Genomic DNA, 57,671 nt, shown 5'->3' with positions numbered 1-57,671 from the left:
GCCCGCAGGAAAATAGTGGGGTCGTGCAGCAAAAACGGGCCGAAGAGGAGCAGCCCGGCCGCCAGCGTGAGGCCCGCCGTGAGCCAGCCCCGGCGTGGGTTTTCCCATAGCAGCAGCAAGCCGTAGAGCGGCACCCAGAGCGCCAGCGAAAAGCGCGACAACAAGCACAGCGTCAAGCCCAGCACCTGCAGCCAGACTTTCCCGCTGAGCGTACTGGCCACCAGCACGCAGTAGTAGCCCACAATGAGCCCCTCGACCGTGAAGCGGAAGACGTCTTTGCTGCTGAGCACAAAAAAGTGCAGGACCAGCAGCGGCAACACGGCTTTCAGCCCCCACTCGCCTTTGGGCAACGCCAGTCGGGCCAGCTGCCCCTGATATACCAGCAGGCCGGTAAGCAGCGCCAGAAACGCCCACCACCGGTAGTCGAGGCCCGCCAGCTCGGCGCCCACAAACGGCAGCCACTGCAGGGGCGCGTAGTTGGGCAGAAACGTGTAGCCCAGCATCGTAATAGGCTGGTACACCACCTCGTCGGCCGCCAGAAACCGCGTTACATACACCTGAAGAGCCGGAACAATGTCGGAGCGGGGGCCGATGGTGGCGGCCGGGTACTGGCTGATCAGCTTGCTAATAACCGGGCCCGTCAGCAGCCAGCTGGCGGCTACCAGGCCCGCGCCGAGGGCAAACCGGGCAACGACGGGCCGGTTGGGCACCGTTGGCCACTCGAAGCGGCAGCCCAGCACGGCGCGGGCCGCCAGCGCAGTCAGAGCCAGGCTGATGGCGTACAGCACCACCGGACTCCAGTAAGGGCCCAGGCTGTTGCGCAGGTAGGTAAAGAACAGCACTTCCAGCACGAACAGCCCGCCGATGCCGGCCACGACGAGGGAGGAATTGGCGCGGGGCAAATCAGACTTTAACCCGGCCACAGCGGGGGGAGCAGTGCCGGCAGGGCTACGGGAGAAATCAGGCATCAGGACTGGGCAGAGAAGGAGCCGGCAATTTCGCCCGTTTTTCCTTATCGGCCGCCGGCTATGCTACCCGGCCGGGGCAGGCGGCTACAACTGCTCCAGAGCCTTCTCCAGCTCGGCCAGCGTGGTTTCCTGAAAATCCAGCGGCTCGGCCTCCCGCTGACCGGTGGTGGTTTCGTGCAGGGCCAGGTACGGCGTTCCGTTGCGGTACTGCACGCCCACCAGCACCACCCGCTGGTTGGCGGGCACGCCGGCGAAGTGGTAGCCATCGGCCTGGGGCTGCCCGGCCACGATGGTCGTGCTTTCCCGGAATACCAGATGGACGCTGGTGCCCGGCTCCACCTGGGCGCTGGCCAGAAAGCCAACGGGGGCTCCGGCCGGCTGCCACCGCCGCTCACAGTTCAGCCAGCCCAGCTTGTTCGACTGAAACGCGTAATGACTGGCCGAGGGCGCCAGGGCTTTGGTGGCCTCCGGACTGTCGTCGTCGGTGACGGGCAGCGCCTCTGCTACCGTGGGCGCGGGCCGGACCGTGTCCGCAGTCATCTGCCCCGGCTGAAAAGAAAACCGGATGGGCAGCATCATCTTCACCTTCACAAACTGGCCGCCCTGCTGGGCCGGGGCCCAGTGGCCCGAAGTCTGCTGCAGCACCCGCAGTACTTCTTCGTCGCACCCGTCGCCGAGTCCGCGCAGGATGCTGGGCGCCAGCACCTGGCCGCGCTCATCCACTACGAAGGAAGCGTATACCAGGCCTTCGGTTTTGTGCGCCAGGGCCGCTGCCGGGTACCGGATCAGGCGGTTGATGTCGGCCGGGCCGTTGCCGTAGCTGGGCATCTGGGTGGCCTGGGTAGCAATCAGGTCGGCTCGCGGCTGGATGGTGATGGGTCCCAGCGCCACCCACTGCGTCGGCTGCCGGAGGCGGTGGCCGCTGCCGTACGCCAGGCGCATACCCTTCTGGCGGCGCACAAACGGCATCTCCAGCTGAAACGCCTGGCCGGCGGCCACCTGCAGCGGCTGCCCGCGCGTGGAAGCCCGCACCAGCACCATACCGCCCGAGTCGAGCAGGTCGCCGCCGGCGGCCACGGTCGACAGGTTTGAGAGCAGCATATCGGCCACGCTGTAGCACTCCTTGAGCTCTATCCACACGGGGCCGGCCGCCGGCCGCTGGCGGGCATCGACCAGCACGCGCGCCGGAATGTGCACGATAGTGCCTTCCCGGCCGTGTACCTCGGCGGGCTGGGTGGGGTCAATCTGGAAATATTCACTGGCCTTGAGCGTCAGGTCGTGCAGCCGGGCCTCGGTAGGTGGGGGCGCCGTGGTGTCGGTGGCAAACGGCCGCAACGTGCCCCGGCGGTACACCAGCGGTGCTTTTGGATCGGTGCGCCGGGCCAGCTGGTGCCAGGAGCGGCGCACGGCCTGGCCGGTCGGCGGCGTTTCGGGCAGGGAGTCGCGCATGGCCGGGGCCGGCGTCACCGGACCGGCCGGGTCAGCCTGCGCCGGCTTTTCCCGCTGGCAGCTCCCCAACCCACCCAACAACAGTGCTCCCAGCAGGAAGCAGAAATTCATCTGGAGCATACGCATGGAGCTACTCTACGCGAAAAACCCGAAAACAAACGCCGGGGCCGCCATTTTACCTATCCTGGCGCCGGCCTCAGGCCTTACTGTCCTGAATTCCAGGCGCTGCTGCAAGGTAACCAGGTCTGCCAACATAGCGCCGGAATAAAATAGCGCGGGCCGGCAGTCGTTATTGGCGGGCTGTCCGGTGGGCTGATGAAACTTCGCTCCTTCCTCCCGACCTTTACTCCCTATGCGTTACCGACTGCTTCTGTTTGCCCCGCTCATCCTGTTGGCCGCCTGCTCCAAGGAAAACGGTGGGCCCCGGCTCGATCTGGTGGGTAGTGCCCGCTATACGAGCACCAACCGCACCCTGACCCGCGCCGGCGACACGGTTACCTTCAAGCTGTTCAGCGACGTGCGGGACGCGGAAAAGCTCCTGAAGCACATCCGCATATTCGTTACTTACTCGCCGGTCAAAAACCCGCTCAGTTACCCCGCCTCCGGCTACGACCCGACGACGGCCAAGAGTGACACCGTCTTTACCTACCTCGACTCCACCGTCTCGGCCAAAGAGTTTGTGCTGCAAACCACGCTCAATGCCCGTACGACTTCGGGCCGGGAGCAGTGGGCCTTTGAGGCCGAGGACGTGGACGGCAACAAAGTCAGCCGGGGCTTCCGGCTGCAGTACCGCAACCCCGACTCCCTGCGCAGCTACCACAGCTACACGGCCCAGCTGCAGGCGCCCGGCGGCTCCACGGCGCGCCGCAGCTTCCTGGCCCTGCTGCCCGGCCTCACGCTGCCCCGCTACACCATCACCACCAATGCGGAGGCCAAACGGCTCGTTGATGTAGTCTACGTCGTCCGCAACAGCAGCATTTTCCTGGCTGCCCCCAACGACCCCTTCGTCAACCACATCGGCCGCTGGTCGACGCGGCCCACCGAGTTCCGTGACCCTAACCTGAACAAGGCCAGCTTCGACAACGCTATTACCGGCGACGCGCTGACTACCCTTTTCAACGGCGCCGCTGCCCTGCTCCCGACCACCCGCACCCCGGCCTTGGCTAAAGAACAGGTGTACGCCTTCCGGACGGCCAACCAGAAATCCGGGCTCATCTACGTCCAGGACATCATTGCCACTCCCGTGCCGACGCTGATTCTGCTGGTGAAGGTGACGAAGTAAGGGGCACAAAAAAGGCCGCCCCTGCTTGGGGAGGCCTTTTCAGAGTACAGTACCGGCGCTAGAAAGTAGTGCCCAGCGTGACGGAAGTAGTATAGCGGTTGCCATTGACGCTGATAACCGGCGCGGCAGCACCCGGCACGGTATACGACTGGCTGTAGCGCTTTTCCAGGGCATATACCCCGGCGGCATCGATGAAGAAGCGGCCCTGCCGGATGCCTACTCCCCCCGTGAAGAACTGCTGGGTGCGGTCAAACTCGTTGGCCTTGTGGGCATCACCATACCGGGCGTAGCCGGCCCGCAACCGGAAGATATCCAGACGGGCCTCGCCGCCCACGCGCACATTGACTGCCGAGCGGTACAGGTTTCGCACTGCCTGGTTTTGGTCGTCAAACGTGTCGAGGTTGTTGGTTTCCGTATCCCCGCTCAGGCGGGCCTGGCTGTAGTTTACGTACTCAATGTCGCTGCTCAGAAACCCGTGCTTGCCCAGTGTGACCGTAGCCCCGCCCGAAGCACGGAAAGGAGTGGTAAGCGAATAGGTGTAGTCGCTCGGCAGTGATTCTACGGAAGCCGAAGTTCCGAAATTGGTGCGGGGGGCGCGGCTGAACTGCGTATCAAACGAAGTGGAGTACGTATCGGTCAGACGCATGAACGTGGGCGTCTGGATGCTGGCGCCGAGGCGCACCGCATCCATGAGCCGGTAGATAGCGCCAATGCGCAGGTTAAGGCCGGTGCCCTGGGTTTGCAGCTGGTCGCGGCGCTGCAGGCTGGTAAAGGCCGTGGCGTTGGTCGGGTCGCTGGCTTCTCTTTCGTCAAAGGTGCGGGTTTCGTTGTAGCGCACCGTGGCAATGCCCAGACTCGCGCCAACGTACAGCTTGTCGCGGTAGCTGGCCCCGTAGGCCACATCGATCTGATTTTGGGAGCCCGTAGTCAGCACCGTTTCATTTTGCAGAATCGGACCCTGCCGGCGTACCGCGCCTAGCGAGTCATTCCCGCTGATATCTTCATAATATCCCGTTAGCCCGGCCCCGTACGCCAGCCCATCCAGCGAGTAATAATCACTGTTCAGGTACTGCTGATCAACGTCGGCATAGGTATCATCCAGGCTGTTGTTCAGTAGCGTCGGACTTCCCAGTCGCGCCAGCAGGGAGCGGTTGTTGGCTACCGTGTTGGTGTAGCGGTACTGGGCGTTAAAGTCATTCAGCCGCGTAAAGCCTACTCCGAAGCTGCCGGCGCGCCAGTCGTTGCTCAGGTCATTGTCCGGCAGACGGTTGGTGAATACCGCCCCGAAGCTCCCAATGTGGAAACTGTTGCGGTTGTCGGTTATCTTGGTGTCGGAACCGATAGCCTGAGCATCGGTCTGCCCCAGGCCCAGACCCGGAGTAAAGCTGAACTCGGACTTCTGAAACAGGCCCAGCCCGGCGGGGTTGCTGCTTAGGTTGCCCAGGTCGGCGCCCAGCGCCACATTGGCGCCCCCGATACCGAGCGTGCGGGCCGGCCCCCCAAACTGCAGCCGCGAATACCGCAGCGCGTCCGTTTCATTTTGGGCAAAGGCGTGGCTGGCCCAACCCATCAGGGTCAGGCCAAGCCAGTATTTGGCGTTTTTCATTAAGAAAGGGAAGAAAGCCGGACCGGCCGGCTGTTCACACTCAGTTACTTATTTGAGGATACGGGCTGCTTACTGCATCCGGCCCCGACCCCGGGCACCACCGCCACCTGAGTTGCCACCTCCCGAGTTGTTACCACCGGAGTTGCTGGGCTGCGAGTAAGTGCGCGACGGCTCAGCGGAAGAGCGCTGCTGCCGCACGGGCTGCTCACTGGTCTGGCCAGACTGACCGGCATCACTGCTGACAATGCGCTGCCGGGCTGGCCGCCGCTGCTGTTGAGGCTGCTGGTCGCTGCTACCCGACTGCTCGGGCTGCATTTCGCGGTAGCGGCTCCGCCGGGGCTGCGTGTAATCCTGCGGCGTGGCCGGCGATACATCGGTAGCCGAACCGGAAGAGCTGCCGTTATCAACCACCCGCCAGCGGCCCCGCGAGCCATTGGTATCCAGCCGCGGCTGCTCGGCGGCACCCGAAGCCTGACCGAGCTTCGCTTCCCGGTCTTTGAGCTGCTGCTCATTCAGCACTCCGTTGTTCTGGTTGCCGATTTGCTGCCGGATGGGCATTTCCTGCGAAACGCCGCCGCGGTTGTTTTCTACTATCCGACCCCGGCCCGGAACAACTGCACGGCCATTGTTGGTGCTGCCGTTGCTGCCATTGGTAAGACCTCCGGTAGGATTGGCAACGCCGCCTTCGGCCATACGACCGCGGCTACGACCAGTGGTGCTCTGACCAGCTGTAGAGGAAACGGCTTCCCGGGCGCCGTCGCGGCGAGGGCCGTTGTAGGTTTTGGTTCTATTGTAGTTGTTGCCGTAGCCGCCATAACCCCCGTTGCGGTACCCGTCGTAGTAACCGCCATAGCCCCCATACCCGCCAAAGCCGCGATACCCGTAGCCCCCGTAGCCGTAGCGCCACGGATCGTAGTAAGGCCGGCCAAAGCCGATATTGATGCTGACATAGGTGCCGCCGTAGGTGTAGGGGCTGTAAAAGGGGTCGTAGTAGGCGCCATAGTAGCCCGGACCCCAGCTGCTGTACGGAGAATAGCCCCCGCCGTACCAGAAGGGGTCAGCATACACGACATCATAGTAGCCGTAGCCAAAGCCGCGGTACACGGGCTGGTTGAAGCGCCGGATCCGGGACGCGTAGCCGTAGTCGTCATCGTAATACTCGGTGCTGGCCGGAGAGCCCGAGGAGCTACCCGAGCGGCCGCTCCGGTACTCCGGGTTGACGGCCTCATCAGTACCAGTGCCCGCATCCGTACCCTGCTGGGACGGCGCGTCTGACTGCGTATATGGGGCCACCGAAGCCGTGGCGTTCTGGGTAGTACGATCTTTGGAGGAATAGTACACGCCGTCATCCTCCGTGGAGGTAAGCTGCGACGTGCCGGCGCAGCTGCCCAGCGCGAGCAGGGCCAGGGCCGGTAAGAATGCGGTTAAAGTCTTTTTCATGGCTGCTGGCGCGTAAAGGAAGGGCCGGAAGAGGGAGAACGAGTGAACCGTTAGCCAGAAGAGGCTAACCGGGGCCGAATGGTTGTCTGACCAACCCCAGGTACTCCGGTTTATTTTTAACGTAATTTGGCGGCGAAACGGTGCCCAAAGCCAAGACAAATCTTGTACCAGCTTTCGGAGCTTTTCCCCTACCAAAGATACCCCGATTATGAGTAAAAGTTTGCCCAAGCGCAGTGAAGATTATTCTCTGTGGTACAATGAGTTGGTGAAGCGGGCGGGCCTGGCCGAAAACTCGGCTGTCCGCGGCTGCATGGTCATCAAACCCTACGGCTACGCCATCTGGGAAAAGATGCAGCGCCAGCTCGACGACATGTTCAAGCGCACCGGTCACCAGAACGCGTATTTTCCGCTGCTCGTGCCCAAAAGTATGTTTGAGGCCGAGGAAAAGAACGCCGAGGGCTTCGCTAAGGAATGCGCTGTAGTAACCCACTACCGCCTGCAGACCGACCCCGACAACCCCGGCAAGCTCCGCGTAGACCCCAACGCCAAGCTGGAAGAGGAGCTCATCATCCGCCCCACTTCGGAAGCCATCATCTGGAGTACCTATAAAGGCTGGATTCAGAGCTACCGCGACCTGCCGCTGCTCATCAACCAGTGGGCCAACGTGATGCGCTGGGAAATGCGCACCCGCCTGTTTCTGCGCACTGCCGAGTTTCTGTGGCAGGAAGGGCACACCGCCCACGCGACGGCCGAGGAAGCCGTGGCCGAAACCCGGCAGATGCTGGACGTGTACGCCCAGTTTGCCGAGGAGTGGATGGCCTTACCCGTAGTAAAAGGCGTGAAGACGGAAAACGAGCGGTTTGCCGGCGCCCTCGATACGTATTGCATCGAAGGCCTGATGCAGGACGGCAAAGCCCTGCAAGCGGGCACCTCGCACTTCCTGGGGCAGAATTTCGCCAAAGCCTTCGACGTGCAGTTTACCAACAAGGAAGGCCAGCTCGAGCACGTGTGGGGAACCAGCTGGGGCGTGAGCACCCGCCTGATGGGAGCCCTCGTGATGGCACATTCTGACGACGAAGGACTGGTGCTACCGCCCAAGCTGGCCCCGATTCAGGTGGTCATTGTGCCCATTTACAAGGCCGGACAGCTGGAAGAGCTGGCGGAGCGCATTCGCCCCATGCAGATGGGCTTGCTGGACCGCGGCATCAGCGTGAAGTTCGACGACCGGGACACCGAGCGGCCAGGCTTCAAGTTTGCCGAATGGGAACTCAAAGGCGTGCCCGTGCGCATTGCCGTCGGCATGCGCGACCTGGAAAGCGGCACGGTGGAAGTGGCCCGCCGCGACACCAAGGAAAAGATGAACCTGCCCCTGGCAGATATCGTGGACCACGTAGCCGCGCTGCTCGACGACATTCAGGCCAACATCTACAACAAGGCCCTGCGCTTCCGCGAGTCGCACACCACCCGCGTCGATACCTACGAGGAGTTCAAGCAGGCGCTGGAAGGCGAAGGTGGCTTCGTGGTAGCCCACTGGGACGGCACCGCCGAAACCGAGGAGCGCATCAAGGAAGAAACCAAAGCCACCATCCGCTGCCTGGCCCTGGCCGAGCCCGATGAGGAAGGCGTGGACATGCTCACCGGCCAGCCCAGCGCCCGGCGCGTGTACTTCGCCCGCGCTTACTAAGCTCACAGCCGAAAGACCGCGCTTATTATTTCAGAAAAAGCCCCGCCAGAGCTCTGGCGGGGCTTTTTCTGCGTCTCCGGACCAACTACGGATTTACACGCTGAGCTCCAGACGCAGTTGCTGCCGTACCCGGGCGGCCTGCTGCACGTGCCGTTCCTGGTGGGCTACCACGAACTCCAGCGCGTCGCCGATAGTAAGTTTGAGAAGACGAAAAAACTCGACCGGAATGGCTTTTTGGTTCAGATCAGCTTTTTTTGCCGACGTAAGCAGAGCCAGGAGCTGACGTTGATGCTGTAAAAATTCTTCCACGACTGCTTTGCCTAACTGACTCCGGTTGGGGTTCATGCGGGCCAAAGTCCGCTGCTTTTTACGGTTTTCGGGCCGCACCGTAGCAATGGACTTTTTACCCAGCCAGCTGTGGCTGACTGCCCGAGAAGGCCTTGAGGCCGGCTGGGCCAGTGCTTGGGCCAGCCGCTCGTTGTAATAGCGGCTGTAGCGGTTCAAATGCTCCAGACATTCCAGCATGCTCCAGCTTTCGGGACTGGGCTTGAAGTTCAGCAGCGCGGCTTCCAGGGGCGCGAAATCGGTGCTGACGGTCGTGTGTAGGTGCTGCACCCGGCCGTGCAGGGTTTCCAGGAAAGTGGTGACGTTCATAGTAGCAGGGCTTTGAGTCAGGCAAAGCTCCTCATCCTAGCTCTGGCAAACCTTGATTGAACGCAAGATTTAGCGCAGCCGACTTAGTGTTTCGGGCGTCATGCGCAGGTAGGAAGCAATGTACTTTTTGGGAATGAGCTGGAACAGGTGGGGGCTGCGGGCCAACAGCCGGGCCAGCCGGCGCTCCGGCTCGGGCAGCAGCAGGTCTATTTCCCGCTCGATGCGCCCCATCACGGCCCGCTCCAGCTCCAGTCGCCAGAACCGGGCGAAATTGGGGTACGCCTCCATGATGGCCGAGAAGTCGGTGCGGCTGATACCGATCAACTCACTTCGGCGCAGGGCCTGAATGCAGTATTCCGACGGTTGCCCGGCTACGAACGCGGGAAATGAGCACACCAGCGTGTTGGCGTAGGCAAAGCCCACGCAGATTTCCTCGGCCCGGCTCGGGTAGTAGATGCGGAGAGTGCCTTCGCCCACGAAGTACAGGTGGTGCTCGGCCTGCCCCGCCTGAATCAGAAAGTCGCCGCGTTTCAGGCTGGTGTGCTTGCGCCACAGCGGCAGGAAAGCGGCAATATCAGCCACCGTCAGAAACGGTACCTGCCGCAGCAGCGCCGCCAGCATGGCCTGAGCAGAGGGGTCGGGAGCTGAAGGCGCAGAAGTCATGGGCAGCCGCGGTTTTACCTTGGGGGCAACGGGCGAACAGGTACTGGCAGAGGTATTGCGAAAATACGCTTTAGGTGGCGAATAGCCGCCTTGGCGCGGCCTCTTTCTGCGTATCTTTAGAGCGTCCTCACCCTTTTCGCCTACATCTCTCATGGACTGGATTAGCATTGCCCTGCTGCTGTTTTTCGGCCTGCTGTTTCTCATTGCCGAGGTACTCTTCATTCCTGGCACCACGGTGGTGGGCCTGGCCGGCTTTGCGCTGCTGGCCGCCGGCATCTGGTTTGGGTACCGCGACCTGGGCTCGTCGGCCGGCCATGTCACGCTGATTACGGCCCTGGTGCTGGCGGGCGTGATTATCTACATTGGCTTACGGCCCAAGAACATGGCGCGGCTGGCCCTCACCGACGTCAACGACGGGCACGTGCGCGACGCCCGCCTGCCCGACGTGCAGCCCGGCGCTACTGGCCGCGCCCTGTCGGCGCTACGGCCTTCGGGCACTGTGCTCTTTGCCGAGCACCGCCGCGAAGTGGTAACCCGCGGGGAGTTTGTGCCGACCGGCGCGGAGGTGCGGGTGCTGCGCATCGAGCAGAACCGCATTGTAGTGGAGGCCGTGAGCTAGCCGGGCAGCTTTCCACCCATTATTATTTCCCTGATTTAAGCACCAACTCACCTTCGCTCCATGAATAACTTCCCCATCGTCCCGGTAGCCATTGCCGGCGTGGCCCTGCTGGTATTTCTGTACTTCTTCCCCATCAGCCTCTGGATAACGGCTATTTTCTCGGGGGTGCGGGTCAGCTTGTTTCAGCTGGTGCTCATGCGCGTACGCAAGGTGTCGCCGACGCTCATTGTCAATTCCCTCATCACGGCCACCAAAGCCGGCCTGCAGGTGACCAGCAACGAGCTGGAAACTCACTTTCTGGCCGGGGGCAACGTGCCCAGCGTTATCAAAGCCCTGATTTCGGCCGACAAGGCCAACATTCCGCTCACCTTCAAGCAGGCTACCGCCATCGACCTGGCCGGCCGCAACGTGTTTGAGGCCGTCACCACATCGGTAAATCCGAAGGTGATTAACACGCCCAACGTGGCGGCCGTGTCGCAGGACGGGATTCAGCTCATCGTCATTGCCCGCGTGACGGTGCGGGCCAACATCACCCAGCTGGTGGGCGGCGCCGGCGAGGAAACCATCCTGGCCCGCGTGGGCGAGGGCATCGTGACCAGCATCGGCTCGTCGGTGTCGCACAAGGAGGTGCTGGAGCACCCCGACCGGATTTCCAAGCTCGTGCTCAGCAAGGGCCTGGATGCCGGCACGGCCTTCGAAATTCTGAGCATCGACATTGCCGACATCGAAATCGGGACCAACATCGGCGCCAAGCTCCAGATTGACCAGGCCAACGCCGACCTGAAAGTAGCCGAGGCCAAAGCCGAGGAGCGCCGGGCCATGGCCGTGGCCGTGGAGCAGGAGAACCGCGCCAAAACCCAGGAAGCCAAAGCCCGCGTGGTGGAAGCCGAAGCCGAAATTCCGAAGGCCATTGCCGACGCTTTCCGCTCGGGCAACCTGGGCGTGATGGACTACTACAAAATGCGCAACGTGCAGGCCGATACCGACATGCGCGACTCCATTGCCAACCCCGGCGGCCAGGGCGGCAGCGCCAAGCCCAGCCGGGAGGAAGGCCGCCTGAGCTAGTCCGCGGCTCGGCAGGATCGGGCATTGCGCGCAAGGCGGAGCAATAAAGAAAGCCCTATTAACCAAGAAAGCCCCGGCCATACGGCGGGGCTTTCTTGGTTGAAAGAGGCGTTGGTCGTCCGGCGGCGGACGGCTTGCGCCACGTAATGACCGGCTACTTCTTTGTAATCCGGAATTCTACCCGGCGGTTGAGCCGGCGGGTGTCCTCTTTGTCGTTGCTGGCAATGGGCTTGGCGCCACCGAAGCCTTCGGTGGTGATACGGTTGCTGGTAATGCCTTTTGAAACGAGGTATTTCTTGACCTCATTCACGCGGTCCAGACTCAGCTTCACGTTCAGGGTTGGGTCGCCCTGGTTGTCGGTGTGGCCTTCGAGCTTGATTTCCACGCTCGGGTAGTCCTTGAGTACGCGCACCAGCCGCAACAGCTCGGGGTAGGAGTTTTCGCGCAGATAGTATTTGCTCTGGGCGAAGAAGATGTTGTTCAGCTTGATAGTAGAGCCCACCGCAAACGGCACCAGAAACAAGTCCTGAGTGATTTCGCTGTACTTCTGCTTGTCGGTGGCATCCAGGTTGTCGCTTTCCGCCAGGTAGTTCGGCGACTCGGCCCGGTAGCCGTAGTGGGCGCCCGAGGGCAGCACAATGGTGTAGGAGCCATCGACGGGGCTGGTTTCGGCCACCCCGATTTCCTCCCCCGTCAGCAGGTTTTCGTAGCGGATGGTAGCGGCCACGGGCTTCTGGGTGGCCGCGTCCAGCACCCGCCCCCGCACCAGCGTCACTACTTCGGGCTTGAACTGGGGCGTCAGGTTGATGCGGAAAATGTCGCGGGAGTTGTTGATGCCCTTGCGCGACGACACCAGATAGGCGTCTTCGCCGGAAGCCGCCAGCGTAAAGTAGCCGTCGAAATCGGGCGAGTTGATGCTGGAGCCCAGGTTGCGCGGCGCCGTCCAGTTGGTCCAGGTATCATCCAGCCGCTTGGAGTAGAAGATATCGGCGTTGCCGTAGCCGCCGTGGCCTTCCGAGGCGAAGTACAGCGTTTTGCCGTCGGCAGCCAGAAACGGCGCAAACTCGGGCTTCTTGCTGTTCACCGCTCCCCCCAGGTTTTTGGGGCGCGACCAGGTATTGCCGGGCTGCAGGAAGCTGGCGTAGATGTCCTGGTCCCCCTGCCCATCCTTGCGGGCCACGGCCATCAGCAGCACCTTCCCGGACGTGCCCAGAAAGTAATCTACGTGCTCGGGGTCGTCGTTGTAGAAGTCCTCGATTTCAATCTTGACGGGCATGCTCCAGCCCGTTTTGGTCCGCCGCGAGATGCTGGCCCCCTTCGGGTCGAGCGTGCCATCGGGCCGGTACACGTTGATCAGCACCACGCTGTTGCCATCCGACGACACGGAGGCCAGCCCGTTGGGGCCGGGCGTGTTGATGGGGCCGCCGATGTTCTTGGCCGAGGTCCAGGTTTTTTTAGCGGCATTAGCCAGCGTGCTGTACCACACGTCCTGCCCATCGTTGGCGCCGCCCACGTTTTGCGGAGACTCCTGGCGGGCAAAAAACAGCGTCTTGCCGTCGGGCGTAATTACCGGGTGAGTATCCACGTACTTGGAGTTGACGTTCGGGCCCAGGTTGACCATCGACGAGTCGAAGCGGACCCCGCCTTCCTGCGTCACGTTGGTAAACTCCTTTTTCACCATCACCTCCGCCACGTCGGCAATACCGATGGCGTCGATCTGGTTGACGCCGTTCACGGCTTTGGTGTTCATCGTCACCACCACGCCGATGGTGCGGTAGGTGCCGGCCGCAAACGTGGCCTGCAGGGAGCGGAAAGGCTCCGGAATGGGGCCCGGGGTGTCGTTGGTGTACACCTGGTGCTTCGTGCCGCGGGTATCTACCAGCTCAATTTTGACGACGGAGCCCGGGTTGAAGTTTTCGACCACCGTCACCTGCTTGGCCACGAGCGACTTGCCGAACCGCACTTCGATGGACTCGTTGGCGCCTTCTTTCTTAGGAATCCAGGCGTCGTTGCTGATCTGCCCCAGCGGCTGGGCGTTGGGCTCCCCCAGCACCTTTTCGGGCGAAAAAGCTTCTTTCCCCTCGGCCTTCTGCGAAGATACCGCCACCACTTTCGCCGCCCAGATAGCGTGTTGCGCCCGTACCGTTCCGGCGCCGCCCAAAATCAACCCTACCGACAGAAAAAGTTTCCGAACAATCATAAGCTATAGTGGCAAAGCAAAGACCGGCAGACACATGCTGAACCGACCCGTATGGCAACCCTGAACACAAAGACGTCCTCAGCGGCCGTGAAGTTACGACGAGTCCCCCCGGCCAACCCAAAAATAAGCAGAGGAGCTTGGGGCCGGCTATTATTTTTTACGTGGCAGCCACCACGGCTTCCCCCGGCATCGGTACGGTTGCGGTCCGCGGCTCGATTAGCTACCTTACGCAATAGTGGCCGCGCTGTGCAGAGGCCGCCCGTTATCTGTTTGCTATGCGTTGCTGCGGTGCCCGCTTTTCAGTTGCCTTGCTCGTCAGCCTGCTGCTGGCGGTGGGCGGGGTGCTGCCGGCCCGGGCCCAGGTTAGCAGCCCCGACCTGCTGCGTGAGCCCAGCGCCGACTCCCTGCTGCTGCTTTCGTTCCGGGCCCGGCGCGTGGGCGTCAGCACCTACGCCCAGCAAACCAGCTTACAGGGCGGCTACAGCTTCACGCCCCGCCAGAATCTGCGCTACCGCCTGCTTAGCGAGTGGCTTTATGACGAGCGGGGCCGGCCGCCCTTCGTGCGGGAAGACTACCTGACGCACGTGCTGCATACAGTGGCGCTGGGCCGGGGCTGGCAGGCCGGCCAGCTGCTGCACTACGAGCAGAGCCGCGCCAACGCCACCCGCTCCGGCGCGTGGCTGGGCCGGCTGGGCTATCAGCACCGCCTGCGCCCTCAGGAAACCGCTGATACGCTGTCGGTGGCCCGCTACGTGCTGTTTGGCGGCCTGGGTTACGATGCCCGCAACGGCCGCCGCGACCTGGGCCCGTCCTACGGTCTGGATATAACCACGCTGGTTTACCCCGACCGCCAATCAACCCAGCCGGTAGCCCTGCGGCTGTCCGGCACCCGTTCGAACCTGGGGCCGCGGATCTGGCAGCGTACGGTGGCGGAAGGATTTTATGAGCGGACGGTCGACGAATACTCCACCGCGGCCCTGCGCCTGGGCTACCGCTCCAACCGGGCCGAAGACTATGTTCCCGGCAATGTGCAGCGCATCCAGAGTGATACGGTGGCCTCCCAGCTCACCTGGGCGTACCGCCTCGCCGACCGGGTTGCGTTTCGGTCCGACAACTCCCTGGTGCTGCCCAGCCGGGCTTTTCTGTACCGCCGGCTGGCGGCCGAGTCGGATACGGTGCAGAACCTGCGCTACCACCAGCGGGAGCTCGATACCCGGCAGGAGCTGCACGTGAGCAGCCGTAAGCTGCAGTTTATGCTGACCTTCAACTACCGGGAGCGAAACCGCAGCTACTCCCTCAACAACAACCGCCTGCTTTCCCCAACCCGTCTGGAGGTGGCTCAGGCCCGGGAGCAGGTAAAGGACATCACCGAAAAAACCACCCTGTGGCAGTCGGAGCTGACGTGGCTGCTCCGGCCGCGCCATGCCCTCACGCTGCTGGGCAGCGCCCAGCTGCTGCGCGTGGATACGCCCAGCCCGGAAAACGAGCAGGACCGCGACGAAGCCCAGCACCTGCTGCGCCTCACCTGGACTGGCCGCTGGGCCGGCACTTTCCGCACCACCCTGGCCGCCGGGGGCGAGTACCGGCAGTTCGTGTTTGTGAAAGCGGCCCAGAGCGCCGAAAACTACGCCGACCACCTGCTACACTGGGAACCCGGCTTTACCTGGGCGCCGGGCCCGTTCAGCCTGCGCTCCACCTATCACCTGTGGGTAAGCTACCAAGTGCGCGACCGGGCCAGTGAGCAGCTAAAAAACCGCGCCAGCCGGGTACTCGAACAGCAGCAGAATCTTAGCTACCAGCTCAGCCCCCGTCGCCTTGTAACCCTGGACTACGTGCGCCGCGAAAACCGCGTAGGCCTGCTCAACTGGCCGCAGTTCAAGGAAAGCCCCCTGGATACGACCATCACCCACGATCTGGCGGGCGGCCTGCGGCAGGGCTGGAGCGGCAACCGCGGGCAAAGCAGCCTGCGCCTGGGCTACCGCTTTCTGGAGCAGCGCACCCACGGCCGCGCCGCCCTGGTGGCTGCTGATGGGAGCAGCTCCTCCCTCATCTACCTGCGCAACGTGACCCGGCAGCAGGGCCCCGATATTGCGTACGAGCGGCATTCCAACGCGGGCTTGGCCCTTACCGCTAGTTTGTGGCTGCAGCAGCTGAGCACCTTTTCCCGCTACCACCCGGGCACCGGGCTGTATGCCGGCACCAGCTACACGGAGGAAGAGCTGGCCCGCGAGACCCGCAACCTGTACCCCTACTTTGAGCTGGCCGTAAACTGGCGCATCGGGGGCTGGCGGCAGTAGGCCGGGTACCGGGCTCAACCAGCAACGCCCCCTCTCCGGACGGAAAGGGGGCGTTGGGAGTTTAAATCCGGGGTAGCGGCCGGACTAAGGCTGCAGCGTAAACGTGCGGGTGACGGAGTTGAACGGGCCGGGAATCATGGTGCCGTTGCCGTCGACCAGCTCCAGCTTCACGGTGTTCTGCCCGGCGGGCAGGCCTTCCATCATGTACGGAGCCCACTGGTCGAGCATGAACTCGGTCCCGTTGATCGTCGCGCGCACCTTGTTGCCATCCGGCGACAGGGTAGTGTTAACCAGGTAGAAGTCCAGCATCACCTTTTTGGCGTCAGCGCCCGAATAGGTGTCTTTCGGCCGGCTGTAGAACAGGTGCGGGGCCGTCAGGTCAGCGCCCAGCGGCTTGGCCGTAGCGGGGTTGCCCACCGTAACCACGCGCAAATCATAAGCGCCGCGGTGCTTGAGGCTCTCGTGGTAGGAGCGCGACAGGAACGACAGCACCACGTGCTGGCCGTCGGCAATGGGCTTGGTAAACTCGGTGGTGTAATGAGCCGTGTAGGGCTCGTTGTCCACGATGTTGTGAATGTGCTGGCCCTGCTCAGACGTCGCCATTTCGCCGGCGTGCATGCCACCGGTCATTTTGGTGAGCTGGAAGTTGGTGATGTCGTAGTCGAACGCCACGCTGCCGGTCGGCACCGATGAGCCCGACGCCGGCGACTTCAGCTGCAGCTGCGCTTCAGGCATTTTGGGTGAGTCGGTAAAGGGAGTCAGGCGCAGGCCATTTTTCTCCATGGAAGCCGCCGCATTGCTCGAAATAGAGCTGACTGTGGCGTTCGTACCGGAATCCTGTTGTTGTTTGGCCGTATCGCAGGCGGCCAGACCGAGCAGCAGTGCGCTGCTCACCAATAAAGCAGATGCTTTCATGTGGGGAATAAATGGGATGGTTTACGAGATTATCGGACCGATTGTCCGGTTGCGTTCCGACAGCGAAACGACGAATGATTTTTTAGTACCTTGCGCAATACGTAAGGTTTGCTCAAAAGTATATTGATTTTCCGCTATGGAAGAAAAATTGTTGGAAGAAATTCCCTCCCTCGACTTGGCCGATTTTCGTTCCGGTGACCCGGAGCGTAAGGCCCGCTTTGTCCAACAGCTGGGCGAAGCCTATCAGAACATTGGTTTCGTAGCCCTGAAGAATCACGGCTTGACGGAAGAGCAGACCACGGCGCTCTACAGCGACGTGAAGTCCTTCTTCGCCTTGCCCGACGATGCCAAGCAGCGCTACGAAAACCCGGCCCTGGCCGGGCAGCGTGGGTACATTAGTAAAGGCAAAGAACATGCAAAGGGCCGCAACACCGGCGACCTGAAGGAGTTTTTCCACGTGGGCCAGGAGGTGGACGACGAAACCGACCCCATCCGCCACGAGTACCCCGACAACATCTGGCCCGAGGAAGTTACCTCGTTCCGCCAGAGCACGCTCACCACGTACAAAACGCTGGAGGCGGCGGGGAAAGACGTGTTGCGCGCCATTGCCCTGTATCTGAAGCTGCCGGAGAACTACTTCGACGACAAGGTACGCAATGGAAATTCTATTCTGCGTCCAATTCACTATTTCCCGATTGAAAATCCGGAAGCAGTGCCAGCCGATGCCGTGCGGGCCGCCGAACACGGCGACATCAACCTGATTACCCTGCTCATGGGCGCCAGCGCCGACGGCCTGCAGGTAAAGCGCCGCGACGACAAGTGGATTCCCATCACGGCTTTGCCCGACCAGATTGTGGTCAACGTGGGCGACATGCTGCAGCGCCTGACCAACGGGGTGCTGAGAAGCACCATTCACCGCGTGGTCAACCCGGCCCGGGAGAAGATGAACTCCTCGCGCTTCTCGGTACCGTTTTTCATGCACCCCCGCTCCGAAATGAGTCTGGCGGCGCTGCAAAGCTGCATCACGACCGACAACCCGAAGAAGGAAGCCGACATTACGGCCGGCGAATTCCTCAACGAGCGGCTCATTGAGCTGGGTCTGAAGAAAAAGTAAGCGGCTCGTCTGCTGACTGTTTGAAATCGGTTGCCGGGGTTGGCTTCAACCTTGGCAACCGATTTTATTTTGGTAAGTTGGGTGACTTTGGGGTGTTTTGTTTTCCTCAACCGCCCTGCAAACTCCACCCAACTCGTCTTGGAAACGGAAGAAATCCAGCTTGCGCCGCCTCCCCGGGGCCGCCATGGAGCCCGCACGAAGCGGGTGCGGGGCATCATTTTCCTCAAAGATGTGCTGACCCTGGGCCTCACCGCCTTCGGGGGGCCGCAGGCCCACCTGGCCATGATGCTCCGGCTGCTGGTAGATAAGCGCCGCTACCTTACGGCGGCCGAACTGCTGGAGCTGACGGCGCTGTGCCAGATTCTACCCGGCCCGACCTCCACTCAAACCATTACGGCCATCGGCTACCGCCTGGGCGGGCCTAACCTGGCCTACCTTACCGTGCTGGTCTGGATGCTGCCCGCCGTCACGTTTATGACCCTGGCGGGCCTGACCATTACGTACCTCGACAAAACCCAGGTAGCCAACCTGGTGCAGTACGTGCAGCCCATTGCGGTGGGCTTCGTGGCGTATTCGGCCTATAAGATTGCTGAGAAGGTGATTCACACCAAAACGTCGGTAGCCCTAATGGTGGCCACGGCCATGCTGGCGTACCGGTTTCAGCTGCCCTGGCTGCTGCCGCTGCTGCTGCTGGCGGGCGGCGCCATCACCACGTTCCGCTATAGTAAAATGCCAGTGCACACCGACAAGCAGCCGCTAAAGATTGAGTGGGCCAACTTTGTACTGTGGATTGGGGTGCTGATCGGGGCGGCCCTGCTGGGCTCCTACACCCGGCTGCTGCCCGTGCGGCTATTCGAGAACTTCTACCGCAACGGCAGCCTCGTCTTCGGGGGCGGGCAGGTGCTGGCTCCGCTGCTCTACGCCGAGTTTGTGGAGTTCAAGCACTACCTCACTACGCAGGAATTTTTGTCGGGCCTGGGCCTGGTGCAGGCCATGCCGGGGCCGAACTTCTCCTTCGCCTCCTACATCGGGGCACTGGCCATGCGGCGCGACGGCAGCGGCATCGGCGGGCAGGTGCTGGGCGCCCTGGTGGCGGCGGCCGGTATTTTTATGCCCGGCACCCTGCTGATCTTCTTCCTGATCCGCTTCTGGGACCAGCTCAAGCAGTACCGCGTGGTAAAGGCCTCCCTGGAAGGTATCAATGCCGTTTCGGCGGGGCTGGTGTGCGCGGCCACGTTTCTGCTCTACCACCCGCTCCCCGATACCCGGACCAACATGGGGCTGGTAGCTGCCACGTTTTTCCTGCTGCTCTGGGAGAAGGTCCCCTCCTACGCTATTGTCGCGGCGGGGCTGCTGGCGGGGGCCATTTTCTAGGTGCCCGGGGCTAAGCACCTGCTCGGCCGGCGGCGGGACAACGCCCAGCAAACCCAACAAGCCACGCTGCCAACGTAAAAAGCCACTTCCCGGCAGGAAGTGGCTTTTTACGTAACTAAGTAGCCGATGAACGGGGCGGCGGCGGCTAGCGGGGCCGCACCACCATAAGCTCGGGCAGGCGCATGAGGTAGTCGCCATAGCCGCTTTTGCGCAGGGGCTCGGCAATTTTGCGCAGCTGATCCGCGTCGATAAAGCCCTGGCGGTAGGCTACTTCCTCAATCGAGCCGACTTTCAGGCCCTGACGCTGCTCGATAACGCGCACAAACTCGCCGGCCTGCATCAGACTTTCGAAGGTGCCGGTATCAAGCCAGGCGGTACCCCGGCCCAGGATGCCGACTTTCAGCTTGCCGCGGCGCAGATACTCCTGGTTCACGTCGGTTATCTCGTATTCGCCGCGGTGGCTGGGCTTTAGGTCGCGGGCAATCTGGATAACGTCGTTGTCGTAGAAGTACAGGCCCGGCACGGCGTAGTTGCTCTTGGGCTTGTCGGGCTTCTCCTCGATGCTGAGGGCTTTTTTGTTGGCGTCGAACTCCACCACGCCGTAGCGCTCCGGATCGTGCACGTGGTAGGCATACACCACCCCGCCGTCGGGGTTGTTGTTTGAGCGGAGCAGCTCCTCAATGCCGGTGCCGTAGAAAATATTGTCGCCCAGGACCAGCGCCACCTTGTCGTCGCCGATGAAGTCGGCCCCCAGCACAAACGCCTGCGCCAGGCCGTTGGGCACTTCCTGAATCGTGTACTGAAAGTTGCAGCCCAGCGCCGAGCCGTCGCCGAGCAGCTTCTGAAACTGCGCCTGGTCGTGGGGCGTGGTGATGATCAGGATATCCTTAATGCCGGCCATCATCAGAATGGACAGCGGATAATAAATCATTGGCTTGTCGTAGATGGGCATGAGCTGCTTCGAGACAGCCAGCGTCAGCGGGTGCAGGCGCGTGCCGGAGCCGCCGGCGAGAATGATACCTTTCATATTGGGGTCTTGGGGACTTAGGGTCTTGGATTTTAGAACGTCATGCTGAGCAAAGCCGAAGCACCGCTACTGCCAAAGTAATTAATTACCACTATGGCAGAGAGGCTTCGCCGGGGAAGACGCCAGAGGCAGCATGACGACCAAAGCTAATTTCGTTCGGCAATAAACGCCTGATTTTCTTTAAACCAGCTAAGCGTTTTCTGCAGGCCTTCGCGGATGCGGATCCGGGGCTGGTAGCTCAGCAGGGTATTGGCCTTGCTGATGTCGGCCAGGGAGTCGCGGATGTCGCCGGCGCGGTCGGGGCCGTACTCGGGGGTGATGTCGGAGCCGGCTTCCTCCTTGAGGATGTTGAACAGGTCGTTGAGGGAAGTACGGTCGGCCACGGCCACGTTGTAGACCTGGTTCACGGCCGCCGGGCTCTGCACCAGCGCGGCTTTGATGTTGGCCTGCACGCAGTTTTCCACGAAGGTGAAGTCGCGGGTCTGCCCGCCGTCGCCGTTCATGCGGGGTGGCTTGCCTTCCAGCACGGCATCAATGAAGAGCGGAATTACGGCCGCGTAGGCGCCGTTCGGATCCTGGCGGGGGCCGAAGATGTTGAAGTAGCGCAGGCCGATGATTTCCATGCCGTAGGTTTTGCCGAACACGTCGGCGTACAGCTCGTTGGCGTACTTGGTCACGGCGTAGGGCGACAGGGGCTTGCCGATGCGGTCCTCCACTTTGGGCAGGGCCTTGTGGTCGCCGTAGGTCGAGGAGGAGGCCGCGTACACGAAGCGCTTCACGCCGGCTTCCTTGGCGCTCACGAGCATGTTGACGAAGCCGCCCACGTTCACGTCGTTGCTCGTAATCGGGTCGTTGATGGAGCGGGGCACCGAGCCCAGCGCCGCCTGGTGCAGCACCACGTCCACGCCCTGGCAGGCATCGATGCAGGTCTGCCGGTCGCGGATGTCGCCTTCGATAACCTGCAAAGCCGGGTTGGCGGCAAACAGCTCCACGTTCTTGCGGAAGCCGTTGGAGAAGTTATCCAGCACGCGCACCTGCTTGGCGCCGTACTTGAGCAGATATTCCACCAGATTGGAGCCGATGAAGCCCGCGCCGCCCGTCACCAGGAAGGTCAGGTTATCGAGCGGCTGGTCGTGAAATGGGGTTTCGTACATGGTTTAATTCTGAATTATGAATTATGAATTCTGAATTATGGCTTGTTCCAGGCCGATAACGCAGAGCAATTCATAACTCAGAATTCATAACTCAGAATTACTCAGCGCCCTAGCGCTGAGCGTACTGTTGGTTGTAGTATTGCTGGTAGGCGCCGCTGGTTACGTTGTTCAGCCAAGCTTCGTTTTCCAGGTACCAGTCCACGGTCTGGCTCAGGCCCTGCTCGAAGGTAACCGACGGCTTCCAGCCCAGCTCGTTCATGATCTTGCTCGAGTCGATGGCGTAGCGCAGGTCGTGGCCGGCGCGGTCCTTCACGAAGGTGATGAGCTTGCGGGACGTGCCTTGCTCCTTGCCGGTTTTCTCGTCCAGCGTGTCGCAGAGCAGGTGAATCAGCGCCAGGTTGGCCCACTCGTTCACGCCGCCGATGTTGTAGGTTTCGCCTACGGTACCCTTATGGAACACGGCGTCGATGGCGGTGGCGTGGTCTTTCACGAACAGCCAGTCGCGCACGTTTTCACCCTTGCCATACACCGGCACGGGCTGTCCGTGCTGAATGCGGTGAATGGCCAGCGGAATGAGCTTCTCGGGGAAGTGGTTCGGGCCGTAGTTGTTCGAGCAGTTCGAGAGCTTGATGGGCAGCCCGTAGGTGTGGTGCCAGGCCCGCACGAAGTGGTCGGACGCGGCTTTGGAGGCCGAGTACGGGGAGCGGGGGTCGTAGCTGGTTTCCTCGGTGAACATGTCGGGGCCGAAGTCCAGGGAGCCGTACACCTCGTCGGTGCTCACGTGGTAGAAGGTTTTGCCCTCGAAGCCCAGCGGCTTCCACAGGTTTTTGGCGGCCTGCAGCAGGTTCACCGTACCCAGCACGTTGGTTTTCACGAAGGCCAGCGGGTCGGTGATGGAGCGGTCTACGTGGCTTTCGGCGGCCAGGTGAATCACCGCGTCGGGCTCCTCGGTGGCGAAGAGCTGGTCGACGAAAGCCTGGTCGGTGATGTCGCCTTTCACCAGCCGGTAGTTGGGCGCCGATTCCACGTCGCGCAGGTTTTCCAGGTTGCCGGCGTAGGTCAGCGCGTCCAGGTTCAGAATCTGGTGCTCCGGGTACTTGGTCACGAACAGGCGCACCACGTGCGACCCAATGAAGCCGGCCCCGCCGGTGATGATGATTTTCATATCGGTGAAATTGAGAGAAGGTGAGGGCGTGAAGACTGAGCGCGAAAATCAGGGGTAATGGCTTGCCCGAAACCGGCGGCCGCTAACCCAGCATTTCCTCAGCTCACCCCTGCGCCAATGATTGTTGCCACTGCCAGGCGCTGGCCAGGGAGTCGTCCAGGGAAGTGGTGGTCTGGAAGCCCAGCACGCTGGCGGCTTTGGTAGCGTCGGCGTAGATGGCGGGCACGTCGCCGGCCCGGGGCGGGCCAATGACGTAGTTGAGCGTCTGGCCGGTGGCGCGCTCAAAGGCCTGTACCACTTCCAGTACGGTATTGCCGCGGCCGGTTCCCACGTTAAACGTTTCGACGGTCGCGCTGCTGCCTGCCAGTACGCGGCGAACCGCTACCACGTGGGCCTTGGCCAGGTCGACCACGTGGATGTAGTCGCGGATATTGGTGCCGTCGGGGGTATCGTAGACGTCGCCGTAGATGGTGAGCTTCTCGCGGATACCGGCCGCCGTCTGGGTGATAAACGGCACCAGATTGTTGGGCACCCCCAAAGGCAGCTCACCAATCCGGGCGGAAGCGTGCGCCCCAATCGGGTTGAAGTAGCGGAGCAGGATGGTCCGCAGCGGGCTGCCCGCGGCCGCGGCCACATCGTTGAGAATATCCTCGCACATCTGCTTAGTGTTGCCGTAGGGCGAGGTGGCCTTCTTCGTGGGGGTCTGCTCGGTTACGGGCAGCTTGTCGGGCACGCCATACACCGTGCAGGACGACGAGAACACCACGCTCTTCACCCCGACTTCCTCCATCACCGTCAGCAGCGCCAGCAAAGAGCCCACGTTGTTGCGGTAGTAGAGCAGCGGCTGCTGCACCGATTCGCCCACGGCCTTGGAAGCGGCAAAATGAATCACCCCCTGAATGTCGCTTTCGCGCTGAAATACGTCGCGCAGGGCGGCCACGTCGGCGCAGTCGATGCGGTAGCACGGCACGTCCACGCCCAGAATAGCGCGCAGGCCGTCCAGCACCGAGACCTGGGAGTTGCTGAAGTTATCGATGATAACCGGCTGATAGCCGGCCTCATACAGCTCCACCACGGCGTGGGAGCCAATGTAGCCGGCCCCGCCCGTTACCAGTATTTTTGTGCGTTGATCCGTCATCTGCTTACAGGCTCCAGTAGTGCATGTCCTGAATCTTACCGCGGAACAGGCCCTTGATGTCGACCAGCACGGGGTTTTCGGAGGTGATGGACTGGAAGTAGGCCTCGTCGAGCTGGGCGTAGGGCAAATGGCTTACCGCCACCAGCACCGCGTCGTAGTCTTTCCCGATTTCCTCGAAGGGCGTAAGGCGGAAGCCGTACTCGTGGTGGAGCTCGTCGGAGCTGGCGTGAGGGTCGATGATGTCGACGTTGACGGAGAAGTTTTTCAGCTCCTGAATCACGTCGGCCACCTTGGAGTTGCGGATGTCCTCCACGTTTTCCTTGAAAGTGGCGCCCATCACCAGCACCTTGCTCTTGGCCACGTCCTTGCCCTGCTTGATCATCATCTGCACCGTCTTGCGGGCAATGTAGGCGCCCATGTTGTCGTTGGTGGTGCGCCCGCTCAGAATCACTTTGGCGTCGTAGCCCAGTTCCTTGGCCTTGTAGGTCAGGTAGTACGGGTCGACGCCGATGCAGTGGCCACCGACGAGGCCGGGGGAGAACTTCAGGAAGTTCCACTTGGTGCCGGCGGCTTCCAGCACCTCGTAGGTGTTGATGTTCATGCGGTCAAAAATCATCGACAGCTCGTTCATCAGGGCAATGTTGACGTCGCGCTGGGTGTTTTCGATGATCTTGGCGGCCTCGGCCACCTTGATGCTGCTGGCCCGGTGCACGCCGGCCGTGATGACCAGCTCGTACACCTTGGCCACCAGATCCAGCGACTCGGCGTCGCAGCCGCTCACCACCTTCACGATGCGGGCCAGGGTGTGCTCCTTGTCGCCGGGGTTGATGCGCTCGGGCGAGTAGCCCACCTTGAAGTCGCCGTTGGCGAAGCTCAGCCCCGAGTGCTTTTCCATCACCGGAATGCAGTCTTCCTCGGTGCAGCCGGGGTACACGGTGCTTTCGAACACCACGTAGTCGCCTTTCTTGAGCACCTTGCCCATGGTGGTGGAGGCGCCGAGCAGGGGCCGCAGGTCGGGCTGGGCGTGCTCATCGATGGGCGTGGGCACGGCCACAATAAAGAAGGTGGCCTCGCGCAGCACGTCCAGCGAGTCGGTAAACTCGATGTCGCAGCCCTCGAAGTCCTTGGCTTCCAGTTCGCCGCTGGGGTCAACGTTATTGCGCATCAGCTCCACGCGGGCCGCGTTGATATCGAAGCCGATAACGCTGATCTGGCGGGCAAATTCGAGGGCAATAGGCAAGCCAACGTAGCCGAGGCCGATAACGGCAAGCTTGGTCTTTTTCTGGAGGAGTTGCTCGTACACGATGAGGGACTTAGGGTCTTGAAAAAAAGCTATGAGCTAACAGCTAGCGGCTGACAGCTTTTAATGAGTGCTGATACGGGAAACCTGATGATTAGTCAGTAAATAATGTTCGTGGCTTTCGGGACACCGGGCCCGGCCGGCGGCGTCGAAGGCCAGGCGGTGGCCGTAGGCGCTCATCCAGCCGTGCTGCCGGGCCGGGTTGCCGTACACCAGCGCGTAGGCCGGCACATCCTTCGTGACCACCGAGCCGGCCCCCACGAAGGCATACTCGCCCAGGCTTACCCCGCACACAATGGTGCTGTTGGCCCCGATGCTCACGCCCCGGGCCAGCCGGGTGAGCTGGTACTGCTCGCGGCGGGGCACGGCGCTGCGGGGGTTGCGCACGTTGGTAAACACCACCGAAGGACCGATAAAGACGTCATCGGCGCACTCTACGCCGGTGTACAGGCTCACGTTGTTCTGCACTTTCACGTTGCGGCCCAGCCGCACGCCGTCGGCCACCATCACGTTCTGACCGATGGTGCACCCTGCGCCCAGCTCGCAGCCCGGCATCAGGTGCGAAAAGTGCCAGATGCGGCTCCCGGGGCCAATGCGGCAGCCCTCGTCGAGGACGGCCGTGGGATGCGCAAAGTAGGCGGGGGTTTCGGTCACTGGGGCTTCGTAAGCCGCGGGGGCGCGGGCAGTTTTTCAGCCGGCAAAGGTAGGGCTTTTCAAAAGTTTATGCGCGCCGCTCCCCAGAAGTTTAGCCGGCCGCCAAATCCCGGGGCTGTGAAGTTGAGCGGCTTAGCCCGGCCAGGTGGCGCGCACCAGCCGGTCTTTGCCAAAAATATCGACCCGCGGCGCCACCTGCTGATACCCCAGGGCCTGCAGCAGCGCTCCGGTTGCGGCGGCGTACTGCTCGTTTATTTCGAAGTACAGTCCGCCGCCGGGGCGCAGGTAACGGCAGCCCAGCTCGGCAATGCGGCGGTAAAACCGCAGCGGGTCGTGGTCGGGCACAAACAGGGCGGGGCCGGGCTCGTAGTCCAGCACGTTGGCCCGCATCTGGGGCCGCTCCTTTTCCAGCACGTAGGGTGGGTTGCTGACCAGAATGCTCAGCGACGCCGGCCCCACCGCCGGGGGCTCCCGGGTCAGAATATCCACCTGCTCAAACCCGATGGCGCACCCGTACCGGGCCGCGTTGCGCCGGGCCACGGCCAGCGCTTCCGCCGAAATGTCGACGCCCCAGGCTGTTGTCGGCCGCAGGGCTACACTCAGCGCCACGGGAATGCAGCCGCTGCCGGTGCCCACGTCGAGCAGGGTGAGGCCGGCCCGGCCCTGGTTCTCGTGGATAATCAGCTGCACCAGCTCCTCGGTTTCGGGCCGCGGGATGAGCGTGGCGGGCGTCACTTCCAGCTCCAGGCCGGCGAAGTGGGCCACGCCCAGCACGTACTGCACCGGCTCGTGGCGCAGCAGGCGCTGCTGCAGCCCGGGCAGCTGCGCTTGCACGGCCGCGGGCACCGGCTCGGCAGCCTGCATGCGGCGCTGCAGCGGCGAGCAGCCCAGCAGGTGCTCCGTCACGATGCCGGCAATGGCCGCCGCCTCCGCTTCCGGGTAAAGGGCCTGCAGCGCGCGGGAAAGGTCGGTGGTGAGTTGCCGGACGGTCATGGAAAAAGCGGAAAAGTATCGGGCGGAAAGCCGCGCTTATCTGTCGCGCAGACAAACTACCTTCGGCCTTGCAAAGCTACACTCCCACCCGGTATGACTGATTTCGACACGCTGATGATGCGCCGCGCGCTGGACCTGGCCCGCCTCGGCACCGGCCACGCCCGCCCCAACCCACTGGTCGGGTGCGTGGTAACGCACGAGGGCCGCATCATTGGCGAAGGCTGGCACCGGCAGCACGGCGGCCCCCACGCCGAGGTCAACGCGCTGGCCGCCGTGGCCGACCCGCGCCTGCTAGCCGCCAGCCGGGTGTACGTGACGCTGGAGCCCTGCGCCCACTTCGGCAAAACGCCGCCCTGCGCCGAGCTGCTCATTGCCAAAGCAGTGCCCGAGGTGGTGGTGTGCAACCTGGACCCCAACCCGCTGGTGGCCGGCCGCGGCATTGAAAAGATGCGCGAGGCGGGCATCCGGGTGGAAACGGGGCTGCTCGAAGCCGAAGGGCGCTGGCTGAACCGGCGCTTTTTCACCTGCCAGGAGAAGCTGCGGCCTTACATCGTGCTGAAATGGGCTGAAACGGCCGACGGCTACCTGGCCGGCCCCTACTTTCAGCCGGTCCAGATCAGCGGCCCGCTGGCCCACCTGGCCACCCACCAGTGGCGCACCGAGGAGCAGGCCATCCTGGTGGGCACCCGCACGGCCCTGCACGACAACCCCCGCCTCAGCGCCCGCGACTGGCCCGGCCCGGACCCCATCCGCATCGTCATCGACAAAAACCTGAGCCTGCCGCCCACCCACCACCTGTTCGACGGCAAGCAGCCGACGCTGGTGTATACCTACCGCAGCCGTCCTACCCAGGGCAACCTGGGCTACATCACCCTGTCGGAAGCCGACGACCTGTTTCCGCAGCTGTTCAGCAACCTGCACCAGCGCAATGTGCAGTCGGTGCTGGTGGAAGGCGGACCCACGGTGCTCAGCTCCCTGCTGCGCGACGGCCTCTGGGACGAGCTGCGTATCATCCGCAGCCCCCGCACGCTGGGCGGCGGCATCCTGGCGCCCAAGCACGGCCTGTCGGGTCTGCACGAGCAGTTTTCCCTCGGCGAAGACCACGTATTCGTGTACCTGAAGCCCTAAGGCAAAACCCGGGTGCCGGCGGGGGGCGGAAGTCGCAACTTCGGGTCCCGTACTTTTGTCTTGCTCCCGGGAAGGCACCCGTCTCATTCTCCTGACTTTCCTTTTGTTCCTATGGCCGAAGAACTCATTCTCGATACCACGCTTACCAAAGCCGAAAAATACCGGCAGCTGCTGCCCCAGATCGAAGCCCTGACGGCCGGCGAGCCGGACCAGACGGCCAACCTGGCCAATACCGCCGCGGCCCTGCGGCAGGCGTTCGGCTTTTTCTGGGTGGGCTTTTACCTGGTGAAAGGCGACGAGCTGGTGCTGGGCCCGTTTCAGGGGCCGATAGCCTGCACCCGCATCCGGCACGGCAAAGGCGTGTGCGGCGCCAGCTGGGCCCGGGCCCAAACCCTGCTCGTGCCCGACGTGGAAGCGTTTCCCGGCCACATTGCCTGCAGCTCCGAGTCGAAATCCGAAATCGTGGTACCCATCATCCGCGACGGCCAAGTAGTCGCCGTGCTGGACGTGGACAGCGACCAGCTCAACGACTTCGACCACGACGACCAGCTGGCGCTGGAGCAGCTGGCCCCGCTGATGAGCCGCTGGTTTTAGCCGGGCCCGCCGGCACGGTTTCGGCCGGCTTCTGGTTGTGCTAAAAGGTTCTATCTTTCCCTGCCCCGGCTCCCGGCCGGCCGGGCTGCACCCTCTTTCTTCCCCTCCTACTCTGTCATGAATAAATCATTCTACCGGCTCGGCGACTGGCGGCGCAACCTGCTGCTGGTCACGGCGGCCGCCAGCCTGGCCGGACTGCCCGCCTGCTCGTCCGACAACCGCACCGCCGAGGAAACCGTCACCGACGACTGGGGCGGCGACACCTACAGCGAGGGCGTTATCACGGAGATGACCGAAGTGAAGCCCGGCCAGTGGAAAGTGACAGCGGAGCGCCCGGCCGGCAAGGAAGAGGTGGCGGCCATTCTGCACCACTTCGACGGCAAAACCGACACGCTGCAGGGCCAGGCGCTGCAGAAGCAGATGCAGGACTACAGCCGTCAGGTACCCGAAAACCGGGTGGCCGGCACCGGCATGATGGACATCCTGATGTGGAGCGGCATCGGCTACATGGCGGGCCGGTTTCTGACGCCTAACCCCGGCGCCTATGCCAACTCCGGGCTGATGCAGCGCAACCAGGGCTGGCGCCAGAACATCAGCCGGGAGCGGGAGCAGCAGGGGCGCGGCTTCTACGGCCGCGGCTTCTCGGGCAGCCGCAGCTCCCGGTCGGCGGGCATCCAGGAAAGTCCTTCCTTCTCGCGCAGCGCCTACGGCGGCACCTACCGCAGCGCGGCCCCGTCGGGTCGCAGCAGCGGCTTCGGCGGCCGCAGCGGCGGCTTTGGCGGCTAAGGTTTCCCGCGGCGTTTTCCCATCCTTTCCCTTCCCGATGATTCGTTTGCTTCCCCTGTCCGGCGACGTGACGCCCGCTATTCGCCAGCTGGGCTGGAACTGGGCCGTGGAAGAGGCCTGCGCCGCTTACCTGGCCCCCGAGGCCGTGGCCCTGCCGGCGGCGGAGGCCGAAGCCCTGCTCCAGGCCGCCGACACGCTCTACCAGCTGCTGGTCGAGTCCATTCCCGACCCCATTCCCGACGAGCTGCTGCAGCTGCTGGCCATCCCGACCGGCCTGTGGGCGGCCGTGCGCCATTCCTGGAACGATGACCGGCACTGGCACCTCTACGGCCGCTTCGACCTGGCCGCCACCGCCGACGGCATCAAGCTGCTGGAATTCAATGCCGACACCGCCACTAGCCTCCCCGAAACGGCCGTGGTACAGTGGGCCAGCCTGGTGGCGGCGGGCTATACCGAGGAGGAGCGCCAGGCCAACGGGCTGTTTGAGGGCCTGCAGAGCCAGCTCGGCGAGTGGCGCACCCGCAACCCCGACCTCGACCCCAGCCTGCTGCTGGTGCACCTGCCCGGCAGCGGCGAGGACGAAGCCAACTGCGCCATCATGGCCGAAGCGGCGCGGGCCGCAGGCTTTGCCAGCGTGCACGTCAGTCCGGTTGACGCCATGCAGGTAGTGACCCAGGGCACCGACCAGGGCGTGTGGGCCCAGACCGGGCCAGAGCAGTGGCAGCGCTTCGGCTTTCTGTTTAAGCTGGTGCCCTGGGAAATTCTGGCCGCGGAAGAGCCCGAGCTCACCCACGACCTGACCGAGCTGCTGCTCCGCCGCGACGTCATCATTGCCAACCCGGCCTACGTCCTGCTGTTCCAGAGCAAAAGCATTCTGGCGTGGCTGTGGCAGGCCTTTCCGCAGCATCCGCTGCTGCTGGAAGCGGCCCTGCAGCCCCTGCGCGGCCACCAGGTGAGCAAGCCGGTGCTGGGCCGCGAGGGACAGAACGTGACGGAGCTGCGCCCGGGTGGCCAGGCCGGCACCACCATGGCCGGCGAGTTTGCCGGGCAGCCCCAGCTGTACCAGGCCTGGGCCGAGCTGCCCACCGACCAGCAGGGACGGCGCTACCAGGCCGGCGTATTCTGGGCTGGTGAGGCCTGCGCCCTGAGCTTCCGCCGCGACGCCGGCTTTATCACCAACCTGTCGGAGTTTGTGCCCCATCTGCTGGTGTAGCCTGGGTCAGCCAACCGCACCAACCACAACGGCCGCTCCTGGTAGGAGCGGCCGTTGTGGTAAAAGGAGTACTGGCTTAGCCGGGTTCGAAGCGGCCGGGGCTTAGAACAGGGACGGCGGCGTGGTTTTCAGCTGGGCAATGATGGTCTGGCCACCTTTGACTTTTTCGCCGATCTGTACTTTCACTTCCGTATCGATGGGCACGAAGATATCGACGCGGGAGCCGAACTTGATGAAGCCGAACTCTTCGCCCTGGCTTACTTCGTCGCCCTCGTTCACGTACCACACGATGCGGCGGGCCATGGCGCCGGCAATCTGCCGGAACAGCACGAACGGCCCCACCTCCGACTCGACCACGACCGTGGTCCGCTCGTTTTTGGTGCTGCTCTTCGGGTGCCAGGCCACCAGGTAGTTGCCGGGATGATACTTGAAGTAGCGCACAATGCCCGAAATCGGGTTGCGGGTGATGTGCACGTTGATGGGCGACATGAAAATGCTGATCTGCTTGCGCACGTCGTCGAAGTACTCGGGCTCGTGCACGTCCTCAATGACCACCACCTTGCCATCGGCGGGGGCAATGATCAGGTCTTCGTGGGTGAACAGGCGGCGGGCCGGGCTGCGGAAAAACTGCAGCAGAATCAGGAAGGCCACGACCGAGGCCCCCGCGAAAATGCGGTTGAACGTGACGGCGGGCCGGTTCAGCTGAAACAGCAGCAGGTTGACCGCCAGCAGGGCCAGCAGGGTAAAAAAGAGGATGCGTCGGCCTTCTTTGTGAATCTTCATGGAGTGGCGGCAACCGCAGGAGAAGCCGTGCGGCGAGTGGCTGTGGTAAGGGTAAGCGGGGCGAATGCGCAGGCAAAGTAACGACAGGAAGCGTAAAGCTCAGCGATAGAGCCGGCCAGCTACCAAACGGCCCACTCAACCTAACGGGTCGAGTGGGCCGGAAGTTCGGCCTACGGCCGAGTCAAACCGCTCAGCAGCAGGGCAGCCTTAGAAGCCGCCGCGGAATTTGTAGGTCTGCGCTACCTTATCGATGGCTACCACGTAGGCGGCGATGCGCATCGGAATCTTGTATTTCTGGCTCGTGGCGTATACTTTCTCGAAAGCATCGGACATGATCCGGTCGGCGCGCTCGGTCACCATTTCCTCAGTCCATTTGAAGCCCTGGCGGTTTTGTACCCATTCAAAGTACGAAACCGTCACGCCGCCCGAGTTGGCCAGAATGTCGGGCACCACCATGATGCCCTTCTCGTTGATGATCGGGTCGGCGGAAGCCGAGGTCGGGCCGTTGGCGCCTTCCACAATCAGCTTGGCCTTGATGTTATGGGCGTTGTGCTCGGTAATAACGTCTTCTACGGCCGCCGGCACCAGCACGTCCACGTCGGTCAGCAGCAGGTCGTCGGCATTGTCCATCAGCACCGCGCCCTGGTAGCCGTCGAGACGGCCTTTGTGCTCGTTCTTGTAGGCAATGGCCTCGTCGATGTTGATGCCCTTCTCGTTCCAGTAGGCCCCGCTCACGTCGCTGATGGCCTTGATGGTCACGCCCTGCTCGCAGAGCAGCTTGGCGGCCCAGGAGCCCACGTTGCCGAAGCCCTGCACGGCGGCCGTAGCCTTCCTGGGGTCCATACCCAGCTTTTTCATAGCGGCCAGCGCCGACACCATCACGCCGCGGCCGGTAGCCTCGGTGCGGCCCAGAGAGCCCCCCATTACCAGGGGCTTGCCCGTAACCACGGCCGGCGAGGTGGCGCCTACCGTCTTGCTGAACTCATCCATCAGCCAGGCCATTTCGCGGGGGCCGGTGCCCATGTCGGGGGCCGGAATGTCTTTATCGGGACCAAAAACGTCTTTCAGGGCCAGCGTGTAGCCGCGGGTCAGGCGCTCAATCTCGCCGGCGCTCATCGTCGTTGGGTCGCAGATGATACCGCCTTTGGCGCCACCGTAGGGAATGTCAACCACGGCGCACTTCCAGGTCATCCAGGCCGCCAGGGCCTTCACCTCGTCGAGGTGCACGTTCTTGTCGTAGCGAATACCACCTTTCGACGGGCCCAGAATCGTGTTGTGAATCACGCGGTAGCCTTCGAACACGCGCACCTTGCCGTTGTCCATCGTGACGGGAATGTGCACGATAACCTGCTTGTCGGGCGCTTTGAGCACGTTGTAGGTTTCGTCATCGAGGCCCAGGATTTCCGTGGCCACGTTGAAGCGCGACATCATGGACTCGAGGGGATTTTCGGCATCGACGCGGGGAGCCGGTTCTTTGTACACCGTGGTGGCAGCCATACGGAAGTAGATAAGGTTGGAATGGGTGGGAAAACGGCGGCAGCTTAGCGGTGGGAAGCCGGAACCGGCGCCGGAATTATGGGGTCAAAGGTAGCAGGAATATGGCATACGCAGGAAAGCAGGGCCTGGGCATGAAAAGTTCGCCCCCACTAAAAGCACGTCATGACGTGCTAATTTGAAGTTCCTGCTTTACCCCCACAGCAGCTGGGCCAGGGCCAGCACGGGCAGAATGAACAGGAAGGCGTCGAACCGGTCGAGCAGGCCGCCGTGGCCGGGCATGATGCGGCCCGAGTCCTTCACGCCCACGCTGCGCTTGAGCATGGACTCGGCCAGGTCGCCGAGCGGGCCGAAGACGGCCACAATGCCGGCGGCCACGAGGCGGTAGGTGAGCGACAGCTCGGGCAGCAGGAAGAAGCCCAGCGCCCAGCCCATGGCCAGCGTGAGCAGGAAGCCCCCAACGGCGCCCTCCCAGGTTTTGCCGGGTGAGATTTTGGGCGCCAGCTTATGCCGGCCGAAGGTTTTGCCCGCCGCGTAGGCCCCGATGTCGGAGCACCAGACCAGAAACAGCAGGGCGAAGATGCGGCGGTAGTCGTAGGCGCCGTTGCCGTTGAAGGCTACTACGTTCAGCAGGCTCATGGGCAGGCTCACGTAGAGCAGCCCCAGCAGGGCCACGCCCACGTTGGCAAACGGGGTCAGATCCTTGTTCTGCCGGGGCCAGGAGTACATTTCCCGCAGAATCAGAATCACCGGCAGCAACAGTCCCAGAATTGTCACCGCATGCTTGGCCGCCTGAACCACGTTCAGGCCAGCTTCGTGATCCAGCGCGGAAGGGTCGCTGGCAGAATCCGGTAGCAGAGGTATGTGATAATGGGCCTTATCGTTCAGGAAAAAGATACCGGCAAACAACACCAGGCTCAGACATACCCCCAGCAAGGCCGCCGGCTTATACCCCGCCTTTTGCATCATCCGGTAAAATTCCCGCAGCATCTGGGCCTGCACGAAGGCGAAGAACAGGGCAAACGTCCAGGCGCTGTACCACACGCTGCCCAGCAGCAGCACGGCCCCGATAACGCCGAAGATGACGCGCTGCGCCAGGTTGGACATGGGCTTTTTGCCCTCGGCGGACTGGTCGGGCGGAGTTTCGGCGGGGGTAGAAGGTGCTGGCAAGGAAGCGGGATTCAGGGGAGAGGACAAACTAATTCCGGGGGGCGTCGGGCGCGGCCTCGACCACTACGCCGGCCCCGCCCAGGGTGCGGCGCGCGGCGGGCTCGGCATCGGCCGCAGCCACGGCCACGCCCCGGCTGCTGATGACGTGCATCTCGGTGGGCGGGGCCACCAGCTCCTGCTGCCAGCGCTGGTGCAGCCAGTAGAGCAGGTAGCCGGTGAGCAGCAGCGAGGCCAGCATCCAGGGCCAGGGCAGGCTCTCGGTCGAGTCGGGGTCGAAGGTAGACGAGGTCCAGTCGCGCTGCTGCACGTAGAGCAGCAGCAGCTGGAAGGCGTTCTGGGTGAAGTGGGCCACCATGGGCACCAGAATGTTGCCGCTCCACTCATATAAGTAGCCCAGGATCAGCCCCAGCACGAAGCGGGGCACGAAGCCAAAGAACTGGAAGTGAATGGCGCTGAAGATGGCCGCCGCCAGCCACACGCCCGCGTGGCGGGAGCCGAACCACTGCACCAGGTTGCGCTGAATCACGCCCCGGAACACCAGCTCCTCGCTGATGGCCGGCACCACGGCAATAACCAGCAGGCCCACCAGAAAGCGGGTGGTGGAGTTGAAGTGGGTCAGGAACTTGGTGAGCACCTGGGCGCGGTCTTCCAGCTCGCGGGCCTGCACTTCCAGCCCGTGCAGGGCGGCCGGAAAGTGCGCCTTGGCGTTCCACTCCACCAGTCCCGACATAAACGGAATGCTGCCCAGCACGAGCAGGGCCGCGGCCGCCAGCCACACCCATGACACCGGCCGGCGGGGCGTGAAGTAGTCGGCCCAGCGGTAGCCCATCAGCGAAACCAGCGCCAGCGCGGCCCCGGCAAAGCCCACGAACAGCAGCAGGCCCTGCGACAACATCGAAACGGCCCAGCCGTTGGGGTGGGCTGCCGGGTCGCGGGTCACGTTGCCCAGGCCGGCCAGCTTCACATCGTACACTAGGTAGCCGATTACCCCGATCAGGAAGCCCGCCACGCAGAAGGCCGCAAACATGAGCACCACCAGCAAAAGCAGGTTTACCACGGGGTGCAAGCGGCTGGACACGAAACCTTTCATGGGTTGGGGGGCTTGGGGACTTGGGAACTTAGGGTCTTGGTTTTTGCCTTTACCGGTTCTCAGGCCTTCCGGGGCCTGGGACGGCTTGAGCAAATGCGGGCGGAAGGTGAATACGGCAAAGCGGACGGTACGCCTTCCCAAATGAAGGCCGAACAAAATCCAAGTTACCAGGACCCTAAGCTCCCAAGACCCTAAAAGACGTAAATTTGCGCAAATTCCTGTAATAGCCTGCCCTGTGGTACACATCCGCGACATAGTTCTGCCCGATTTCCCGTTGTTGCTGGCGCCCATGGAGGACGTGTCGGACCCGCCGTTCCGGGCCGTGTGCAAGGCCAACGGCGCCGATTTGATGTACACCGAGTTTATTTCCTCGGAAGGCCTGATCCGCGACGCGGCCAAAAGCCGCAAGAAGCTCGACGTGTTCGACTACGAGCGGCCCATCGGCATCCAGCTCTTCGGCTCCGACGTGGAGACGATGGGCGAGTGCGCCCGCATCAGCACCCTGGCCGGCCCCGACCTGATTGACATCAACTACGGCTGCCCCGTGAAGCAGGTGGCCTGCCGGGGCGCCGGGGCCGCCCTGCTGCGCGACATTCCGAAGATGGTGGAAATGACCCGCGCCGTGGTGCAGAACACCCACCTGCCGGTGACGGTAAAAACCCGCCTGGGCTGGGACGAAAACACCCTGAACGTGGAGGAAGTGGCCGAGCGGCTGCAGGACGTGGGCATTGAGGCGCTGACCATTCACGGCCGCACCCGGGTGCAGATGTACAAGGGCGACGCCGACTGGCGCCTGATGGCCAAAATCAAGGAAAACCCGCGCATCAAAATCCCGATTTTCGGCAACGGCGATATCGACTCGCCCCAGAAGGCGCTGGAGTACAAGAACCGCTATGGCGTCGATGGCATCATGGTGGGCCGCGCCAGCATCGGCTACCCCTGGATTTTCCGCGAAATCAAGCACTTCGTGGCTACCGGCGAGCTGCTGGCCCCGCCCACGGTGGAGGAGCGCGTGGCCATGTGCCGGATGCACTTCGAGAAAAGCATCGAGTGGAAGGGCGAGCGGGCCGGCATCTTCGAGATGCGCCGTCACTACGCCCACTACTTCCGCGGGCTGGAAGGCGCCAAGCAGTGGCGCATGCGCCTGGTCGAAACCGGCTCGATAGACGAGGTGCAGGCCATTCTGGAGGAAATTACGGCGGCCGAGCCGGTGCTGGCAGGGTAGTTTCTCCTAATTTTTTTTCTCGCGACTGTCATGCTGAGCGAAGTCGAAGCATCTCGCGTGCTGACGTCCGATTAGTAGTCTAACGACGCCACGCGAGATGCTTCGACTTCGCTCAGCATGACGTTCTTTTCTTAGTTGCTCCCACCCCAATGCCCACTCCTACCGCGCCGGCCATTGCCACCGCCCCGACGGCTACTCCGGTAGCCTTGGCCCCGCCCCACCGCACGCCAGCCTCGGCCTGGGTGCTGCTTATCACGCTGGCCACCATCTGGGGCACCTCGTTCATTCTGATGAAGAAAGGGCTGGTGGTGTTTTCGGCCATGGAGCTGGGCGCGGCCCGCGTCACGGTGGCCGCGCTGATTCTGCTGCCTTTTGCCCTGCGCCACCTGCCCCGGCTGGAGCGGCCCCGCATCAAGTGGCTGGTATTGGCCGGTGTGGTGGGCACGCTGCTGCCGGCGTTCCTGTTTGCCTACGCCGAAACCAAGCTGGCCTCGGGCCTGGCCGGGGTGCTCAACGCCCTGACGGCCGTGTTTACGCTGGTGGTGGGCGCCTTGTTCTTCGGGCAAAAGCTCACCCCGCTGCGGGTAGTGGGCATCGCGCTGGGGCTGGTGGGCACAGTGGTGCTGATGCTGCTCGGCGGCAGCGGGGGCGCGGCCACGCCCAGCGGGGAAGGCAACGCCTGGTACGGCCTGTATATCGTGCTGGCCACGGTGGGCTACGGCATCAGCGTGAACGTGATTAAAAACCACTTGCACGGCATTCCGCCCCTGGCCGTCACGGGGCTGCTGCTGCTGTTTATCGGCGGCCCGGCCCTGGCGTATCTGCTGCTGGGCACCGAGTTTCTGCACAAGCTGGCCACGGTGCCGGGGGCCTGGAAAGCCTTTGGCTACATTGCCCTGCTGGCCACCATGAGCACGGCCGTAGCCATGGTGCTGTTCAACAAGCTCATCCAGCAGTCGACGGCGCTGTTCGCGGCTTCCAACACCTACCTCGTGCCCATCATGGCCCTGGCCTGGGGGGTGCTCGACGGCGAGGCCTTCAACCTGTGGCACCTGCTGGGCATGCTGATTATCCTGGTCAGCGTAGCTATCATTCACCGGGCGAAGTAAAGATGGTAACGCGAAGTTTCACTTCGCGAGGCGTTAGGGCGACTATCGTTCTGATGGCGCGGCCGCCTCGCGAAGTGAAACTTCACGTTACCACGCCACCCCCAGCCCGAACTGCACCCAGGCGTGGTGGCGGCCGCCTTCGAGCTCCGGTGTAATCCAGGTGGCGGAGGTGCGGAAGCTCACGCTGCCATAGGCGGCCACCAGACTGGTGGTAGCCTGGCCTACGGTGCGCGAAATCTGGCGGGCCGGCAGCGTGTACGGGCTCGAACGATTGAATAAGCCGCCCTGCATAGCGGCGTTATAGCCCACCAGCCGGCCTTCGACCTGTCCCGTGGCATAGAGCTGCACTTTCTGCCCCAGATTCCGGCGCGGTCCGACGGCCACGCCCAGGTTGCTGAAATATGGATTCATCTGGCCCACTCGCAGCAATAGCCCGGCCGCGCCAAACGTATTCAAAGTACCCAAAGAGGCCTGACCACTGCCAATCAGCTCGGCGGCCCGGCCAGCGGCCAGCAGCTGCTTTTCGTAGCCCACAGTATAGCCCAGCACCAGGTCGTGGCGGATCTGGAAGTCCCAGCCCCGGGGCGTGGGGGCGTCGAGCAGGCGGTGCACGGCGGTCTGGAAGCCCTTGGCCCCGGCGGCCGGGCCGATGAAGCCGAGGTTGAGGCCGGAGGTGAGGCGCTGGTGCTTTTCCTCATTGGTGGCCACCCGGTAGAGCGTGGCGTAGATGTAGGAGGCGTAGGGCCGGTCGCCGCGGCGGATGGTGTCGTCCTGAATGCGCAGGGGCGTGAACCCGTCGTAATACAGCTTGACGCCGTGGTGCTTTACGGCCCCGGCCGGACCGGGCAGCAGGATCCTGTTGACGGGCGACCGGCGCAAAACCGGCAGCACCACGTTCAGCGTCATGCCCTGGGTGAAGTAGTAGTCGGTGCGGAAGAAGGCGTCGTTGGCGAAGGTGTACTGGATGAGCCGGTCGGGGCTGGTGAGGCTGTCGGGCACCGACTGCGCGCAGGCCGCCGAGGTCGTTATGGCTAGCAGCACCGGAAGTAGAAGGAGAAAACGCATCATAAAAGGCTAGCGAATAGAAAAAACGAACGGCCATACTCCATCTGGCGTCCGCTTGCCGAAGCATCTCGCGTGGCGTCGTTTGAGTTACTGCTTCAGCGTCAGCACGCGAGATTCCTCGACTTCACTCGGAATGACGTGCTTTAGTGGAATAGCAGCCTGAAAATCACGCATACGCCGGGCTCAGGTAGCAATACGGCCACTCCAGCCAACGTCCCTGCTTACCGGCCCGTTCCGCGTTGTGGCGCACGTAATCGAGCAGGCGAAGCAGCTCGGCGGGGTCATCTACGGCGTAGTCGTAGCTGCCGGTTTGCCAGAAGTGGGCCGCCGGCGGCAGAGTGGTGCGCAGCAGGCGGCGGCTTTGGGCGGCGGTGCGCTGGTGCAGCAGCTGCAGCGATTTATAGAGCGACGCCCCGCTGGCCGCCGGCAGGTGCAGCACGGCGTGCACGTGGTTGGGCAGCAGCGCGAAGCCCAATACCCGAAACCCCAGCTCCTCCAGCAGCATCAGCTCCCCGGCCACGATTTCGGCTATCTTCTCCTTTTCCAGAAACGTCGGGCCCACGGTAGCGGCGTCGAGCAGAGCGTCGAAGCCGGCGAAGAACCTCTTCTCGGCGCGGCGCAGCGCGGCCTGGTACACGGCCGCATCGGTCAGCTGCCGGGCCGCTTCCTGCGCCTGCTGCCGCTGCCGGTGCAGCGCCCGAAAGGCCCGCGCCGGCACCGAGCCGGCCAGGCGGAAAGTGGTGAACAGCGTTTCGCCGGGCGGCAGGGCCGGAGCAGTGGTGGCAGCCATAGCAATCAGCCCGCGGGCTGCAAAACGCCGTTGGTTTCCAGCAGCCCACCGCTTTCCACCAGCTGCTGCACGGCCGCGTCGATCTGCTGGCGCATTTCCTCGCCGGGCCGGGCGAAGCCCAGCAGGCGCGCCACCGGCAGCAGCACGGCCGGCCGTTCCAGCGCGAAGCTGTGCCGCACCACCGTCAGCACGGCGCGGGCCAGCTCCTCGGGGGCCACCAAGCCCGGCTTGCGCGAGGCCGCCGGCAGCGCACTTCGGTCGCGCAGGGGCGCGGCCGCCGCCGGCATTATCGGGGCCCAGAGAAAGTCGCCTTCCGGCCGGATATGGCGCAGGTTGCCCGCCAGCCGGGCCGCCGCCGCCACGCTGGCCCGGATGCGGGAGCCCACCTGGGTAGCCCCGCTGGCCAGGGCCAGCCGCCGCGTCACCTCGTCGATATGCACCGGGCTTTCCACGGCCACCACCTGTGCCACCCAGGTTGCCAGCCGGCCCATCGGGTGCTGGTGCAGGTCCAGCTCGGCTACGGCGGCCGGCAGCTGCGCCAGCTGGTAGGCCGCTGCCAGCGCCACCGGCCCCGCCGGCGCATCCTCCCGCTCGATTCCGGTCGGCGCTTCCGGTTCCGGCGTCAGTTCCTCCTGTGGCTCATCGGCTTCATCGAGGGCAGCGAGGCGGCGGGCTTCTTCGATGGCCTGCACGGCGCGCTCGGTTTCGCGGGCCGGGTCCCGAAACCAGTCGGTGCTCCAGATGCGGTGCAGGCGCCAGCCCACGTTTTCGAGCACCTGCTGGCGCAGCCGGTCCCGGTCGCGGGCCGAGCGGGCGCTGTGGTACATGGCCCCGTCGCACTCGATGCCCAGCACGTAGCGGCCGGGCTGGTCGGGGTCCACCACGGCCAGGTCGATATAGAAGCCCTGGGAGCCAATCTGGGGGCGCACGAGGTAGCCGCGGGCGGTGAGGGCGCGGTGCACGGCTTCTTCAAACGGCGACTCCATAGCCCGGCCGGTGTCCTCGTTCTGGTTCAGGCGGCCGTGTTGGGCGAAGCCAAGGAAGGTTTTGAGCGCCGCTACGCCTTTGGCATTGGTCCTGGTGAGGTCGAGGTCGTCGGCGGTGAGGTTGGTGAAGACTTCGCAGCGCTGCTTGGCGCGGGTGATGAGCACGTTGAGGCGCCGCTCGCCGCCCTCGCCGTTGAGCGGCCCGAAGCTCATGCTCAGGTAGCCCTCCCGGGTGCGGCCGTAGCCGATGCTGATCAGAATCACGTCCCGCTCGTCGCCCTGCACATTTTCCAGGTTCTTCACGAAGAAGGGCTCGTGCGCGTGGCGGTTGAAAAACGCTTCGGTTTCGGGGTGCTGGCGGCGGCGCATTTCCAGCGCATCCTGGATGGCCTGGCGCTGGGCCGTGCTGAAAGCCACCACGCCCAGCGTGAGCTTGGGGGTGGTGCGGGCGTGGTGCAGCACGGCTTCGGCCACCGCGGCGGCTTCTAGCGGGTTGGTGCGGGTGGTGCCCCGCTCGTAGTGGGTGTCGGGCAGCTGGTGGTAGACCAGCCCCAGCTGCCCCTGCCCGCCGGGGCTGGGAAATATCACCAGCTGATCGTCGTAGAACAGGTGGTTGGAGGCCGCAATCAGGGACTGGTGCAGGCTGCGGTAGTGCCAGCGCAGCATCCGCTCGGGCATCTGCCGGGCTTTGCACAGCTCCAGAATGCTCTGGATGTCGGCCGTCACGTTGTCCTCGTCGGCTTCCTCCCCGGCCCCGGTAAGCGAGTCAAAAAACGAGGTGGGCGGCAGCTGCTTCGAGTCGCCGACCACCATCAGCTGGCGGCCGCGGGCAATGGCGCCCAGCGCGTCGACGGGCTTCACCTGGCTGGCCTCATCGAACACCACGAGGTCGAACTCGACCGCGCCCGGCGGCAGGTAGCTGGCCACCGACAGCGGCGACATCATAAACACCGGCTTGATGGCCTGCACCGCGCGGCCGGCCTGCTGCATGAGCCGGCGCAGGGGCAGGTGGCGGGTTTTCTTGGCAAACTCATTTTTCAACAGGAGCATCTGCCCGCTGGCCTGCTGGTTCGGCAGCTGGCTGAAGTGCTGCTGCATGGCCCGCACCCGGTTGTGGTAGAGCGAGTCCTCATCGGCCTGGCGGAAGCGGGCGGCGGTTTCCTCATGGCCGGCGCGCTCAAACTGCCGCAGGGCCGGGTGCTGCTCGTAGGCCAGCTTCTGCAGATATTCCAGCCAGGTCTGGCGCACGGCCGCTCCCAGCAAGTGCGCGGCCGGCTCCCACTTCTCGGCCAGGGCCAGCAGCTCCGGCAGCTGCTCCTGCCGCACGGCCGCGGCCACGTTGTTCCACTCGGTGGTCAGGCGCAGCGCGGGCAGGTCGGCGGCCCAGGCTTGCAGCGTCGCCCGCTGGCTTTCGAAGGGCTGAAACTGCAGGCGGCCGTCGGGGCCGAAGCGGCGGGCTTCGTTGAGCTGCAGGGCCTCGGCCACGGCCTGCAGGGCGGCGCGGTGTTGGACCAGGGCCGCTTCCAGCGTCGCCAAAGGCGCGGCTACTGCTGCGGGCTGCGGATTTTGGGCCAGGTACTCCAGCAGCGCCGCCGGCAGCTCGCCCCGGCTGATGCGCTGGTGGGTGAGCGTGAGGTACTGCCAGGTTTTGGTCAGGGCGGGCCAGCCGGAGCGCGGACCCTGCCAGGCGGGGCCGAACAGGCCGGTCATCAGCGGCGCGGCTGCGGTCAGGGTCTGCTCGTGGCGGGCCGCTTCGTGAATGGCGTCGATGGTCTGGATAATGCCGGCGGCTTCGGCGGGCAGGGGGCCGCGCCAGAGGCTTTGCAGGCGCTTTTTGGCCTGGCCGTAGTCGCCGCTCAGGAAGTTCCACCACTTGTCGCCGTAAGTCAGGAAGGCGGCCCGCTCCAGGAGCAGCGGCTGGCCCCAGGCTTCGGGCAGCAGCGTGGACTCGTGCCGGCGGCGCAGCTCGGCGTGGGCAGCACCGGCCTGCAGAGCTTCGGCAATCCGGCCCGCCTGGGCAAGCCAGGCGCTATCAGCCACCGCCATGCCACCCAGTGCCGGAGCCAGCTGAGCGTGGCGGGCGGCGGGCAGCAGGGCTTCGGCGGCGGCACGGTCGAAGGAGGCAGGCAGGCCCAGGTGGTGCGCCAACGACTCGGCGGCCCCATGCAGCGCGGCTATGGCTAGCCCGGCTTCGCGCAGCCGGACCGCTAGGTCCTCCTGCCCGGCGGGGAGCAGCACCGTCAGCTCACTGCCCCAGAACAGCAGCTTTCCGGGCACCCCGATTTTCTGCAGCGTGGCCTGCACCCGAGCGGCCAGGGCTTCGGCCTGGGCGGCGTCGGCATCGGTCCAGGCGGGCAGGTTGGCGAAGCTCAGGCGGGGCAGCTCCACGGCGCCGCGCTCCTCGTTCAGCTTCAGCAGCTCGCCGACAACCTGCTGGGCGGTGCGGCGGCTGCGACCCAGGGGCACATTCACGGCTAGCGCATAATCGTTGAGGGCCGCGCGGTAGCGGGGCAGCTGGGCCATCTGGTCGGCCACCACAGGCACGGCGGCGGGGCGGCCCAGGGCCAGGGTGGCTTTCAGCTCGTCGTGCAGGGCTTTCTTGTTGGCTTTGTGGCTGTGCAGCTCCAGGCAGGCCGCGCCCAGCCCCAGGTTATCCAGCCGGCGCTTCACCACTTCCAGGGCCGCCATCTTCTCGGCCACGAACAGCACCTTCTTACCCGCCCCGATGGCCTCGGCCAGCAGGTTGGCAATGGTCTGCGACTTGCCGGTGCCGGGCGGACCCTGAATCACGAGGTTACGGCCTTCGTGCACGGCCAGCAGCGCCAGCAGCTGGGACGAGTCGGCGTCGAGCACCTGGTGCAGCTCGTGGGCGGGGCTTTCGGTGTCGAGGAAAGCCGTGTCGCCGATGGTGGGGGCCGCGTCGCGGAAGCCGGTGTCGGGGCCCAGCAGGGCGGCAATGGCGGGATGGTCGAGCAGCGGCGCTTCGGCGGGCCAGAGGGCCGGGTCCAGGTCGCGGTAGAGCAGAAACTTGCCGAAGGAGAAGAAGCCCAGCGCAATGCGGTCGGGCTGCACCTGCCAGCGCGGCATCCCCGCCACGGCCGCCGCCACCGCTGCGAAGTAGTCGGCGGGGCGCAGGTCATCGTCGGCTTCGGGCAGGGGCAGCGCCAGGCCGAAGCCGGCGCGCAGCTTGGCCTGCAACGACAGGTTGCCTTCGGTTTCGGCACCGGTGTGGCGCAGCTTAAACCGCTCGGCGGCGGTGCCGCGCTCCAGCAGCACGGGCACCAGCAGCAGTGGGGCCTGCCGCGGCTCCGGACTGCTGTCGGCCTCGTACCAGGTGAGCTGGCCCAGGGCGAGGTAGAGAATATTCACGCCCTGCTCTTCCAGGCTGGTGCGGGCCGCGTAGTAGGTGTTGAGCAGGCGGGTTTCGAGCTTGGTCTGGGGCTCCGCGGTTTGCAGCTTGTTGTCCCCGCTTGCCGCTACCGGCGCGGGGCAGGGCGCCTCCCCCCCCAACCCCGCATCTGCTTTATGCGCAGAGTCCGAAAAAGGAGAGGGGGAGCCGGACGATTCTGCTACGTCGGATACTTCCTGGGAGGCTCCTGTCGGCAGGGCCATGGGCGGATTTTCAGCCTCCGTCACACCCAAAAAGTACATCATCTTGCCCTGGCGCACCAGCACCCCATACACCGCCGCCGACTCTTCCTGTACTACCTGCACCCCGCGGGCCGGGGAGAGGCGGAAGTTCAGCAGCGGATTGCGCAGGCCCAGATCCAGCAGCTCCTCGCGGGAGGCCTGCAGGCGGGTGAGCAGCGCGTTAACGGGAAGAGCGGACTCGTTTTCCATAAAAATAGCGCGTAAACAATTGGGCGTAACGTAAGTCGGGCTTTGACTAGCAAACCAAACCGCCAACTTAGGGCTATCCGGCTTGCCGGCCAAAGCCCGGCTTTTCTTTAACTCAGTCCGCTTACCGAATCACCGGCGGCCGGTTGTTGGCCGTGGCGCCGGCGTTGAGCTTGCTGTGCTTGTAGCCGTAGTTGAAGTACAGCGCCAGCCCAATCACCAGCCAGCCGAAGAACAGCAGCCAGTTGTTCACGCCCAGCTGGGTCATCAGGTAGAGGTTGGTGAGCAGCCCCAGCGTGGGCAGCAACGACAGGTTGCGGCGGAAGGAGGCAATGCTGAGGTAGATGCAGAAGCCGAAGAACACCAGCATCGGGATGTAGTGCTTGAAGGCCTCGTAGCCCCCGGCCCCGGTTACGGTGCGGCCCATTTCGCGCACCGCTTCGCCGTTGTAGGCAAACAGCAGCCCGATACCGATCAGCATAATCAGCGGCACCAGGAATTTGCCGTTGATGTAAGGAACCTTGAAGCGGGCCTCCGACGTGCCGTGCGGGTCGATGACGAGGATGCCGCCGCAGACCAGGGCAAAGGCAAACAGCGTCCCGATGCTGGTCAGGTCGATAACCAGGTCCATGTTCAGAAACAGCGCCGGAATACCCACGAACAGGCCCGTGACGATGGTGCTGAACGAAGGCGTGTGAAACTTGGGGTGCACCTTGCCGAAAATCGGGGGCAGCAGCCCGTCGCGGCTCATGCTCATCCAGATGCGGGGCTGGCCGATCTGAAACACCAGCAGCACCGAGGTCATGGCAAATACGGCCGACACGGCGACCACGCCCGCCAGCTGGGGCAAACCCACTTTCTGGAACACGAAGGCCAGCGGGTCGCCCACGCCCAGCTCCTTGTAGCTCACCATGCCGGTGAGCACCAGCGTGATGATGACGTAGAGCACGGTGCAGATAATGAGGGCGTAGATCATGGCCCGGGGCAGGTCGCGCTGGGGGTTTTTGCACTCCTCGGCGGTGGTGCTGATGGCGTCGAAGCCGATGTAGGCGAAAAACACGGCCGATACGCCCTTGAGCACGCCGGCCACGCCGTTGGGGGCAAACGGGGTCCAGTTGTCGGTTTTCACGTAGAACACGCCCACGGCAATAACCACGGCCACCACAATCAGCTTGAGCAGCACCAGCAGGTTGGAGGCCGTTTTGGACTCCTTGATGCCCACGTAGACGACGGCCGTAATGAGCACCGTAATCATGAAGGCGGGCAGGTCGCAGACCAGGCGGAAGTCGCCGAACAGCACGGGGGCGGTGTTCCAGGTTTTGTAGGCGGCCAGCGTGGCCGGACTCACGTCGGCCAGCGGCTGCCCGGCCTGCATCAGGGCCAGCACCTCGTGGTAGCCCTTGTAGGCACTCTGGGTGCCCATGGTGAGGTAATTCGGGATGTGGACGCCGATGCCGTCCATGAGCCCGGTGAAATAGTCGGACCAGGAAATAGCCACCACGATGTTGCCGACGGCATATTCCATAATCAGCGCCCAGCCGATGATCCAGGCCGTGAGCTCGCCGAAGGAGGCATACGCATAAGTGTAGGCCGAGCCGCTGATGGGAATGGTGGCCGCAAACTGGGCGTAGCACAAGGCCGAAAAGGCGCAGGCAATGGCGGTGAAGATGAACAGCAGCGACACGGCCGGGCCGCCGTCGTGGCTGGCATTGCCGATGGTGCTGAAGATGCCGGCCCCGATGACGGCGGCAATGCCCAGGGCCGTCAGGTCACGGACGGTGAGGTTGCGCTCCAGGCCGCCGTGGGCGTGCAGCTCGGCATCGGCGGGTGGGTTTTGGAGAATAGCGCCGATGTCCTTACGGCGAAACAGACTGGAGAAAGAACTCATTCGGGTTGGAGAGGGAGCGAGAATTAGGGCCAAAAGATAAAGAATATTGCGGCAGCGGCGCAGCCGGTCCCACGCCGGCGGGCCGCGGGCCCACCAAAATTCCGGCGGGCAGGCCAGCCCTTTCTATCGAAGCAGGTCGGAGCCGACTGCTCCTGCTGCACCTGTTGCCCCTTATTTTACTACCAGGCGGGCCGTGCCGGGGCCGCCGCGCACGGTGTACACGCCGGCGGGCAGCAGCTGCAGGTCGAGCACGGCGGTGGTGGCCTGGGCGGGCAGCAGCCCAGCGCGTCATACCAGCAGTCTGCGGCTTCGACAGGAGTCCGGCCGCGGGCATCCTGGGCTTACACCACTGATTACGCGCAGCCAGCAGACCAGCCCCCGCACTCCCCCACCCCGGCACGGGCGACCCGAAGCCGGCTACGGCCGCCACTGCCGAACCCGGTTTTCTGATCGGGCGCTACCGCTTCTGCTCCAGCCGCTGCACCCGATCCAGCAGGTCCTGGTAGTTAGCGGCCAGCGCACTCAGCCCGGACGCGGGAGCCGCCACCTGAAAGCTCAGGTGGGCCACCACGCGCCACAGCTCCACCACCGCCCGGCGGGCCAGCGGCGTCTGCTGCTGGTCATCGGTTGTGAGTGCCACCTCGCCCGGCGTGGCGCCGGTGCTGAGCATGCGGGCCACCAGCAGTGCTTCCCGGGTCACTTCTACATAGAGGGCGCCATCCGTGGGCAGGGCCGCCGCCGGCTCCTCGTAGCGCGCCACGACCCAGTCCAGCGGCTGCAGCGGCAGAACCAGTGACCCCTCCCCCACCTGAAAGCAGCGGAACGTGCCCTGCTGCACCTGCGGCAGCGGCAACCCGAGCACGGGCAGCGCCTCGCAGAAACCGGGCTCCTGGTAGCGCTGCGGGTACTGGCGGCCGGCGGCCACGTCCACCATCCGGATGGCGGGGGCGGCCTGCGGCGGCCGGGGCCCGCCGTAAGCGGCCGGGCCGGACTCCTGCACCAGCGCTGCCGGCTCGGCCGGGGCAGCATACAGCGTAGCTGCTTCCGGCGCCGCCGCGGCCGGTGTAAACAGCCAGTTGAGGTCAATGCCCTGGCTATGCAGAAACTGCATATACTCTTTCGGAATACCCTCCTTGCGCCCGTTCTCCAGCTGGCTCACGTCGCGCTGGGACAAGCCGCTGGCTTCCGCGGCTTTAGCCTGAGTCAGGCCCAACTGCTGGCGAATAGCGCGTAGTTTGGCCGGAATCCAGTCCATTTATTTTTTATTCAAAAAAAGAATTAAAAAAAGCTTGACAAGCATTCTTATTTTGAATATACTTGTTCAGTCTTTAAGCAAAGATGCATATACGGGAAGCGCTTCCCAATTATGCGGGTAGCCATCCAGGGGCCCCAGCCCTCTTCTGCTCATTCTCACCAAGTTAATTTCTTCTGGTATATCCCTTTATGCTCACTACTATCAGGCTCCTATTTTTTACTTGATTCCTCCATCTATGTGTTCCTTATTCAATAGGTTATCACCAATAACTAGCTGTTTGCAGCAGCACCCGGCGGCTACCTGGGCGCGGCTTATCCTGATCTATGTAGCACCTTATCGTTACGGCGCTATCCTGTTCGTCCGCATTATTATATAGGTCCATTTTTTATCAATGCCCCGGCAGACACCTGCTGGTTCCGCGCCCTCGGTTACGACTCCTATTGCAACCTTCTTCACATCGTCGCCCGGTTTGCTCCGGGCGATGATGCCCAGACTTGCGTCCCTGCCTCCCAGAGCGTGGCCAGCTGTCAGTGCCCGGGGCTGGCGCGCGGCAGGTTTGGCTGTAGCTGCTGTTGGGCAACTCGTTTAGTCTGTCACTGTATCCGCCTGCCACTATCCCTTACTGCTACCTAACTGCGGTTGGAAGGCCGCCTTTTATTTATGAAACCACGATTACTCCTGCTGTTGTTGCTGGTAGCCACTACCTATTCCTGCTTCGGTCAAGTCAGTGCTCAGAAAGAGCCTGACTTGGCCACGGTGGCGGCTTTTCCTGTTCGGATGCCGTCTTCGCCCAATGCGGCGGCGCTGGAGCGCTACGCTCTGATGCCCGTAAACGAAGCGTCGGGCACGCCCGGCATTTCCCTGCCGCTGTACGAAGGCCGCAGCGGCCAGCTCGCCGTATCGGTGGCGGCCAGCTACCACGCTTCCGGGGTGCGCGTGACGGATGTAGCCTCCTGGCTGGGGCTGGGATGGGCCCTGAACGCGGGAGGTACCATCACCCGGGTGGTGCGGGGCAACCCCGACGAGAAAACCGGGGGCTTCCGGCAGAACTTTGCCAACGTGCCGCGCAGCAGCGACCTGCGTCTGTTTGGGGGCCTTGGGAAGCAGCCTACGGCGGATTACTATAAGCTGGACCGGATAGCGGAAGGCCAGCTGGATTATGAGCCCGACCTCTATACGTACAACATCCAGGGACGCGCCGGCTGCTTTATGCTGGGCAATGATGGCCAGTACCATACCGCGCCCATGGCTCCGCTGGATGTCGCATTGGGCGACACCTCTTTCACAATAACCGACGAGCTTGGGGTACAATACTTCTTTGGCGACCGGGAGTACAGCTCCAGCAGCGACCTGAAGAAGGGCAAAATGATAGCGGCCTGGAATCTGAGTCGAATTGTTTCGGCCGATAAGGCTGACACCGTCCGTTTCGAGTACAAACCGGCAGGCCTCGTCAACTACATCCTGCAGCAGCAGGTCAGCTACGTCAGTAAGGTGGAGATGGTGCTGGATGGCAAGGACAAGTCCGCCGGCTTCAATCCGCAGGATGATACGCACGAAATACCACTCATCCGGACTCACCAGTACGCTCAACAGCTGCGGCGCATTGTGTTTAAAGGCGGCAGGGTTGAGCTGGTGGTGGCGCCCCGACTCGATACCAACGGCTCGCGCCTGCAGGCGCTCCACGTGGTATCCCGCGACGGGCAGGACACTTTGCGCACAATCACCTTCCACCACTCTTATTTCAACCCGGAAACCATCGGCCATTTCGACGCGCAGAACACGCTGCGTCTACGCCTGGATTCTGTTGCCACCCAGGCCGGCCCCGAGCATCTGCCACCCTACGCTTTCGGGTACAGCACCGTGCCTCTGCCTGACCGGCTGACTGGTCCGCGCGACTACTGGGGCTATGCCAATGGCCGCCCGGGCATTCCCGGTCCCGAGCTTATCCCGACTACCCTGATTCAGTCGCGGACCTACAAGGGCCTGGTGTGGGTAGGCGGCGGCGACCGGCGCCCCAACCCGGACCATGCGCAGGCGGGAATGCTGAACCGGATCCGGTATCCGGCCGGTGGTGAACACCGCTTTGTTTTTGAGCCTAATACTGTGCCCGAGTATTATCTGGTTCGTAATCCGCGGCAAGAGAAACAGGTGAAAGCGTCCGGCCCGACCACCGCTGACGCGCTGCTTACGGCTCCCGAAACCCTCCTGATTACCACCCCCGTCAGCCGGGTCCTCTGCCAGGTAGATATTAATTTTAAGGGGTGGGACGCCGAGTATTTTGGCACTACCAAACACGCTTACGGGAAAATCATCATCACCGATATCACCCTGGGCCAACCAGCAGCGGTGCTTAGAACATGGGAAAAATACTTTGATCAGAGCGGGAGTGACACCACCACGACGGTTGACTTAGAGGCCAACCACACTTACCGCCTGGAGGCCCAGTGCCGGGGGCCGTACGTGGCTTCGCTCAATTTATCGTACGAGAAAACCAGCCATACCATGGCGTGGCGCGATGCGGTGGTGGGAGGAATGCGCCTGCGCGAACAGTTTATGCGAGCGGCCCCGAATGCTGCGGCCACCATCAAGCACTACTACTACCACGCCCCGGAGCAGCAGTTAAGCAGCGGCTACCTCGTCAACTCAGTTCCTCCGCGCTTCCTGCGAAACCACGTTGTGTGCATGAGGAGCCTGGGAGAGCCGGGTTGCACGAGCAACGGCTCAGTCGTCTGCCCTCAACCTTCCATTCTGAATGTCACCTACACCACCGTCAGCTCCAACTCGCTGGGGGAGCTGGAGGGGCAGGATCAGGTTGTCGCTTACTCGGCCATAACCGTAGTAGATAGTGCCAGCACCGGCGAAACCGCGGGTAAAACCGTGAGCCGCTACTCCGTAAGCGAGGAAACCACCATGAACGGCGCCCCTTATCCGCCCAAGGTGCTGACCTCCTGGAAACGGGGCAATCTGCTTTCCCGAAGCCTGTACGCCAACAGCGCGGCCGGCGACCAGCTACTAGCCAAAACCCTCTACGAGTATACCGACCTGGACACGGTAAAAATCGTGGGGCTGCACAGCATGCGCGACGCAGTCTTTACCGATGGGACCCTCTTTACGGCCGATGACCGGGCCTGGCCATTTGCCTACATGAATACGGAGCAATACTGTGGCTGGTCGTACCTGAGCCAGACCCGGCACTACCGCTACCAGCCAGGGGATACCACGCGGCAGCAGCTGTCCATCACGCGCTACCGCTACGACAACCTGACCCACCAGCAGCCCACTTTGGTGGAAACGTCCTTGGCCGATGGTAGTTGGCAGCAGACCCGCTCTCGGTACGCTGCTGACTACGAACTGGTGCCGGTTCTCAATGGTATCGTTGCGCCCCCGGTCATGGCGCTGGCCGAACTGGGTCGAATCCATGCGGTGGCCCAGCTTATTGAGCAGGTCACAACCCGGCGCACTGCTACCGACACCGTAGTAACCCAGGGAGCACTGACGGAATACCGGATACTCACGCCCGGAGTGGTTTTGCCCGCGCGGCAGCTAAGCCTGCAGCTGCCCGCTCCCCGCCACTGGACGGACTTCACTCCCTCAGCCGTAAGAATCGGTAGCTGGATTGTCGATTCCTTCTACCGGCCCACCATGACCGTCGACCACTACGATGCCGACCGGCAGGTAGCGGAGCTGCATCGGGTGGAAGGCAACCCGATCAGCTACCTCTGGGACCCGGTGGCCAGGCAGCCCGTGGGCGAAATTCGGCATGCGCCTGCCGACCGCGTAGCTTACACCAGCTTTGAGCGGAATGTACCCGGCACCTGGCAGTACGCGCCCAACCGTGTTGTAGCGGGTGGCCGCACCGGCAGCCGGGCTTATGCTCCCCAAAGCCCGAGCGAGTACCTGCTGCGCCACAACATACCGACGGGGGCCTATACAGTCAGCTGCTGGTCGACCGCCACCCCGACGGTGTGGGCCGATGGTCTGGTGCAGCCAATACCACCTCCCATTCAGCAAACGGGGCCGTGGTCCTGGTACCAGATACCTATTCAGGTTAACCACAATACCGTGAGTGTGAGTACGGCGGTCGGGGCGCTGCTCGATGAGGTGCGGCTACTGCCGGTAGGCGCCCAAATGACCACCTACAGCTACGACCCGCTCCGCGGCCAGACCTCTCAGACGGATGCCAGCGGGCGGACCACCACCTATGAATATGACGCCCTGGGGCGCTTGCTGCGCACCCGCGACGACCAGGGCCAACTGCTTACCCAGCAGCAGTATCACTACGGCCGGCCTTAGTCAATCGGGCTTCTCTGTCTCCTGTTATCTCATTTACCAGTTATCCGGTAGGGTATGAAAAACATATACCATACGCAGCAGTGGCAGCTTTGCGGCGCCTTGCTGCTGCTATTCAGCCTGTGCTTGTCGGCCACATCGGGGCGTGCCCAGAGCTACCAGGGGCTCGTGCCCGACTCTACGGAAATGCGGGTGCTACGCCAGTTCTATTATGCCACCGATGGCCCGCACTGGACGGACGCCGCCTCTGCCAGCCACTGGCCCGCCACCGAGGCGGCGTGGGCCAGCGCCACCTTAGAGGATGCGGCGGCCTGGCCGGGCATAGCTGTCTTCTCAGGCGATATTGTGGCCTTATTCCGGAGCAAGAACGGGCTGCGCGGGTACCTGCCGGCCAGCCTGGGAATGCTGACCAAGCTCTCCTACTTCGCTCTGCCGGAGAATCCCGGGCTGACGGGCGTCATTCCGGCCGGTCTGGGCCAAACCGAACTCAGCACCCTGGACCTCCATTCCTGCCGCCTCACCGGCCCTATTCCCCCGGCACTCGGCGCTGCGCGGGGCCTGAATCACGTGATCTTACAAGGCAACCGTCTGACGGGTCCGCTACCAGCGAGCTTAGGGCAGCTAACTAACTTATACTCGCTAAACCTGTCGTATAATCAGCTCACCGGAACAATCCCGGACGCCTGGGGCAGCCTTGGCCGGTTGGGAACTTTGGATCTGAGCCATAACCAGCTTGATGGGGCGCTGCCGGCCTCCCTGGGCGGCATGACAAGTATGGAATACTGCTTCCTGGGACACAATCAGTTTAGCGGTCTGCTACCAAAGAGCTTGGAGGCTTGGCAGCACATTCACCGGCTGCACCTGGAGGCCAATCAGTTCAGCGGGGCCCTCCCTGACTATCTGGCTGCAGTTCCTGCGCTTTACTCGCTGTACGCCTACCAAAATCAGCTTACCAGCCTGCCTTCCTGGGCCGCTAATACGGCTGCCGCGCCGGTTATCAGCATCGCTGAAAATCACCTGGACTTTGCCTCGCTGGAAATCAACTACCCGGTAACGGGCAGCTGCTTTATTCCTGTTTTCGACTTTGCGCCCCAGAAGACGAAGCCGGCTGATACACTGCGTTTTGTGGCTGGCACCCATCATGTGCTGCACCGCAGCATGAAGGGTACTTACAACCACTACCAGTGGCAGCGGCAGGTAGGTCAGGCCTGGGTTGAGCTACCGGGCCAGACGGACACCACCCTGGCCCTGGGCCCGGCCACTGCGGCAATGGAAGGGTTCTACCGCCTGCGCGTGTGGAATGAGCGGGTAACCTCAACGTATGCCGGACAAGGCCACCCAAGCCTGTACACCCAATCCAGCTTCGTGGATGTCCTCCCCTATACCCCACTGGCCGAAAACCTGCCGGTGGAAAGCAGTCAGATTCTTCCGCCAACCGATGTGCTGGCCCCACCGATTACCTCAAACCCCGCGGAAGCAGGGCTGAATTATGTGCGCACCTACGCCGCCCGGCAGGCTTTCACCGATGTCAGCCAGCTTATCCAGGCACCGGTTGAGGCCGTGCAGGTCAAAACTGACTACTCCGACGGACTGGGCCGGCCAATGCAGACTGTGCTGCGGCAGGAGTCCCCGTTGCGGCGGGATATTGTGCAGCCCACGGGGTATGATGGCTTCGGCCGACAACCCAAGACTTATTTGCCCTACACGTCCCCCAACCCGACGGGCAGCGTGGACCGACACCGGGCCAATGCAATCCGGGAGCAGTACGAGTTTTATCATGACGCGCCAGCCGGGCCCGGGGCACCGACCCAAAACCTGGCCCGGACGGGCGTGCCATATAGTGAAACGGCATTTGAACCCTCTCCCCTCGGCCGGCCTCTGGCCCAGGCCGCACCGGGCGAAGCCTGGCAACTAGCCACTGACCATATCCAGACGTACCAGGAACGGCCCAATACGGTGGCGGATGGCATTCGTCAGTTTACGGTCAACAACGACAATCAAACCACTGATCTGGGTTTGCTGGGAGGCTACACCGCCGGGGATTTGTGGGTAAAGGAAACCCGGGACGAGCATCGCTTCCGCACCGCGGAGTTTCAGAACAAGCAGGGCCAGACTATTCTCAAACGGGTGGAAACCGCCCTCCCGCAGTCCCGGACCAGCAACTCGCTCCCAACCCAATGGCTGGATACTTATTACGTTTACGATGACTTCGGCCGGCTCCGGGTAGTAGTACCACCCAAAGCCGTAGCCCAGTTTCGTGTCTACCAATGGCAGTTGACTGATGCCGTGAGCCCGCTGCTTTTCCGCTACCGCTACGATGCCCGCGGCCGTCTTATTGCCAAACACATTCCCGGCACCGACGGCGAAACGCAGCTGGTGTATGATCGGCTTGACCGGGTTGTTCTCAGTCAGGATGCTGCCCAGCGGCTGCGACAGGAATGGGCCTTCACAAAATATGATGCCCTGGGCCGCCCTATCCTCACCGGGCTGTGTACGCGCAATGCCCGGCAGGACTCCTTACAGGCTGAAGCCAACCGAACGACCCTCCAGTTTGAAGTGCGCACCACGACCCCTACCAGCAACTGCTACTATACGCTTGCCCAAGCCTACCCTCCCCTGTCGGCTACGAGTTCCTTCACGCGGCCGCAGGGGCTCACGCTGACCGATTACGACGATTATAACTTCGACAACGATGCCGCTGGCCAGGCCGATGTTATTTACGATTCGCAGTATGACAGCCAGTTTGCTCCCGGCCAGCAGCCCCGGCCCGATCTGCGAGTAGTGGGCCAGGTAACCCGCACCCGGGCCCGCGTGCTGGACCTGCCGGAAACGGCGCCCGGCGCCTGGCTGACGACGACGACCTTTTACGACCAGCAGGGACGGCCCGTTCAGGTTCGCAGCACCAACTGCCGGGGCGGAGAAGACGTTATAACCAGCCAGCTGGATTTTGCGGGTAAAACCCTCAAAACCTACGCCGTCCATTCCGATTCCCGCCCGGGCGCTCTGCCCCTTACTATCACGGAAACCCACACCTATGATCATACCGGCCGGCTCCTGACCACCGCTCAGCAGCTTTCCGGCGAAACTCAACCGGTGGTAATAGCAGCTCTGGCTTATAATGAGTTGGGCCAGTTACAGCAAAAACGCCTCGGGCTGGGGAATCAGAGCGTCGATTACCGCTATAATATCCGTGGTTGGCTGACCCATATCAATGGTGCTGAGCAGCAGGACCCCACTGACCTGTGGGGCATGGAGCTGTACTATGACCATGGCTTTACGAACGGCTACCAGCAATACAACGGCAATATCACCGGCCAGAAGTGGCGCAGCAAAGCTGATCAGACCACCCGTGCCTACGGCTACGTCTATGACGGCAGCAACCGGCTGCTGCAGGGCGACTTTGTGGCGCGCACCACTGCCGGCATCTGGACGGCCGAAAAGCAGAACTACGGGCTGCGTTTTGTGAGTTACGATGAGAATGGCAATATTCTGACTTTGCGCCGCCGCGGGCTCCTGGCTCCAGCCTCCCGCACCGCTCCTCGACAATACGGGTCGATTGATCAGCTTGCTTACACATATACCGGCAACCGCTTGCTCGCCGTCGATGATGCCGTAAAGACCAATGGCCCAACAGTAGCTGGAGCACCAGCCTTGGCGGGCGACTTTCAGGATAATGGCTCTTACCACCAGACTTACCAGCCGGCCGAGTACCAGTACGACGCCAACGGCAACCTGACCTTAGACCGCAATAAGGGAATCACCAGCATCCGCTACAACCATCTGAACCTGCCCCACCGCGTCGTGCTCGGCAATGATTCTATTGTATTTCGCTACGCTGCGTCGGGTCAGAAAGTGGCCAAGCTCGTGTACCAGACGGGCAAGCCCGTCCAGCAAACTGATTACGCGGGGCCCTTCCAGTATGAGCAGGACACGTTGCGCTTCTTCCCCCACGCTGAAGGCCGCGTATTGTGCTCCATTCTTGACCCAGCCGGGCAGCCGCAGCGGCGCTTTGTGCGCGAGTACAGCCTCAAAGATCACCTCGGCAATCTGCGGGTAGCCTACCGCAACGGTGACTCCGCCGTGTATCGCGCGACGATGGAGGCTACTCCAGCCAACACCGCCCGGCGGGAAGAGCAGCAGTTTGACTACTTGAGCATCACTACGACCCGCTTTATGGCTGGCTCAGCGGCCCGGACCGGCTCCTACGTAGCTCGGCTGAATGCCGCCGTAGGCCAGTCAATCGGCCCCCTCAAAACCCTTCGGGTGCATCAGGGTGATACTGTGATTGTCACAGCTTCCGGCATGTACCAACAGGAGGTGCGCCCTAACGGCCGATTACTTTCGGTACTGGGCCTAGCTGCGGGCTTTATCCAACAGCCTGTCTCGCCACTTGCGACGACTGAGCCCCGCTCCAGGTTGCGGCCCTTGCCTTTTATGGGAATTGGCGTAGCTTTAGTACCTGCTCTGCAGCGTCTTAACCACGTCCCCCAAGGCTATATGCGTCTGCTTGTATTCAATGCCGATTCCGTCCTGGTGGATACCCAGACGCAGCAGCTCACGGCTGGCGCTAAAAACAACTACGAACCTCTTCACCTGCAAGTAATTTCCCCCACGGATGGCTACATTAAAGCCTACGTCGGCAACGAGAGTGACACGGACGTGCTGTTCGATGATCTGGAGGTGAAATATAATCCGGGTCTGGTGATACAAGAGAATAACTATGATCCGTGGGGCCTGAGCTTAGTAGGGATAGATAGGGCAGGTGAGCTGCCGGAGAACAAGTACCAGTACAATGGCATTGAACTTCAACGTGAACTAAACCTTAATCTGTACAATGCTCCATTCAGGTTGTATGACCCACAAATTGCAAGATTCAATTCAGTTGACCCGATTATAAAAGAGCATGAGTCCCCTTATTCATGGAATACTAACAACCCTTTACTTAACGCTGACCCAAGTGGAGCTGATTCAACACAGAGAGCTAACGCCGTTGCTAAAGCACAAGAATATGTTGACAATAAGAAAGCCGGCAACCAATACAAAATGGGAGCAAAGGGAGCTCCAGGAGAACAAGTTGACTGTTCAGGACTCGTATCAGGTAGTGTGGTGGCAGGTGGTGAGGAAAACCCAAATCACGGAGATAAGACTAGTGGAGTATTGAATATTGAAAGTAATGCAGAAGAAGTGAACATTGGTGATGTACAACCAGGAAATATCGTAACATTTAGGTACGATAAGGGATATGCTTATCATACTGGCATTGTCAAAAGCGTAGAAAAAGACGCCAGCGGAAATATAGTAAAGGTTAATTATATTCAATCTTCTTCTGGCATTGGTCCCAACGAAGCTTCATATGATGTAGGTGCTAGCTCAGGGGCAGGCGCTCATGTAAACGGGTATTACAAATGGGATACTGCACCTGATTCTCAGCCAAATAAAGTTAGCACATCTCAAAATATAAAAGCTAATAATAGCACACAAATTCAAACAATGGGGCAGTTCAACAAATTTATATATAGGAACATAACAAATAAAACAAAAGCAAAGCAATGAAGACTCTTCTAAAAACACTGCTATTTGCGTTTTTACCATATTGTTCTTGCACCGACAGCAAAGATCACCACAACTACAATCCACCTGAAAATCTGGATGACACATCTCCTGCTGGTGATTTTTCACAAATAATCAACGATCAAAAAAATACAGATAAGCAAACAATATATATTGATACACAGTTTATAATAAGTAAAATACCTTTTAATATAAAAATAAAAAGTGAGTATACACACAAAATAAATATACCAAAAAAATATGTAAATATATATAAAATAGAATATTACAAAGCAAACGATTACAAATATATCATTGAATTAAAATACAGAGATAAAAGCAACACGATATCAATAGACAAATCAAAATTCCCGTCTTTCACAAATATCGATTTGAAAAAATACGGCCAACTCGTTTATCGAAAAATATCTTTGTCCAATAATAAGGTCAATATAAAATATAGCATATCTATACCTTTAACAGATATAGGTAAGCCAGAAGAAATAGCTATAGACACAATTGGCAATTATACAGTAGTAAAGGCAGAATAATATAGGGGCTTAGGAAGCAGAAGTCAAGAGAATGGGCGTAACTTACTGTTATGCAGCCTGCTAACCGCTACTATAAGTGCAGCAAAATTTCGACCCTTAAATTCCG

General features: G+C 62.4%; 40 protein-coding genes (1 of these 40 running past the window's edge). 16 read left to right on the top strand and 24 right to left on the bottom strand.

Annotated features, from left to right (window positions below):
* Both ABD842_RS09750 and ABD842_RS09745 read right to left on the bottom strand, forming a co-directional pair.
* Positions 1-902, bottom strand: the 5' portion of a protein-coding gene (locus ABD842_RS09750) for a hypothetical protein (protein ID WP_345112982.1). Its footprint begins 427 nt before the window's first position; 902 of the gene's 1,329 nt are visible here — the first part of the coding sequence; it begins with the start codon at positions 900-902; its stop codon lies beyond the left edge, outside the window.
* A 150-nt stretch (positions 903-1,052) separates the two neighbouring features.
* Positions 1,053-2,537: an energy transducer TonB gene (locus ABD842_RS09745; protein WP_345112981.1), complete on the bottom strand. Its 1,485-nt coding sequence runs from the start codon at positions 2,535-2,537 to the stop codon at positions 1,053-1,055.
* Positions 2,538-2,769: 232 nt separating this feature from the next.
* On the opposite strand from ABD842_RS09745, the gene ABD842_RS09740 reads away from it, so the two are divergent.
* A complete protein-coding gene (locus tag ABD842_RS09740) occupies positions 2,770-3,699 on the top strand; it encodes a hypothetical protein (RefSeq protein ID WP_345112979.1) in 930 nt (309 codons plus the stop codon).
* A 58-nt stretch (positions 3,700-3,757) separates the two neighbouring features.
* On the opposite strand, the gene ABD842_RS09735 is transcribed toward ABD842_RS09740, so the two are convergent.
* Positions 3,758-5,305: an OmpP1/FadL family transporter gene (locus ABD842_RS09735; protein WP_345112978.1), complete on the bottom strand. Its 1,548-nt coding sequence runs from the start codon at positions 5,303-5,305 to the stop codon at positions 3,758-3,760.
* Between the two features lie 69 nt (positions 5,306-5,374).
* Entirely contained in the window at positions 5,375-6,745 is a 1,371-nt protein-coding gene (locus tag ABD842_RS09730) for a hypothetical protein (RefSeq protein WP_345112976.1), read from the bottom strand.
* 208 nt (positions 6,746-6,953) lie between these two features.
* Here ABD842_RS09730 and proS point away from each other — a divergent pair, with 208 nt between their 5' ends.
* The gene (proS, locus tag ABD842_RS09725) at positions 6,954-8,429 is read left to right on the top strand and encodes a proline--tRNA ligase (RefSeq protein WP_345112975.1); all 1,476 of its coding nucleotides are present in this window, start codon (positions 6,954-6,956) and stop codon (positions 8,427-8,429) included.
* Positions 8,430-8,522: 93 nt separating this feature from the next.
* Here proS and ABD842_RS09720 read toward each other — a convergent pair whose 3' ends face one another.
* Positions 8,523-9,083 (bottom strand): DinB family protein, encoded by a 561-nt coding sequence (locus ABD842_RS09720; RefSeq protein WP_345112974.1) that lies wholly within the window; start codon positions 9,081-9,083, stop codon positions 8,523-8,525.
* Between the two features lie 69 nt (positions 9,084-9,152).
* Positions 9,153-9,746, bottom strand: coding sequence for a Crp/Fnr family transcriptional regulator (locus ABD842_RS09715; protein ID WP_345112973.1), 594 nt, complete (start codon positions 9,744-9,746; stop codon positions 9,153-9,155).
* A 151-nt stretch (positions 9,747-9,897) separates the two neighbouring features.
* Here ABD842_RS09715 and ABD842_RS09710 point away from each other — a divergent pair, with 151 nt between their 5' ends.
* Together ABD842_RS09710 and floA are read left to right on the top strand one after the other, a co-directional pair.
* Positions 9,898-10,365, top strand: a complete 468-nt coding sequence (locus tag ABD842_RS09710; RefSeq protein WP_345112971.1) for an NfeD family protein — start codon at positions 9,898-9,900, stop codon at positions 10,363-10,365.
* Between the two features lie 60 nt (positions 10,366-10,425).
* Entirely contained in the window at positions 10,426-11,430 is a 1,005-nt protein-coding gene (gene floA / locus ABD842_RS09705) for a flotillin-like protein FloA (protein ID WP_345112969.1), read from the top strand.
* Positions 11,431-11,584: 154 nt separating this feature from the next.
* Here the strand turns inward: floA and ABD842_RS09700 are convergent, their stop codons facing one another.
* A complete protein-coding gene (locus tag ABD842_RS09700) occupies positions 11,585-13,630 on the bottom strand; it encodes an OmpA family protein (RefSeq protein ID WP_345112967.1) in 2,046 nt (681 codons plus the stop codon).
* Positions 13,631-13,938: 308 nt separating this feature from the next.
* Between ABD842_RS09700 and ABD842_RS09695 the strand changes: the two genes are divergently transcribed.
* Positions 13,939-15,927 carry a hypothetical protein gene (locus ABD842_RS09695; protein WP_345112965.1) on the top strand — a complete coding sequence of 663 codons (1,989 nt, stop codon included), beginning with the start codon at positions 13,939-13,941 and terminating at the stop codon, positions 15,925-15,927.
* Positions 15,928-16,011: 84 nt separating this feature from the next.
* Here the strand turns inward: ABD842_RS09695 and ABD842_RS09690 are convergent, their stop codons facing one another.
* Positions 16,012-16,842, bottom strand: coding sequence for a hypothetical protein (locus ABD842_RS09690; protein ID WP_345112963.1), 831 nt, complete (start codon positions 16,840-16,842; stop codon positions 16,012-16,014).
* A 136-nt stretch (positions 16,843-16,978) separates the two neighbouring features.
* Here ABD842_RS09690 and ABD842_RS09685 point away from each other — a divergent pair, with 136 nt between their 5' ends.
* On the top strand, positions 16,979-17,956 hold the full coding sequence (locus tag ABD842_RS09685; protein ID WP_345112962.1) for an isopenicillin N synthase family dioxygenase: 978 nt from the start codon (positions 16,979-16,981) through the stop codon (positions 17,954-17,956).
* Positions 17,957-18,094: 138 nt separating this feature from the next.
* Complete coding sequence (chrA, locus tag ABD842_RS09680; protein WP_345112960.1) at positions 18,095-19,330, top strand: chromate efflux transporter; 1,236 nt, start codon at positions 18,095-18,097, stop codon at positions 19,328-19,330.
* A gap of 145 nt (positions 19,331-19,475) precedes the next feature.
* Here the strand turns inward: chrA and rfbA are convergent, their stop codons facing one another.
* The 7 genes from rfbA to prmC form a co-directional block, all read right to left on the bottom strand.
* Entirely contained in the window at positions 19,476-20,357 is an 882-nt protein-coding gene (rfbA, locus tag ABD842_RS09675; RefSeq protein WP_345112958.1) for a glucose-1-phosphate thymidylyltransferase RfbA, read from the bottom strand.
* A 146-nt stretch (positions 20,358-20,503) separates the two neighbouring features.
* Positions 20,504-21,511 (bottom strand): SDR family oxidoreductase, encoded by a 1,008-nt coding sequence (locus ABD842_RS09670; RefSeq protein WP_345112957.1) that lies wholly within the window; start codon positions 21,509-21,511, stop codon positions 20,504-20,506.
* Between the two features lie 109 nt (positions 21,512-21,620).
* A complete protein-coding gene (rfbB, locus tag ABD842_RS09665; RefSeq protein ID WP_345112956.1) occupies positions 21,621-22,676 on the bottom strand; it encodes a dTDP-glucose 4,6-dehydratase in 1,056 nt (351 codons plus the stop codon).
* A gap of 103 nt (positions 22,677-22,779) precedes the next feature.
* Positions 22,780-23,814 (bottom strand): UDP-glucose 4-epimerase GalE, encoded by a 1,035-nt coding sequence (gene galE / locus ABD842_RS09660; RefSeq protein ID WP_345112954.1) that lies wholly within the window; start codon positions 23,812-23,814, stop codon positions 22,780-22,782.
* Positions 23,815-23,818: 4 nt separating this feature from the next.
* Entirely contained in the window at positions 23,819-25,117 is a 1,299-nt protein-coding gene (locus tag ABD842_RS09655; protein ID WP_345112952.1) for a nucleotide sugar dehydrogenase, read from the bottom strand.
* A gap of 60 nt (positions 25,118-25,177) precedes the next feature.
* Positions 25,178-25,768, bottom strand: coding sequence for an acyltransferase (locus tag ABD842_RS09650; protein ID WP_345112950.1), 591 nt, complete (start codon positions 25,766-25,768; stop codon positions 25,178-25,180).
* Positions 25,769-25,900: 132 nt separating this feature from the next.
* Complete coding sequence (gene prmC, locus ABD842_RS09645; protein ID WP_345112948.1) at positions 25,901-26,761, bottom strand: peptide chain release factor N(5)-glutamine methyltransferase; 861 nt, start codon at positions 26,759-26,761, stop codon at positions 25,901-25,903.
* A gap of 93 nt (positions 26,762-26,854) precedes the next feature.
* Here prmC and ribD point away from each other — a divergent pair, with 93 nt between their 5' ends.
* The 4 genes from ribD to ABD842_RS09625 all read left to right on the top strand — a co-directional run bounded on the left by ribD (position 26,855) and on the right by ABD842_RS09625 (position 30,482).
* Positions 26,855-27,889 carry a bifunctional diaminohydroxyphosphoribosylaminopyrimidine deaminase/5-amino-6-(5-phosphoribosylamino)uracil reductase RibD gene (gene ribD, locus ABD842_RS09640; RefSeq protein ID WP_345112946.1) on the top strand — a complete coding sequence of 345 codons (1,035 nt, stop codon included), beginning with the start codon at positions 26,855-26,857 and terminating at the stop codon, positions 27,887-27,889.
* A gap of 111 nt (positions 27,890-28,000) precedes the next feature.
* Complete coding sequence (locus tag ABD842_RS09635; protein WP_345112945.1) at positions 28,001-28,483, top strand: GAF domain-containing protein; 483 nt, start codon at positions 28,001-28,003, stop codon at positions 28,481-28,483.
* A gap of 117 nt (positions 28,484-28,600) precedes the next feature.
* Entirely contained in the window at positions 28,601-29,269 is a 669-nt protein-coding gene (locus ABD842_RS09630) for a Cj0371 family chemotaxis-regulating polar lipoprotein (RefSeq protein WP_345112943.1), read from the top strand.
* A 37-nt stretch (positions 29,270-29,306) separates the two neighbouring features.
* Complete coding sequence (locus ABD842_RS09625; protein WP_345112942.1) at positions 29,307-30,482, top strand: glutathionylspermidine synthase family protein; 1,176 nt, start codon at positions 29,307-29,309, stop codon at positions 30,480-30,482.
* 102 nt (positions 30,483-30,584) lie between these two features.
* Here the strand turns inward: ABD842_RS09625 and ABD842_RS09620 are convergent, their stop codons facing one another.
* The 4 genes from ABD842_RS09620 to ABD842_RS09605 form a co-directional block, all read right to left on the bottom strand.
* Complete coding sequence (locus tag ABD842_RS09620) at positions 30,585-31,265, bottom strand: phosphatidylserine decarboxylase family protein (protein WP_345112940.1); 681 nt, start codon at positions 31,263-31,265, stop codon at positions 30,585-30,587.
* 207 nt (positions 31,266-31,472) lie between these two features.
* Positions 31,473-32,762 (bottom strand): Glu/Leu/Phe/Val family dehydrogenase, encoded by a 1,290-nt coding sequence (locus ABD842_RS09615; protein WP_345112939.1) that lies wholly within the window; start codon positions 32,760-32,762, stop codon positions 31,473-31,475.
* Positions 32,763-32,951: 189 nt separating this feature from the next.
* A complete protein-coding gene (locus ABD842_RS09610) occupies positions 32,952-33,929 on the bottom strand; it encodes a phosphatidate cytidylyltransferase (RefSeq protein ID WP_345112938.1) in 978 nt (325 codons plus the stop codon).
* Between the two features lie 28 nt (positions 33,930-33,957).
* Complete coding sequence (locus tag ABD842_RS09605) at positions 33,958-35,019, bottom strand: CPBP family intramembrane glutamic endopeptidase (protein ID WP_345112936.1); 1,062 nt, start codon at positions 35,017-35,019, stop codon at positions 33,958-33,960.
* A gap of 235 nt (positions 35,020-35,254) precedes the next feature.
* Here ABD842_RS09605 and dusB point away from each other — a divergent pair, with 235 nt between their 5' ends.
* Positions 35,255-36,244: a tRNA dihydrouridine synthase DusB gene (gene dusB, locus ABD842_RS09600; protein WP_345112934.1), complete on the top strand. Its 990-nt coding sequence runs from the start codon at positions 35,255-35,257 to the stop codon at positions 36,242-36,244.
* 149 nt (positions 36,245-36,393) lie between these two features.
* On the top strand, positions 36,394-37,353 hold the full coding sequence (locus ABD842_RS09595; protein WP_345112932.1) for a DMT family transporter: 960 nt from the start codon (positions 36,394-36,396) through the stop codon (positions 37,351-37,353).
* Positions 37,354-37,440: 87 nt separating this feature from the next.
* On the opposite strand, the gene ABD842_RS09590 is transcribed toward ABD842_RS09595, so the two are convergent.
* From ABD842_RS09590 to ABD842_RS09570, 5 genes are all read right to left on the bottom strand, one after another.
* Complete coding sequence (locus tag ABD842_RS09590) at positions 37,441-38,418, bottom strand: lipid A deacylase LpxR family protein (protein WP_345112930.1); 978 nt, start codon at positions 38,416-38,418, stop codon at positions 37,441-37,443.
* A 166-nt stretch (positions 38,419-38,584) separates the two neighbouring features.
* Positions 38,585-39,208 carry a hypothetical protein gene (locus ABD842_RS09585; protein WP_345112928.1) on the bottom strand — a complete coding sequence of 208 codons (624 nt, stop codon included), beginning with the start codon at positions 39,206-39,208 and terminating at the stop codon, positions 38,585-38,587.
* Between the two features lie 5 nt (positions 39,209-39,213).
* Positions 39,214-44,034: an anti-phage protein ProA gene (locus ABD842_RS09580; protein ID WP_345112926.1), complete on the bottom strand. Its 4,821-nt coding sequence runs from the start codon at positions 44,032-44,034 to the stop codon at positions 39,214-39,216.
* A 121-nt stretch (positions 44,035-44,155) separates the two neighbouring features.
* A complete protein-coding gene (locus ABD842_RS09575; protein WP_345112924.1) occupies positions 44,156-45,919 on the bottom strand; it encodes an amino acid permease in 1,764 nt (587 codons plus the stop codon).
* Between the two features lie 457 nt (positions 45,920-46,376).
* Positions 46,377-47,174, bottom strand: coding sequence for a helix-turn-helix domain-containing protein (locus ABD842_RS09570; protein ID WP_345112923.1), 798 nt, complete (start codon positions 47,172-47,174; stop codon positions 46,377-46,379).
* Between the two features lie 660 nt (positions 47,175-47,834).
* Between ABD842_RS09570 and ABD842_RS09565 the strand changes: the two genes are divergently transcribed.
* Genes ABD842_RS09565 through ABD842_RS09555 form a run of 3 tightly spaced genes read left to right on the top strand, consistent with a single transcriptional unit; the run spans position 47,835 to position 57,565 of the window.
* On the top strand, positions 47,835-51,467 hold the full coding sequence (locus ABD842_RS09565; protein ID WP_345112921.1) for an RHS repeat domain-containing protein: 3,633 nt from the start codon (positions 47,835-47,837) through the stop codon (positions 51,465-51,467).
* 54 nt (positions 51,468-51,521) lie between these two features.
* The gene (locus ABD842_RS09560; RefSeq protein ID WP_345112919.1) at positions 51,522-57,017 is read left to right on the top strand and encodes a DUF6443 domain-containing protein; all 5,496 of its coding nucleotides are present in this window, start codon (positions 51,522-51,524) and stop codon (positions 57,015-57,017) included.
* Positions 57,014-57,565 (top strand): hypothetical protein, encoded by a 552-nt coding sequence (locus ABD842_RS09555; protein WP_345112917.1) that lies wholly within the window; start codon positions 57,014-57,016, stop codon positions 57,563-57,565. Before ABD842_RS09560 ends, ABD842_RS09555 begins: the two co-directional genes overlap by 4 nt.
* The last annotated feature ends 106 nt before the right edge of the window (positions 57,566-57,671 follow it).

Origin of the sequence: Hymenobacter algoricola (genome assembly GCF_039539525.1) — a bacterium.
Lineage (GTDB): Bacteria > Bacteroidota > Bacteroidia > Cytophagales > Hymenobacteraceae > Hymenobacter > Hymenobacter algoricola.
This window is presented reverse-complemented; position numbering and strand designations above follow the sequence as displayed.

Coding starts and splice junctions, on each gene's coding strand:
- ABD842_RS09745 (WP_345112981.1), bottom strand. CDS start 2,537: ATGCTCCAGATGAATTTCTGCTTCCTGCTGGGAGCACTGTTGTTGGGT.
- ABD842_RS09740 (WP_345112979.1), top strand. CDS start 2,770: ATGCGTTACCGACTGCTTCTGTTTGCCCCGCTCATCCTGTTGGCCGCC.
- ABD842_RS09735 (WP_345112978.1), bottom strand. CDS start 5,305: ATGAAAAACGCCAAATACTGGCTTGGCCTGACCCTGATGGGTTGGGCC.
- ABD842_RS09730 (WP_345112976.1), bottom strand. CDS start 6,745: ATGAAAAAGACTTTAACCGCATTCTTACCGGCCCTGGCCCTGCTCGCG.
- proS (WP_345112975.1), top strand. CDS start 6,954: ATGAGTAAAAGTTTGCCCAAGCGCAGTGAAGATTATTCTCTGTGGTAC.
- ABD842_RS09720 (WP_345112974.1), bottom strand. CDS start 9,083: ATGAACGTCACCACTTTCCTGGAAACCCTGCACGGCCGGGTGCAGCAC.
- ABD842_RS09715 (WP_345112973.1), bottom strand. CDS start 9,746: ATGACTTCTGCGCCTTCAGCTCCCGACCCCTCTGCTCAGGCCATGCTG.
- ABD842_RS09710 (WP_345112971.1), top strand. CDS start 9,898: ATGGACTGGATTAGCATTGCCCTGCTGCTGTTTTTCGGCCTGCTGTTT.
- floA (WP_345112969.1), top strand. CDS start 10,426: ATGAATAACTTCCCCATCGTCCCGGTAGCCATTGCCGGCGTGGCCCTG.
- ABD842_RS09700 (WP_345112967.1), bottom strand. CDS start 13,630: ATGATTGTTCGGAAACTTTTTCTGTCGGTAGGGTTGATTTTGGGCGGC.
- ABD842_RS09690 (WP_345112963.1), bottom strand. CDS start 16,842: ATGAAAGCATCTGCTTTATTGGTGAGCAGCGCACTGCTGCTCGGTCTG.
- ABD842_RS09685 (WP_345112962.1), top strand. CDS start 16,979: ATGGAAGAAAAATTGTTGGAAGAAATTCCCTCCCTCGACTTGGCCGAT.
- rfbA (WP_345112958.1), bottom strand. CDS start 20,357: ATGAAAGGTATCATTCTCGCCGGCGGCTCCGGCACGCGCCTGCACCCG.
- ABD842_RS09670 (WP_345112957.1), bottom strand. CDS start 21,511: ATGTACGAAACCCCATTTCACGACCAGCCGCTCGATAACCTGACCTTC.
- rfbB (WP_345112956.1), bottom strand. CDS start 22,676: ATGAAAATCATCATCACCGGCGGGGCCGGCTTCATTGGGTCGCACGTG.
- galE (WP_345112954.1), bottom strand. CDS start 23,814: ATGACGGATCAACGCACAAAAATACTGGTAACGGGCGGGGCCGGCTAC.
- prmC (WP_345112948.1), bottom strand. CDS start 26,761: ATGACCGTCCGGCAACTCACCACCGACCTTTCCCGCGCGCTGCAGGCC.
- ribD (WP_345112946.1), top strand. CDS start 26,855: ATGACTGATTTCGACACGCTGATGATGCGCCGCGCGCTGGACCTGGCC.
- ABD842_RS09635 (WP_345112945.1), top strand. CDS start 28,001: ATGGCCGAAGAACTCATTCTCGATACCACGCTTACCAAAGCCGAAAAA.
- ABD842_RS09630 (WP_345112943.1), top strand. CDS start 28,601: ATGAATAAATCATTCTACCGGCTCGGCGACTGGCGGCGCAACCTGCTG.
- ABD842_RS09625 (WP_345112942.1), top strand. CDS start 29,307: ATGATTCGTTTGCTTCCCCTGTCCGGCGACGTGACGCCCGCTATTCGC.
- ABD842_RS09620 (WP_345112940.1), bottom strand. CDS start 31,265: ATGAAGATTCACAAAGAAGGCCGACGCATCCTCTTTTTTACCCTGCTG.
- ABD842_RS09615 (WP_345112939.1), bottom strand. CDS start 32,762: ATGGCTGCCACCACGGTGTACAAAGAACCGGCTCCCCGCGTCGATGCC.
- ABD842_RS09605 (WP_345112936.1), bottom strand. CDS start 35,019: ATGAAAGGTTTCGTGTCCAGCCGCTTGCACCCCGTGGTAAACCTGCTT.
- ABD842_RS09595 (WP_345112932.1), top strand. CDS start 36,394: ATGCCCACTCCTACCGCGCCGGCCATTGCCACCGCCCCGACGGCTACT.
- ABD842_RS09590 (WP_345112930.1), bottom strand. CDS start 38,418: ATGCGTTTTCTCCTTCTACTTCCGGTGCTGCTAGCCATAACGACCTCG.
- ABD842_RS09585 (WP_345112928.1), bottom strand. CDS start 39,208: ATGGCTGCCACCACTGCTCCGGCCCTGCCGCCCGGCGAAACGCTGTTC.
- ABD842_RS09580 (WP_345112926.1), bottom strand. CDS start 44,034: ATGGAAAACGAGTCCGCTCTTCCCGTTAACGCGCTGCTCACCCGCCTG.
- ABD842_RS09575 (WP_345112924.1), bottom strand. CDS start 45,919: ATGAGTTCTTTCTCCAGTCTGTTTCGCCGTAAGGACATCGGCGCTATT.
- ABD842_RS09570 (WP_345112923.1), bottom strand. CDS start 47,174: ATGGACTGGATTCCGGCCAAACTACGCGCTATTCGCCAGCAGTTGGGC.
- ABD842_RS09565 (WP_345112921.1), top strand. CDS start 47,835: ATGAAACCACGATTACTCCTGCTGTTGTTGCTGGTAGCCACTACCTAT.
- ABD842_RS09560 (WP_345112919.1), top strand. CDS start 51,522: ATGAAAAACATATACCATACGCAGCAGTGGCAGCTTTGCGGCGCCTTG.
- ABD842_RS09555 (WP_345112917.1), top strand. CDS start 57,014: ATGAAGACTCTTCTAAAAACACTGCTATTTGCGTTTTTACCATATTGT.